Origin of the sequence: Niabella beijingensis (assembly GCF_020034665.1) — a bacterium.
Lineage (GTDB): Bacteria > Bacteroidota > Bacteroidia > Chitinophagales > Chitinophagaceae > Niabella > Niabella beijingensis.
This window is the reverse complement of the sequence record NZ_JAIQDI010000001.1, coordinates 2,760,495-2,817,665: the sequence shown is the minus strand read 5'-3', so window position 1 is coordinate 2,817,665 and position 57,171 is coordinate 2,760,495. Positions and strand designations below refer to the sequence as shown.

Genomic DNA, 57,171 nt, shown 5'->3' with positions numbered 1-57,171 from the left:
AAATAGTTAATGAATACAGATTCATCTCAAAAAACTATGCCACAGTTCCGGCTACTGATCCGATCCGGAACAAATTGCTGTTAAATTATTCGGAAACCTTTTGCTAAATTAAATGTTTTTATAGGCACCGGACGTCAAATCCGGCATAAACTATCAAAAAACGTGTCAAATGATGAATTTCCAGGAGTACCGTACTGTTTTCAATACCATCCTTACTGCCGAAAAGCCGGAACCACCCTACGATAATGCAGACTATCTGCAGTATACAAAAATGAACTGGTCGCGTATGAACCGCTGGCTCAAACAACAACCGGTTCTGGAAAAAACAAAGGAGCTCATGGCTTCCATCAGTAATAAACAGCAATGGATCGTGATTACCGAGCCCTGGTGCGGCGATGCGGCCCACATTGTACCCATCCTGTACCTGATGAGCACCCTGAACAGCAGGATCGACTTTAAACTACAACTTCGGGACACCGGTTCTGAAATAGCCCGGTATCTTACCAATGGCACCCGCTCCATCCCGATATTAATTGTGCGGGACGAAACCGGGCAGGACCTTTTTCACTGGGGGCCGAGACCCGCAGCCGCCAAAGAAGTGTATGAATCGCTGAAGGAAAGAAAGGCTGGTTTTGAAGAAATGAAGATCGCACTTCAACAGGTATACAACAACGATAAAAGCATCGGTATCCAGGAGGAAGTAAGCGCCTTGCTCGCCCGGCACCGTTAACCGTTTTATAAACCTGTTTCCTATTATTGTTACATTTGCAGCATGAATTTCCTGGCACATGCATATCTTTCATTCGATAATGAAGATGTTCTTGTGGGCAATATGATCAGCGATTTTGTGAAGGGCAACCGGCAACTGGATTACCCACCCGGGATCAGGGCCGGCATCCTGCTACACCGGATGATCGATACCTTTACCGATGAACATCCGGTCACGATAGCCGCCAAGCAGGTATTCAGAGCTACATACCGTCTTTACAGCGGGGCCTTTATGGATGTGGTATACGATTACTTTCTGGCAACCGATAAAACGGAATTCTCTCCGGAAAGTCTGCACCGTTTTGCCCGTAATACGTATGAAACACTGGAACGCTATACGGCATTGCTTCCCGAAAATTTCCGGCAGCTGTTTTATTACATGAAACAACAGGACTGGTTATATAACTACCGGGAACCCTGGGGTATTTATAAAAGTTTCGCCGGCCTGGTACGCCGCGCAGCTTATTTGAACGACAGCCGGCCGGCAGAAAAAATATTCGAGGCACACAGGGAACCCCTTGGCGATTCGTATCGTCTTTTCTGGGCCGACCTGAAACCCTTTGCGGCCGCCCGGTTTGCCACTCTTATAAATTAAAAAAGAACATCATGTTAAAATATATCGCAACAGTTTTTACAGCACTTTTCTTCAGTCTCGCAGCTAAAAGCCAGTCCTGGGTGCCGGTGGATAAATCGCCGATGGACCAGATCTACTACCCCATCGACTATCCTTCAAAAAAGATCCGGGGCGTTAATGAACCGCTGCGGATGCGTGTCATCTACAGCCGGCCCGCAAAAAGTAACCGGAAGGTCTTTAATTCCGATATCGTCCCTTATGGAAAAGTGTGGCGCGTGGGTGCCAATGAAGCCACCGAAGTCAACTTTTTTACACCGGCCACCATCAATGGTAAAAAAGTAGCCGCCGGCCGGTATACGCTTTACTGCATCCCTGATGAAAAAGAGTGGACCTTTATCGTTAACAAAGACACGGATGCCTGGGGCGCCTTTAATTATGATGCGGCAAAGGATGTATTGCGGACCTCCGTGGCCGTGGAAGAGCTTAAAGCCCCCGTGGAATTCCTGACCATTGATTTTGAAAAAAGCGGATCAACCGTTAACTTGGTGGTCGAATGGGATCAGAAAAAAGCATCCCTGCCTATAAATTTTTAATTGCATCGAATGAACTGTATGAAGGGAGGATGGGTCCTGCTTGCCGGTATCGTATTGCTTATTGCCTGTAATCAGAAACCAGAAAACAAAACCACGCCACAGGTGCCTGTTGTGGATGCACCGCGGGTGGCACAACCGGTCAACACCAACAACCCGTATGAGGCGGTGGATGTATCCCCCCTGGATATGAGTTATTTCCCCGTACATTATCCATTGCATAAAATGAGTGGCACTGCTACGGAAAAACCGGTAATGCGTGTTATCTATAGCCGGCCACATCTTCAGGGACGCGCTTTGTTTGGTTCCGTGCTTAAATATGATCAGCCCTGGCGGATGGGGGCGAATGAAGCCACCGAACTGGATGTGTTCCGGCCCGTTTTTCTCAATAACAAAAAAATTGAGCCGGGCCGTTATACGCTTTACAGCATCCCGCACGAAGAAAGCTGGACCATCGTCCTTAACAACAACCTGGATACCTGGGGACTTCAGCAGGATAGCACCCAGGATCTTTTGCGGGTGGAAGTCCCTTCCACCGGTAACAATCCCATGGTGGAGTACTTTACCATGGTTTTTAAAAAAACACCCCAGGGCGCTGATCTGCTGATTGCCTGGGAACGTATTCTGGTGCGACTTCCTTTTATTATAAAATAAAAATGGAGCGGTTTAAAACCACTCCATTCAACAGGATTACCGGAATTTATTATTTGTCGCCTCTTTTATATTTTGCTGTCTGTTGCACGGTACCGCTGTCGTCAACCGTTACTTTATACAAATTACGGCTGTCGCGTATAACAACATGATAAGTGGTCCCCTCGTTATTGGTGATCTCTGTTACACCATAAACCTCCTTACCCTCGTAATTCTTTTTGATCTTGTACAGAACTGCTGATGGCAGATTGCTTTCTTTATAATAGCGGATGGTGCGGATAAGGACACCGTTGTTGTCGATCATTGCACGGGTGGATACCGCATCGGAGCGGAAGCTGGCTTCACTGTAATGAGCAGTAGTGCTCCATTGTACATCCTGGGCTTCAGTAAACACCTGGTTAAATGTTTTCAATACTTTTTCATTAACTGTGGGATCTGCAGGAACGGCGGCCATTGCGTTTAAACCTAAAGAAAGAGCAGCGGTAAGAATAAAGAGTTTCATTTTTTAAAGTTTTATGCCTGGTAACAGGCGGTTTAAATTATTTATTTGATTTGTTAGATCAAAAATAGCAGCTGCAGCAGCGTTTGACAAGGGCCAAATGGCAGAACCACCGTAAAATGGGGGTGAACGGCAGATTTGTTCCGGTGAAAAACAGCGGTTATTTTTCACCGCCAAACTTATCTGTTCAAAGCAACGGATCTTCCGGAACGCCGTGCTCATTTCCTGCGTATATACAGATCCACGCGGGACCCTGAAATAGATCCCGGAACATCCCGATGAATCGCATAAGCTTCAAGATAAAAAGCCTTTATCCGGCTGGAAGGTCGGGCAGATCAGCATTCCATTACAGTTTATCAAATAAAAACAGGCGCAGCGCGCTGCTCAGCCTTGTAACCCGGAGTGTCTGACGCTATTCCCGGTGCGCTGCAGCCTTTTAATGGCAAACATCCGCCCGACGCATATGCGATTCATCGGGACAGGATAATCGCTTCAGGGTAACTCAGCAGGCTTATCAGAATCAAAAAGAAAATTCAGGTATCCTTCTCTGGGTTTGTGATCCGGGTTCCGCCAGTTATGCCGTTGTGTCTTCCAAAAATAAAAAGGTAACGATTCCTTATAAAAAAAAAGGGAGAGAACAAGAATGTTCCACTCCGTATTATACATGAGAAATGTTAGGGTTGAGAAGAGGGATCAGATATCGCCCCTCTTGTATTTAGCCGTCTGCATAAGGCTTCCGTTATTGTCGGCAGTAACATTATAAATGCTACGCTGATCACGGATCACTACATGATAGCTGGTTCCTTCACCATTGGTTACCTCGGTAATACCATAGATCTCCTTTCCATCATACTTCTTCTTCAGCTTGTAGAGAATATTTGCAGGCAGGTTATTTTCTTTGTAATAGCGGATCGTACGGATCAGTATCCCATTGTTATCGATCACCGCGCGGGTAGATACAGAACCGGAACGAAAGCTCGCTTCATTGTATTTCTCGGTAATATTCCATTGTACGTTCTGTGCATTCGTGAACACTTCATGGAAGGTCTTCAGCACTTTTTCATTGATCGTGGGGTTTGTGCTAACAGCAGCCGATGCATTCAAGCCCAGGGAAACAATGGCGGCAAGAATAAAGAGTTTCATTTTTAAAAGTTTTATGCCTGACAGGCGGTTTAAAATTTTTTATTGGTTTGTTGATTCAAAAGTAGTATCAGATAGTATGCTGTTACAAGCGGTTTGTGGCAGAACACCAAAGAAATGGGGTGAATGGCGGATTTCTCCGGGTAAAAACTCCAATCTTCTCTGATAACAACTCATAATTCTTATTTTGGTGACCCTTCCGGATCAATAAACGCGTTATATATATAAATCGCAACACCACCAGATATGTTACAGTCTGCATTTAAAAAAAATGTTAAGTCTTTCTTAATGTAGGCAGAGCGCCCGATTACGAACGTTCCGTAGTATTTTGAAAAAATCGTGAAACACTACTGCACTGTTTCACGGTGGTGTTTACCGTTTCACCCCCCTCAATGCCTACCTTTGTGCCTCTTAAAATGACGATTATGAAGTTAGATACAAAGATCATCCATGCGGGAGTGGAACCGGACCCCTCAACAGGGGCAATTATGACCCCCATTTTTCAAACATCCACCTTTGTTCAATCCGGCCCAAATCAGCACCAGGGTTATGATTATTCCAGAGCAGGAAACCCCACACGTACCGCCCTTGAACGGTCGCTGGCGGCACTGGAAAATGCGAACCATGGACTGGCCTTCAGCAGCGGTGTGGCGGCGACGGAAACGGTGATCAAGCTCTTAAAACCCGGAGATGAAGTGATTGCTGCAAATGACATGTATGGCGGCACTTACCGGTTGTTTTCCAGGATCTGGGAAGACTTTGGTATCAAATTCATTTACACGGATACCACCCGGGTGGAGCAGGTGGCCAGCGCGGTGACCGAACGGACAAAACTGATCTGGATCGAAACCCCCACCAACCCGCTGATGAATGTAACGGATATTGCTGCTGTGGCCGCCTTATCCAAAAAGGCTGGGGCGCTGCTTTGTGTGGACAATACCTTTGCGTCCCCTTACCTGCAGAATCCCATGGATCTCGGGGCCGATATTGTCATGCATTCTGCTACCAAGTACCTCGGCGGACACAGTGATGTGGTAATGGGAACGCTGATGTTTAATAGTGATGAGCTTCGCGAACGTTTGTTCTTTATCCAGAAAAGCAGCGGGGCCGTTCCCGGCCCGATGGATTGCTTCCTGGTGCTGCGCGGTATCAAGACGCTTCATGTACGCCTGCAGCGTCATTGCGAGAACGGCAGAAAGGTTGCCGCCTTCCTCGCAGCCAACAGCAAGGTTCATAAAGTATACTGGTGCGGTTTTGAAAATCATCCCGGCTTTGCCGTTGCCAAAAACCAGATGCGCGATTTTGGCGGAATGATGAGCTTTGAATTGAAGGACGATTCAATGGAGGCTGCAACAAAAGTGCTTACCTCCACAAAAGTGTTCGCACTGGCAGAAAGCCTTGGCGGGGTCGAATCACTGATCAATCATCCGGCAACCATGACACATGCTTCCATTCCCCGGGAAGAACGCATCAAAAACGGCCTGAACGATTCCCTTATCCGGCTGAGCGTTGGTATCGAAGACGCAGACGATCTGATCGAAGACCTGAAACAGGCTATCGGCTGACGCAACTGCGGTCCGAAACATTTGCCGGCCGCGGGGTCGTCTCAAACATATATATTTCGGATAATGCCTCCCTGTACTGGTCCATCGGTACGGGGAGGCATCTTACATTCCGGACTTCCAGGACAGTCCCTGATTTTTTATAAAACAGGTTCCACACTCAAGATTAATTTTCTGTTTACCGGTCAAAAACGCATCATCTCTCCTGCAAACCAACTATCTTGCAGCCAATTGGTCAATTAAAGATCATTTTATGAACAGGGAATTATCGGACGCAGAACAAACAGCACTCTTACAAAGCATCCTCCAGATCAACAACAGCTACCTCGATTGGGAAAAAGTACAGCACATGGCCCTTAAACCGGAGCACCTCCCCAACGAAACAATATGGGAAGCCGCTAAAACAGCCCGGGAACAGGGACTGACCCGTAGTGTTGAGGTCTTCAGTAAAAAATTTACCTGGTCTGTTTCAAATGATATGGAAGCCGTACTGCACGACCTTGACGTACACATGGCCGGAGGAAAAAGCATTATGACTTTAATGGACCAGAAGAACGATCACCGCTACCTGATGGCCGCAATGATCGATGAAGTCATGAGTTCAGCACAGCTCGCCGGTTTTATTGTTTCAAAAAAAATGGTCCGGGAACTATTATTAAAAAAGAAGACCACTGCCAATGAAACAGAACAGACCGTTGTCAATATCTATAAATGCCTGCTTAAGATACATACCTGGGAAAATGAGCCGTTCACCGAGGCCTTGTTCCTGGAACTCCATCAGCAGCTTACAAAAGATACCATTAAGCTGAAAGGGATCGGCCGCTACCGCACCAATAATAAATATGATGTCTCTGCAATCGACGCACCTGATTTATACAAAGCCGTCGACGCAAAAGACATCAAACCCTGGATGCAGTGGCTGGCGGCTCTTATCAATGAAGAAAAAAATCCCTTTTATATCCATCCTGTAATAAAGGCGGGTCTCATCGCTTACCTGATCACCTGCATACGACCGTTCAGGGACGGTAACGGACGTATGGCCCGGCTGGTGGCATACTGGTACCTGCTACGGAAGGGGTACTGGGCACTGCGGTATACTGCCGTTTCCAATATCATCGTAAAACTGAAACCTCAGTATCATAAGGCATTCCTCCAGGCACAGGCAAATGCGGATACCGGGTACTTCATCCATTTTATGACACAGGCCCTGCGTATGGCTTACCGTTCACTGAAAGACAGTTTACAACGCACCAATAAAGAGAAGGAAACAAATCCCTTTGTTCAGATAGAAGGACTGAACATACGGCAGGCGGCTGCGCTTCAGTGGATTCGGGATGAAGCAGAAAAGATCATTACCATACGGGAATTGCGTTCGGGTTTCGGCGTCTCAAAAGAAACAGCACGGACCGATCTCACGGCATTAACGGAAAATGGCTGGCTGAAATTTTACCGCCTCAATAAAAAGACCTATGCCTTTATAAAAGGCGATTCATTTGAACAACTGATGCATGAACAACTCGCTCAAGGATAACCTGGCAGATTTTCTGAACACCAAGGCGGCTTTATACGAACAGCCCGATTTTATTCCGGACGACCCGATCGCCATTCCGCACCGGTTCTCAAAAACACAGGATATTGAGATCGCAGGTTTTTTTGCTGCGATCCTTGCCTGGGGCAACCGGAAGAGTATTATCAACTCCTGCAACCGCCTGTTAACGCTGATGGGCAATGCGCCCCACGATTTTATTATTCATCATACAGAAGCAGACCGCAAACCTTTTTTGCACTTTGTACACCGGACCTTTAATGCTGTTGATCTTTTTCATTTTTTTGATTTCCTGCAGGATCATTATAAGAAACGGAAACAGGCCTCTCTTCAAACGGCATTCAGCAGCCACCTGCACCCGGATGACCCTACAGTAGAAAATGCACTCACCGGCTTTCGCCGCTCTTTCTTTGACGCCAGGCGGTTTCCCCATTATCCCGTCCGTACACAAAAACACATCGCAAGCCCCGAACGCAAATCTGCCTGCAAACGCCTGAATATGTACCTGCGCTGGATGGTGCGCAGCAATAAAAGAGGCGTCGATTTCGGTCTGTGGTCAACGATCCGGCCCGCACAACTGGTTTGTCCGCTGGATCTGCATGTGGCACGTGTGGCCCGGCATTTTAACCTGTTGCAACGCCCAAACAATGACTGGCTGGCCGCTCTGGAGCTTTCGGAACACCTGAAACAACTTGATCCTGAAGATCCGGTTAAATATGATTTTGCGTTGTTCGGACTGGGTGTGATCGAAAAATTCTGATTGATCCGCATCAACTTAGATGTAAAAAGAACGTTAAAGGAAAAGAAGCGGTGTGTAACACAAAAACGGTTTGCATCATTAAGGCAAATTAAAAACCTTATTCATTGATTGATTCATTAAAATTTAAACACATGAAAAAGTTATTCGCAATCGCATTGGTATCGTTAGTCGCTTTGGGAACCGTAAGCGCCCAGACACCGGACCTGAGAAGAAAGATCACTGTAAGCGGTACCGCAGAAACAGAGATTACACCGGACATCATCTACGTAAGTATTTCCCTGAAAGAATACTTTGAAAACGGCAACAGCAAAAAAAGGGTAGACATCTCCACACTGGAGAACCAGCTGTTTGCCGCCACACAAAAAGCCGGTATTGCCAAAGAAAATCTTACCATCAGCAATCTCAACAGCTGGGCCAATACCACCGGTAAGAAAAAGAATCCGGACTTCCTGGCCAGCCGGCAATACCTTTTAAAAGTGAGTGACCTGAACAAGCTGGATCAGATCCTGGGCAGCCTTGATTCCAAAGGCATCCAGAGCACCGGCATCCAGAGCTATGATTATTCAAAAATGGAGGAGCTGAAAAAGGAATTAAAGATCAAAGCCCTGAAGGCTGCAAAAGAAAAAGCCTCCTACATGGTGGCAGCACTGGGCGGCACACTGGGTGATGTACTGGAAATACAGGATGGCGGGGACAGTCCTTTACAACCCGTAATGTACCGCAACTATGCCATGAAGGCAGAGGCCGCTGATATGGCCGGAGGTGATGCAGACCTGGATTTCAAAAAAATAAAACTGAATTTCACTGTAAACACCGTCTTTGAAATAAAATAGGGTTTAAAAACGCTGATGCAAAAAGGCTGTCTCCGGTTGAGACAGCCTTTGTTTTTAGGAGAACCGCCGCTACATTCCTTACCACAGCGACCAGCCTCCGCCTACTTTCTTTTTTGCACCGGCCGGCCGCAGGTTATAGGTAAACGTTGCCAGGAAATACTGGCCCAAAATATTGCTGTACGTGGTGCGTACGGTATTCTGATAAGGGATGATGTCGGTATTACGTGTCTGGTTCAGCAGGTCATTGGCGTAAAGACGAAGGACCGCTCGTTCATCTTCAAAAAATGTAAAATTGACCCCGGCATTCCACATGAACATTTTCCGGTATTGGGGATCAGCAAATGCATTGTTGTTCAGGTACCGCAATTCCGTATCGAAGATCACATGCTTTATATAACGGACGATTACTTCCGTGCCCATTGTCTGATCAAAACTGCGGGCCGGTGTAAACCGTGGATTCGTATTTTTTACGCTCATATAAGAGAAAGAATATGCCGGGTTGATCTCCAGCTTGTCATTCCAGTTAAACCCGACATTACTCCATATATTACTGTTCAGCCGTTTTTGTATGCTGGCTTCCTCATTATAAAAGAATTTGTTCTCCCGGTATTCTGTCCAGGTACCAACGTTCCAGGAGAAGGTAAAGCTGTTCTTGTATTTTATATCCTGGTTCAGCCCGAAATTGGCCGCAATACGTTTACTTCCGTTGGCATTTACCGCCCGTATGGTCTGAAGCCCGCTGCTGTCGATGGTAATGCTCTGCACCACATCATTATCGGCGATATAGGCTTCGCCCCAGCTCCACACATTGAGATTGTTTTTGGGATTAAAGGTGTTTAAGTTGGCATACACCCGGTTCATCACTGCCGGCAACAGTCCTGTGTTCCCGATATTGATCACATAGGGGTTGGTATTGTTCCGTACGGGCAGCAGGTAGTTATAATCCGGCAGTACCACATCGCGGGTAAAGTTCACCGTTAACTTCCGGTAAGTAATTTCCAGCTGGGGAAGCACATTGCTTTGCTTTTGTATCAATGGATCCGGGATCCCGGAAACCGTGTTCTCGAACTGCTGGTACTGGTACCGCACTCCGGGGGTGATCGCAAGGTCCTTGTGTTTAAACTCCAGCCCCGTACTTGCCTGGTACCGGTTGCTGTTGCGCAGAAAGGTGCTGCTTAAACTGCCATTCCGTTGATCATATTGGTCACCGCTCTTATCAAAGGTACCCACATCATTTTTCAGGTTTTCATATTCATACCTCGCTCCTGCGCGCAGGAACCATTTCTTTCCCAGCGGCTCCCGGTAGTTGATACCGGCATAGGCAAACCAGGTCGGAATAAGTTCTGCCCGCAGCTGGTTGGTAACACTGTCCAGCTGCCGGGGATATAAATAATGTATGAGTGCATCGGTATAACTGTCGGTATGTTTCTTGTTCCACACAACCCCCTGTGCAAAAGAAATGCGCCGTCCGCTTTTGGTTTTGGATAGCCGGGTCAGGGAAAAATTTTCCCGCAGAATATCATTACGTGTATTCCCGTTAATTAAAACGTTACCGTTGTTCAATTCCCCAAAAAAATTATGGGTGCCGTTCTGCTCATTCTTATTGTTGTTCTGTTCCTGTCCGAGGATATAGCTGGCAGTTGCGGTTATGGTGGTCAGCGTATCCGGTTTCAGGTTCATCCCAATGCCGAACGTGTGGGTGTTGCCTCTCAGAACCGTATTATACAACGACCGGTTGGTAATGACCGTGTCGTTGTTAAAGATGCGGGTGGTGTTATCCGTCTCAACATCGGTATGTACTTTCCCGAAATAATACTGCGCGAAAAAAGATTTCTTCTTGTTCGGTGAATGGTTCAGGTTAAAGCCCAGCCCGTTGCTGGTTGTAACACCGCCCAGGCGCGACATACCGCCAAAGTTGATGCCGTTGATCATGATATTGGAGCCGAAATTGCTGTTGTTGCTGCTGTTGTTTCCGCTACCGGACACATCCCGGTTCCGTTGCAACCCACCCGTTTGCATCAGGTCCGACCAGCCAAAGCCCGGCCGGTTCAGGTTATTGCTGTACCCCAGGAGGCTTACCTGGAGCGTATCCCGGAAGATATTGGCGATCGCACCACCTTCAAACCGGCTCCCGTTTATGCCACCGCCACCACCGGCATAGGCCTTACCAAATACGCCTTTTTTTACGCCCTTCTTGAAGGTGAGATTGATCACCTTGCCTACATTGTTCAGGTTGTCATCACCGCGTTCCAGCAGTTCATCCTTATCGTCCGTTACCTGTATCTTATCAATTACATTGGAAGGCAGATTTCTTGAAGCCATTTTCGGATCGCTGCCGAAAAAATTCTTTCCATCCACCAGGATCCGGTTCACCCGCTTTCCGTTCACCATAATGTTCCCCTGTTTGTCTACCTGCACGCCCGGTAGTTTTTTAAGCAGATCTTCTACCAGTGCATTGGGCAGGGTCTTAAAAGCATTGGCATTAAATTCCACCGTATCTTTCCGGATCACCATGGGCGGGCGTTCTGCCACTACCAGTACTTCATCGAGATCGGTGGCTCCCGTTTGCAGGCCGATTGTTCCGAGATTAAGGTTCGGGGCTTCCCTGGAAAGCAGGAACTCTTTGCGGTATACACCATAACCTGTAAACGTAACAATCACCCGGTAGGGCAGCTCCGGTGAAAGCCCCGGTATACGGAACATGCCGTCTTCCCCGCTGAGACGATAAGTAACGACAGAAGTATCGGCTGCCTTAAAAACGGTGATGGTAGCCATATACAATGGCTTCTGCGTGGCCGAGTCCACCAATTTGCCGGTGATGGTTCCCTGAGCAGCAGCACGGGTTGCACAAAAGAACAGTAGCAATAACAATAAAGGGCTGTAACAATAAGACAGCTGCCTGGAAAAGGTTTGCATACCTCTTACACGCAGCAGGTAAAAAAATGTTACAGCTTTGCGTAAACTATTTTTTTACCGGATCATGCAGTTGCATCAACTGCGTTCAGCCAAACAGCCGTTCCATACTTTGCGGAATGGTCTGACTGTAATCCATCCGCACCGGTTTGTATTCGTTCTGCCATTTTTCAAACTGCTGCTCAAAGTCCTCCCCGATCTTTGAAAGGGTCATGATGCCCATTTCTTTTAAAGCAGCAGCATTGCAGCATTGTTCATATTGTCCGCGGATGGGAATGGCCATTAGTTTTTTACCAAGGTGCAGGGCTTCCGAAGGCGTTTCAAATCCGCCCCCGGTAATCAGCTCCCGGCAGCTGATCAGGCTTTTATTGAACAAGGCTTTGTCTACTGGTATAAAGCGTATATTTTCTTCATCACGTATGGCGGCGGCCTGCCTGCTGAAGACCTCGAACCGGAAATCACGGAAACGGGAAAAGATCTGTTTCAGCTCCGCTTCGCAGTAAGAGGGGAGATACACTGTGATATGACCTTTATCAACCGGCTGGGCATCGAGTATTTCTTTTTTTATTACCGGAGTAAGGATGAATTCGTCATAGGACCGGAAATGCAGGCCCAGGTAGCGTTTCCCTTTCGAGTAATGTTTCAGCATCCATTCCCCCGATTTGCTGAGCGTTTCCGGCCGGGGCACTTTATCACTCTGAAAACTGGCCTGGTGTCCGAAGTTCACAGAAAAAATATCCTTTGCCTTACAGGCTGCCGAAGTAATGTATTCATAATCGTTGATCACAAGATCATAATCTGCAACCGGCAGCGCGTTGATCTCTTTCTTAAGCGCTATCGGATTGATGTGCCGGGCGATCTGCCAGTAGTTAAGGCCTCCGTTGCAGGTATAGTAAAGACTGAGCCCCTTGCTCCGGTACTTCACCGGGGCATCCAGCCGGAGGTTGCTGTTGTTACCACTTAAAAAAATATCCACGGTGCCATATTGCTTCAGATAGGGAAGCAACTCCATGGCACGGCTGATGTGCCCGTTACCGGTGGCCTGAACGGCGTAAAAAATTTTCATTACTTGTGTCAGATAATGCGTGTAAATAAAAGGCGATCTCGCTGGTCACTACCGTAGCTTGCGGTTTATCTTTCAGCGCCCGCTCTGTTTTCATCTCTTTTACATCATAGGTATACAGTTGCCATTGATTGTCGTAATACTCAAGTGCTGTCATGTGCTCCATCCAGTCGCCGGAATTCAGGTAATCAACTTTTCCCTTTGCAGTTACCACTTCCTTTTTTTTCGGCTGATGGATGTGCCCGCAGATCACGGTATCAAATTTTTTTTCAATGGCCAGTTCAGCGATCTTTGTTTCAAACGCATCGATATTGATGATGCGCTTATTGAACTGCTCCATGATCTTCCGGGAAAGGGACAGCTTTTCTTTTCCGAAAAGCTGCGAAACGGCATTCATACATCTGTTGAACCCGAGCAAGGTGGCGTAGCCGTTGCTGCCCAGCTTGCCCCAGAACTTCGCCTGGCGGGTGGTTGTATGATCAAAAACATCTCCGTGAAAGATCCATACCTTCTTTCCGTTGATCTCTATCACTACCTTGTCTGTAAGCAGAAAGCTTCCCAGTTCAAGATCGGAATAGCGGCGCATACACTCATCATGATTGCCGGTGATGTAAATCACGCGTGTACCGGAAGAAAGTTTACTGAATACTTCCTTGATAGCGGAAATATGGTCTGGAGGAAAATAGCGTTTGCTGAACTGCCATCCATCAATGATATCACCATTCAGAATCAATACCCTCGGGTCGATGCTTTTCAGATAGGCGGTGAATTCCCTTGCCCGGCTCGCATAGGTGCCAAGATGGAGGTCTGATACAACAGCTATTTCAATACGGCGTTGGGACATTAAATGTGTTTCTCAAAATTCCGTAATCTGTGTAACAGAACTATTACCTAAATGTTATAATATTATTATGCAGTGGGCACTCGGGGTACACCTTGCAGGGGCTTCCCGTCCTTTTTCGTATTTTGCGCCCATGAAATACAAGCATCTCTTTTTCGATCTGGATCATACATTATGGGATTTTGATACGAATGCTAAACTGACGTTACAGCACCTGTATGAAGCCTTAAACCTGGCCGGGAGAGGAGTGGATGACTTTGAACGGTTTTACCGGCAATACCTGGAACACAATACGAAACTCTGGGTCCGTTACAGGAATGGGTTTATCAAACAAGCCGAATTGCGGGTGAAAAGGATGCAGTTATCATTGCTGGATTTTAAGATCGGCGATGAAATGCTGGCGCAGGATATGAGCCGGCATTTTTTAGAACTATTACCCACCCGTAACACACTGTTCCCGTATGCTACCGAGATCCTTGATTACCTCACTTCTAAAAACTACCGCCTTCACCTCATCACAAACGGATTTGAAGAGGTACAGCATCATAAGATCAATCATTCAAAGATCAATCATTATTTCGACAAGGTCATTACATCTGAGGGCTCAAACAGTTTAAAGCCCAATAAAGAGATCTTTGATTTTGCTCTGACCGCTACCGGCGCTGCACGGGAAGAAAGCATCATGCTGGGCGATGACCTGGAGGCCGATATCATCGGCGCTTCAAATGCAGGCCTGGACCAGGTTTACATCAACCACGTAAATAAAACACCCGGCTTTAAGCCCACCTACACGGTCTATTCCCTGAGGGAACTGGAGACGATCTTCTGATGCGCCGGTAAGCTGCTTATTGTTTCCCTGCTTGTAAAAGGCGCGATTAAAAGTCAATACCCTCAGGCCGGCATCAGCTCAAAGAGGGTGATCTCCGGGCGCACGTTAAAACGCACCTGCCAGGTATATCCCAATGCCCTGTTGATGTATAGGGTGCGGCCGTCCTCAAAGGCAAACTGTCCGGAGCTGTACCGCTTATTTTCTACCGGGAGCAGCGGCGGCGGCAGGAACGGAGGCTTACACTGGCCGCCGTGCGTATGCCCGCTGATCACCCAGCCGTTATAACCCTCCCACACCGGCAGATCCATTACGTCCGGATTGTGACATAATACAATACTGGCTTCCTGCGGGTTCCAGTGCCGCATTGCTTTTTCCGGGTGGAAATTGGTTCCCCATTTATCATCTATGCCGATAAAATTCAACCCCGAAATAACCTGCTGGTCGTTTCTCAGCACCCGGAGCTGATGATTGCTCAACAGCTCTTCCAGGTTATTTGCCAGTACGCTGTCCTTCCACCGGGCGCCATAATCATGATTACCGAAAACGGCCGTGGTTCCCAAACGCCCGCATGGCGCATGTCGCATCAGTTCATGAAGCTGATCCAGCTGACGCGGTTCGTCATAGGTAACAAAATCACCTGTGTAAGCCACAAAGTCCGGCTGATAAGCCGCCGCCTTCAAAAAGGAATCTTTCAGATAGCTGTCGCGGGAGCGGGTTCCGATATGGATATCACTGATCTGCATCAGCGTTTTGCCGGCCAGCGCCTGCGGCAGGTTCCGGATCTTCATAGGTACCCGCGTAAACTCCAGCAAAAATGGCTCTACCTGCCAGGTATACAGCCCTGTAAGGAGGCCGGCGCCACCCAGTACCCCGGTGTATCTCAAAAATTTCCTTCGGTTCATAGGCCGCAAATTTAGCATCCCCGCATTACCAGCGGAAAAACGGTCTATTAAACTTTTGTGTAAAAAGCGGGTCCAATACCTGTTTATAAAATTTTAACAGGGAAACAGAAGGATTTTCTTCTAAAACCCATCTAAGAAAAAATATACGCATCGGAATATGAAACCGTTTTTTTTTGCTGGTTTATTGTTGCTGGCTGCTGGAGCTGTTGCGCAGGAAATTCCTTCCCGGCCCAATGAAGGCGTTCAGCGAACCGAGACCCGGCGGGAACAATACGGTAATTATCAGAAGTTAAACCTGACAGCAGAACAAAAGATCCGGCTGGAGGCATTGCAAAAAGAGAACAGGGAAGCCCTTGCTGCCATCCGGAACAACCCCGGCCTGACGAAAACAGAAAAGAAGGAAAAACTAAAGGTATTTTATAAACAGCAGGCCGGCAAACGGGACGCCCTTTTAACCCGCGAGCAACAGCAGATCTGGAAAGAAGAAGGACTGGACAGGACATATCGCAAAGAGCACACCGTGTTTGCAGTCCAGCGAAAAACCACCGGCAGAGAAGGGAATCCTAACACGTTGCCTCAAACAGCCGGGAAAACAGGGAAAAGGGACACACGGTCTCCCGAACAGCAGCAGAAAATGGAGGCACTGGCCCTGGATTTTAAAAAACAGGCCCGTTCCATCCGCCAGGACAATGCGCTGTCTGCTGCCGAGAAAGAAACCCGTATCAATGCACTGAAAAAAAATATCCGGAAAAAAAGAAGAGCCGTTCTTACCACAGAATAGCACCAAGGCCGGGAAAGAGCCGGCATACCATTCCCAGACGATAAACAATCTGTTAAACTTAAAAAACAAAAAATGAAAAAAACAATCTTAATCGCAGCAATTGTAAGCCTGTTCAGCATCTCCGCTGTATCTGCCCAGGACGCGCCGAAAAAGGAAAAAGGGGAAAAATCCATGAATGGCCGTCGCGGTGCAGGATGGGATGATCCTGATCTGAACTTATCAAAAGACCAGAAGGACAAATTAAAAGCACTGTATGATGACAACATGAAGCAGGTAAAAGCTGTCCGGGACGATGCCTCCCTCAGCGATGATCAGAAGAAGGATAAAATAAAAGAACTCCGCGCTTCTCAAAAAGAAGCAAGGGATAAGATCCTTACCAAGGAACAATCAGAAAAACTGGACGCCAAGATGAAAGAACGCCGCGAAAAAGGCAGGAACCGGCAGGCGCAGCAATAAGAAGTTGTCGTTTTTATATTTACCAGGAAGCCATCTTAAGTTTTAAGATGGCTCTTTTTTTACGATATTTGCAGCTTACTGTTGTAAAATAGCAATTCATACAATGAAAAAAATAGATCCCCGTTTTGCAAAGTTTGCAAATAAAAAAAGCAATGCTGCCATAAAGGAAGCCTTTAAACAGGAAAAAAGGCAGTACAAAAAAGAACGCGCCGCCTTCTTTGAACAAAAGAAAGCCGAGGCCGCAGCTAAGGCCAGCCAGACAGCGGCACCGAAAATCGAGCGGAAGACCCCGGCCACCGAACAGATGCCCCTGAATAAATACCTGGCCCATAGCGGAATATGTTCCAGAAGGGATGCCGTTGAATTTATTAAGGACGGAAAGGTAAAAGTGAATGCCGCTGTAATAACAGAACCGGGTTACAAGGTACAGCCCGCAGATGTGATAACCGTTAACGGGAAAAAAATAACCCGTGCCAAAAACCTGATCTACATCCTGCTGAACAAACCCAAGGATTATATCACCACCACAGACGATCCGCAAAAACGGAAAACCGTGCTGGATCTCATCAAAACCGCCACAACAGAAAGGGTCTATCCGGTGGGCCGGCTGGACCGGAACACTTCCGGGGTATTGCTGATCACCAATGACGGCGAGCTGGCACAGCAGCTGACACACCCCAGCAATGAGGTAAGGAAGATCTATGCCGCCACACTCAACCGTCCGCTGGAGAAAAAAGATTTTGACAAGATCCTGAAAGGGGTTGTGCTGGAAGATGGTCCGGCACCTGTAGATGTGCTGGCCTATTCCGATATGAATGACAAGACCCAGGTGGGTATTGAGTTGCACAGCGGCCGCAACCGTATTGTACGCCGCATTTTTGAGGCGGTGGGGTATGATGTAAAACACCTGGACCGTGTTATGTTTGGCGGACTGACCAAAAAAAATGTAGAACGGGGAAAATTCCGTTTTCTTACCGAAAAAGAGGTCCGCAATCTTAAATTTTTCGGAAAAGGGAAAAAATAATACTCCCGTCAACGTGCCTCCTTCGTAAAAATGAATATACAGAATCTTATAATTTTTGAAGATGATGACCTGATAGCGCTGAACAAGCCCTCCGGTCTGCTTTCGATACCCGACAGGGAAGGAAAGGAACCGTCGCTTAAAGAATTGTTACAGGAGCGGTATTCCACCACCTTCACCATTCACCGGTTAGACCGCGAAACAAGCGGCCTGATCATTTTTGCAAAAAATGCAGCTGCACATAAGCATTTCAGTCAGCAATTTGAAGCCCGTAAAACCATAAAGATCTATAACGGACTTATATTGGGATCGGTTACAGAACCGGAAGGGAGCATTGATGCACCTATTGCCGAGAATATGGTACGACGCGGCACAATGATCATTCACCGGAGAGGCAAGCAGGCACTTACCGACTTCCGGGTACTGAGGGATTTTAAAATTTACAGCTGGATGGAATTCCGGATCCATACCGGAAGAACCCACCAGATAAGGATCCATACAAAAGAAATAGGCCATCCGCTGGTTGGTGATGTGATTTACGGAGACGGCAAACCCGTATATCTTTCTTCGTTCAAATCAAAGTTCAATCTGTCCAGGGATGTGCTGGAAGAACGTCCTCTGCTCAACCGGCTGGCCTTACACGCTGCCCGGCTGAAGATCATGAACAAAACGGGTGACTGGCAGGAACTGGAAGCCCCGTTGCATAAAGACCTCAGGGCAACCCTGCAACAACTGGAAAAAAGGAAGTAAACACAGCCCGCGGCAATATTCACCGGGAGTCTGTACCTTTGTGGAATGGTTCCGGGCTGCAACCGGCCAAAAGATCGGAATATGGCCCTTCCCGTATTAAATCCGGGATAAAAGGTAGCAATACCGGTGCCGGCAGTCAGCGCTGCAATAAAGCAGCTCCTTACAGATCCGGGGGTTCGGAAAAATGGAAGCAGCCCCTGTTTTATATTTTTTAATACAAACACTACAACACCGCAAGCGGATCTGCCTTATTTTTGTTAATGGCTGGTTGTAAAACGGCCGCCTTCTTTATAGACAGAGCAATCGAACATAATCAAAAAGAACCGATAACCGGCTGCGTTGATGGGTAGCAGGTTTGACACGCCATGATTAGTAAACGTTATCCGACGGCCTCGCTGATTATTTCCACCTACAACTGGCCGGAAGCGCTGGAGTGTTGCCTGAAAAGTATTCTGCGGCAAAGCCGGTTACCCAACGAGGTGATCATTGCAGATGACGGTTCCACTACAGAAACCCGCCTTTTAATTGAAAGGTTTCAGCCACTTTTTCCGGTGCCACTGCTCCATGTATGGCAGCCGGATGAAGGCTTTCAGCTTGCCCGTATCCGCAACAAAGCGATCGCCAGAGCCCAACATGATTATGTGATACAGATCGACAGCGACCTTATTCTTCACAAGCGGTTTGTGGAAGATCATCTGAAATTAAGCCGCCCCGGAAGTTTTGCAACCGGGAGCAGGGTGATCCTCAGCGCCTCTTATTCACAACGGCTGCTTACCCTAAAAAAAGGAAAAGCTTCCCTGTTCCGCTGGAGCTCACTTAATAAAAACAACGGACTGCGGATTCCTTTGCTCACTCGCCTTTACAAAAAACACCGGGCCGATGATATCTTTTACCTGCGCGGATGCAATATGGCATTCTGGAGAAAAGACCTGATTGCAGTGAACGGATATAATGAGGAGATCCAGGGATGGGGAAGGGAGGACAATGAAATTGCAGCACGTTTGATTAATCTCGGGATCGTAAAAATGGTGGTGAAGCACAGTGCGATCGTCTACCACATTTATCACAAAGAAAAAGAGAGGAACAGTGTCCTGCTAAACAATGAACTGCTCCAGCGGTCCATATCACAAAAACTGATCATTGCTCCTGTTGGCCTCCAGAATCACCTGCAAAGCACCTGACAGCCCCGTTCTTCTGCAACCACCGCTATCCATTCAATACACCCTGTACAAACCGGTATAAGTTAAATACCCCGGTCTTTAACTCCGCTTCTATTTTATCTTTCAGCTGTTGCCGGTTAATGTCCTGCATGCGCACTTTTTGTATCAGCAGGTACGCTTTTTCCGCCAGCAGCCAGCTGTTGCGTTCATCCGGCACGGCATCCTGTATTTTTTTCAACAACTCCTGGTACAAAACATCAATCCCTTTCGATTCATGCGCTACTGTTGGTATGACCGGCAATGGGTCGGCTTTTTTTGCAAATGCCGGCGCCAGCATTTGCCGCAGATTTTTTACAAAGAGGTCCGCGCCGGGACGATCGCTTTTGTTTACCACAAAAATGTCGGCGATCTCCATAAGCCCGGCCTTCATGGTTTGCACCTCGTCGCCGCCTTCCGGCACAAGGACGACAACCGTAACATCCGCCAGGCCGGCAATCTCAATTTCACTTTGTCCTACGCCCACCGTTTCCACGATAATAAGATCAAACGGCGCAGCTTTCAACAGGTCTGTGATTTCGATGATCTTGGGGTTCAGTCCCCCCAATGCCCCGCGGCTCGCCAACGACCGGATGAAAACAGCCTCCTCCAGGTACCACCTGCTCAGCCGGATACGATCACCCAGCAGGGCACCCAGGTGAAAAGGAGAAGATGGGTCCACGCATACCACTGCTACCCTTTTTCCTTCCCCCACCGCATGGCCGATCAGCGCATCTGTCAGGGTACTTTTCCCCGCACCGGGCGGGCCTGTAATACCGATAACCGGCAGCTGACGCCGGGGCAGTTGCTGCAAAAAGGTCTCATAGCCCGTTTGTTCGTTCTCAACCAGGCTGATGGCCCGTGCAATGGCTTTTACATTACCCGCCGCCACTTCGTTTAACAGCAAATTCCACATATAATGCTAAAATACGGAACAACGGAAGCAAAGCAAGCGTCAGCCAAATATTAAGCTGCAACTAACCGCAGGCAGCGGATGACTGGCGGCTGGGTGCTTAAGCCGATAATCATAAAATTCATAATCTTTACCTTTGGGTATGACAAATTTCATCCCGATATTTCCTTTGTCCATTGTTGTTTTTCCTGAAGAACGGCTCAACCTTCATATTTTTGAGCCTCGTTACAAACAGTTGATCCAGGAATCGGCAACATCAAAAAAGCCATTTGGGATTCCGGTGGTAATGGATGATAAACTGCAGGAATGGGGTTCACTGGTATATGTGGAAGAAATTGCCACGGTTTATGAAAACGGGGAAATGGATATAAAAACACGCGGGGGTGACCTGTTCCGGATCCTGGAAGTGATCAAAGAGATCCCGGAAAAACTTTATTCCGGCGCCATTGTCAATTACCCGGAGAACGACCGGAAGGGAAATCCCCGGGTAATGCAGTTGCTGGTACAGCAGATGCGGGCACTGCACAATTATTTACAGGTAAAAAAAGATTTTAAAAAACAGGAAAATCTTTTAACCGCATATGATATCGCCCATCATTCAGGACTGACCATTTATGAGGAGTATGAATTTTTACAGCTGACCCGCGAGCGGCAGCGCCAGGAATACCTGAAACGGCATTTTGAAAAAACCTTACCTGTTTTTGAACAAATGAATCAGTTGAAACAAAGGATACAAATGAACGGTCATTTTAAAAACCTGAGCGGATTTGATATAAAATAGCAGCGCTCACATGGTCCTGTCTGCTGCCGATTTATGTACACAGCGAAAAAGTTCCTTATTTTTTATTTACTTGCACATTATGTCTACCACACTTTGTTTTGATTTTGGCAATACCAGGAAAAAAGTTGCCGTCTTTAAAGGGAGCGAAATTGAAAAGATCCTGCACCTGCAGGACGATACAACAGCAACCATCCGGTCCCTGATCGAAACATACAAACCGGAAAAATCCATTTTATCGTCCGTTATCAACCATAATGCGGAGATCGAAACGGTGTTGAAAGACCATACCCGCTTTCACCTGCTCAACCATCTTTCCCGCCTTCCGGTTACCACTCCTGTAGGAAAACCGGAAAAAATCGGTGCCGACCGGCTGGCGCTTGCTGCGGGAGGTGTGCACTTCTATCCGGATAAAAACCTGCTGCTGATAGGGTTAGGAACCTGTATCACCCTCAATTTTGTGAATAAATACAAAGAACTGGTGGGCGGATCCATCTCCCCCGGTCTGGAAATGCGGCTTAAATCACTGCAATATTACACGGCAAAACTGCCGCTGATCGCCCCCAAGGCCGATCTTCCATTGATGGGATACGATACGGAAACCAATATTCTGTCGGGCGTGGTCCTGGGAATGGCCTATGAACTGGACGGATTTATCGCCGCTTATGAGGAAAAATTCGACAACTTTAACGTGGTATTAACCGGCGGAGATTTGCAACATTTGGCATCACACCTGAAAAGCAGGATATTTGCCGACCCTGAATTAATATTTAAAGGCCTATATGCTATTAGTGAAGTCAACAACGCTTAGAAAATTGGACGCGTTTGTAATAAAACGTATTGCTGCTGCAATTTGTTTTACCGGAACCTGTTTTATTGCAACTGCCCAGGATAACTCTCCCTACTCAAGATATGGCCTGGGAGACGAAATTTCCTCCTCCAGTGCCACCAGTAGGGGCATGGGTGGTGTTTCCGCAGCATATAACAGCTATTCCTCCGTCAACTATGCCAACCCGGCGTCTTACTCTTTTTTCCAGTCCATTACGGAAAAAGGGACCCGGAAACAGTTACTGGGGCGGGCCATCCTCGACATCGGCATTGAAGGAACGGGGCGTACCCTCATCGATAAATCGGCACAATCCCGGTTCACCTCCAGCAACTTGATTTTCAATCGTGTATCTGTTGGCGTACCTCTTCGCCGCAATTGGGGTATGGCTTTTGGCCTGCGGCCACTGAACAGGATCGTTTATAAGATCCAGAACAGCGGTCCGCTGCGGGATGAAAATACCGGGGAGTTCATCGATTCTGCAACCACGGTCTTTGAAGGATCCGGTGGCGCCTACCTGGCATCACTGGGAACAGGTGTAAAATTTGCAATGGGCAAAAACCACTATCTGAGCCTGGGGGTGAACGGCGGCTATTTGTTCGGCTCTAAAGATTATTCGCGGAAAAGAAGTCTTTTCAACGATTCCACACTTTATTCCCAGGGTGTATGGGATACAAAGACCTCCCTGGGGGGGATCTATGCAGACGCGGGAATCCAATACCAGGGAAAGCTGAAAGATAACCTGTACCTGGGTATCGGGGCCTATGGTAACTGGCAGCAGAAAATAAATACCAGCACCGCTTTGACATCCAGTGCGATCAATAATGCAAACGGGATCGCAGATACCGTCTCTTTCAGTGATTATCAATCGGGAAGCATCATCTATCCCACCAATGTTACAGCGGGCTTTATCCTGCAGAAAATGCAGACACCGAATGAAGCCGGATGGCTTTTCGGAGCCGATTTCACCACTACCAACTGGCAGAACTACCGGGAAAATAACCTGCCTGATACAGCAGTTGCCAGCAACTGGAAGCTGAAAGTAGGAGCAGAGTTCAGCCCTGTGGGAAAAAAGAATTACCTCAGCCATGTATATTACCGGCTGGGCTTTTTTACAGGGCCTGATTATATAAAACTCCGCGGACAGCAATTGCCGCTCTATGGCGTCACGGCAGGTATCGGGTTACCACTGGGCAACTATAACCAACAGGCAAGGGACCAGTTTACCATTATCAACCTCGGACTGGAGTACATTAAACGCGGAAACAGTAACAGCCCGCTGCAGGAAAACATGTACCGGATCTCCCTGGGATTCTCCTTAACCGATCTGTGGTTTGGTAAACGCCGTAACGGAGACCGGTGATCTTCCGCGGTAAAAATTTCATCCGGCGATTTGCATTACTTTTGCAGTAAACCGATTTCTTGAAGCTACGTTTACACAATATCCTGTTCTCCGCAGTATTACTGCTGCTCATCGCATGTGAAAACACAGAGGAAGAGATCAATGCCCTGAACAAAAAAGTTTCCATGACCGACCAGGCCCTAAAAGTGGAAAGCTATCTGTCGCAGGGAGGAAAGGTAAAAGCAAAATTAACAGCTCCGATAATGCTACGGGTACAGGCGGATACTGTTTATACCGAATTCCCCAAAACCCTGCATGTCGACTTTTACAATGACAGTGCCCGGATTGAAAGCAAACTGGACAGCAAATACGGGAAGTATATGGAGTCCATTGAGATGGTCTACCTCCGGGACAGTGTACGGGTGGTTACCTTAAAAGGGGATACCCTCTATTGCCAGGACCTTTGGTGGGACCAGAACAAAGAACGATTTTACACACACAAGCCGGCACGGTTTGTATCTTCAAATGGTGACCGCCTTCAGGGGGATGACGGTCTGATAGCGACCCAGGATCTGAAGGAGCGCACCTTTCTGAACGGGCACGGTCGCGGAACAAGCCTGTCAGACGGCCTTCCGGGACAAAAACCATCTGCTGGAGCAACAGATTCGGCCGGCAAAACCACAACCCCTGATTCAACCGGCAAAGTAACAGCCCCTGATTCAGCCGGCGCTCCAAAACGGTGACCACTATCGCTGCGCGTTTAATGTTTATTAAAGATTCTTCCCGCCTTTTACAATAGAGTGCCGCTGATTTTGTATTTTTCATTATGATTTTTAAAGACAAAACCGTTGTTATTTCCGGGGCCACCCGCGGCATCGGAAAAGCCATTGCTTTAAAACTGGCCGCGGCCGGCGCCAATATTGTGGTTGCTGCCAAATCCGTAGTGGAAAATGAAAAACTGGGCGGCACTATTTATTCCGCTGCTGAAGAAATTGAGGCGGCCGGTGGAAAAGCGCTGCCGGTAGCCTGTGATGTAAGGGAGGAGGAGCAGGTGAAAAAAGTAATGGCTGAAGCTGTTACCGCTTTTGGCGGCATCGACGTTGTGGTGAACAATGCTTCTGCCATCTCCTTAACAGATACAGCCTCCACTCCTCAGAAAAGATATGACCTGATGCAGGAAATCAATGTAAGAGGAAGCTTTTTAATGGTACAGGCAGCATTGCCCCATCTGAAAAAGTCGGCCAATGCGCATATTTTAACCCTGTCGCCACCAATCAACCTCAACCCCAAATGGCTGGGCCCCCATATTGCCTATACCATTTCCAAATACAATATGAGCCTGCTTACACTGGGCTGGGCAGCGGAATTCAAAACAATTCCCATTGCCGCAAATGCATTGTGGCCCAAAACCACCATTGACACCGCCGCCGTGCGCAACCTGCTGGGAGGACAGGCCCTGGCTAATATGAGCCGTACCCCCCAGATCGTTGCCGATGCCGCATTTTATATACTGCAAAAGCAAGCAGGCAGCTGCACCGGCAATTGTTTCCTGGATGAAGAAGTATTAGAAGCGGAAGGGATCGCCAGCTTTGATAACTATGCTATTAACCCCGGGGGTCCGCTATATACCGACCTTTTTTTAGATAATTAGCCTTTTTATTCCATTTTTTTGCACCGGAATTCATCCTATGTGTAAAAGAAACGCAAAAGCATATGCAAAATGATAGTCTTGCACAATGTTTGATTCTGTTTTAAGGAGTTAATGCATTTCCTTCAATCATTCACCATTAAAAACAGGACTATGGACAAAAGAGAAAAATTAACCGCAATGGACAAGATCCTGCGGGAACTGGACGATCTGAAAAACAGCGAAACTTCTGTACTGAAAAAGATCTCCCAGATCGAAGCGGAGAACATCAATCTGGGGGTGGGATTACTGGATCAAAGCCTCCCCGAAGTGCATGAGAATATTGATGCGGCAATGGAGCAGATTGATATGGTCATCAGCAAGTTTACGGAATACCGGAATCAATTTTCAAAAGACAATAAACTGGAAGAACCGGAAGAAGAAGCTTAATACTTCAGTGGTTTGTAAATCATTCGGAAGAAGATGCCGATTTGCTGGCATTTTGAAAGGCCTCTTCATGCAGGTAATCTTTCCGCTTCAGTTCAAAGTTCCGTCCCAGGTACAACCGGCGTACCTGTTCGTTGGCGGCCAGTTCTTCGGCAGTTCCCCGTTCAAATATTTTTCCGTCAATCAGCAGGTAGGCCCGGTCGCAAATGGAAAGGGTTTCGTTCACATTATGATCCGTTATCAGGATACCGATATTCTTATATTTCAGACGGGCAACAATACTTTGAATGTCCTCCACAGCGATCGGGTCGATCCCCGCAAACGGTTCATCCAGCAGGATGAATTTCGGGTCTACAGCCAGCGCCCGGGCTATTTCGGTCCGTCTCCGTTCACCACCGCTCAACACATCGCCATTGCTTTTGCGTACGTGCCCCAGGCGGAACTCAGCCAGAAGTGATTCCAGCTTTTCTTTTTGTTCCGCCTTGGGAAGCCGGGTCATTTCCAGCACAGCGGCAATATTATCTTCCACGCTCAGTTTCCGGAAAACAGATGCTTCCTGCGGCAGATAGCCGATGCCCATCTGCGCTCTTTTGTACATGGGCAGCTTGGTAATGTTCTGGTCGTTTAAAAATACATCCCCCTCATCAGGCTTTATCAGCCCTACCACCTGGTAAAACGAGGTGGTTTTACCGGCACCGTTCGGTCCCAGCAAACCCACGATCTCTCCCTGGTTTACTTCAAAGGAAACATGATTCACCACGGTACGCTCCCCGTAGCGCTTCACCAGGTCCCTGGTATGTATTTTCATCAACATATCTGGCAAAAATAAGAAAGCTTCCACATTATTTGCTGTGGGCTTCGTTAAATAATGACACCCAAATCTGAAGTCCCGGGCCGGATGGCTGACAGTTAATGGCTAACGGCCGACAGCTAATCGCAACAGCCGTTCATTACTGGCATCTTTCCATTAGTTTTGCAGCCTATGAAGGTGATCGACCATATTAAGAATGCAAAAGATACATTGATCTCTTTTGAAATACTTCCCCCGCTGAAAGGAAAGGGCATTGAAGCGCTTTACGACCATTTGGATCCTTTAATGGAGTACAAACCTGCTTTCATCAATGTCACCTACCACAGAAGCGAGCATATTTTCAAAAAAAATGCAGACGGGAGTTTTAAAAAGGTGATCGTACGCAAGCGGCCGGGAACAGAAAGCATCTGTGCCGCTATTATGAATAAATACAATGTAGACACCGTTCCGCACCTGATCTGTGGCGGATTCAGTGTTAGTGAAACCGAGGATGCGCTGATCAACCTGAATTACCTGGGCATTGATAATGTACTGGTTTTGCGTGGCGATGCGGCCAAAAATGAAACGGCTTTTATCCCGCAACCCGATGGCCACCCTTATGCCATCGATCTCTTAAAACAGGTGGTGGACCTGAACAACGGCGTCTACCTGGAAGAGGATCTTAAAAATTCGCAGAAAACAGATTTTTGCATCGGGGTTGCGGCCTATCCCGAAAAGCATTTTGAGGCACCCAATATGGAAACCGACATGGCATATCTTAAAGCCAAGGTGGATGCCGGGGCCGATTATATCGTGACCCAGATGTTTTTTGACAATGCAAAATATTACGCTTTTGAAGATGCCTGCCGTAAGGCAGGGATCACCATTCCGATCATTCCCGGTCTGAAACCCGTGTACACCCTTAAGCAGCTGAATGTGCTTCCCAAAACCTTCCATATCGATCTGCCGACAGATCTTTCAAAGGAGATGATGAAATGCAGAAGCAATGAAGATGTAGAAAAAGTGGGTACAGAATGGCTGCTGATGCAATCAAAAGACCTGAAAAAAAACGGGGTGCCCGTACTTCATTACTACACCCTGGGCCGGCCCCAGATCATCAGCAATGTGGTAAAAGAGCTCTAAAAAGTGCCTTTCACCGGTCCGGGAGGTCTTAAACATGCGATTATACAAATGCCCGAATGATATTTGTTACACAACTCATTTACATCAATGAAGGAAGCGAAGCAGCATTCCATGCCTTTGAGCAGCTGGCAATTCCGCTGATAAAAAAATACCGCGGCCGGCTTTTATTCCGGCTGCGCCCGGAGAAAACAGCTTTTATTGCAATCGATGTGGAACCGCCCTATGAAATACACCTGGTTTCTTTTGAAACAGAGGAAAACTTCCGGCAGTTTATGGAGGATGAAGAACGGAAACAATTTTTATATTTAAAGGAACAATCCATCCGGTCGGCTGTTCTCATTCAGGGAAAACAATTATAAAATGGCTCGAAAAAAGAAGAAAAATATTATTCTTGAAAATATCCGGATTGAGGATTATGCCGCCGAAGGCCGCTCCATTGCACGGGTGGATGGAAAGGTCATCTTTGTAGAACAGGTCGTTCCCGGTGATGTGGTGGACATCCGGCTGGGAAAAAATAAAAAGGATTGGGCGGAGGGACATCCGCTGGCCTTCAGAGCATATTCTTCCGAGCGGGTAGAGCCTTTCTGTTCTCATTTTGGTGTTTGCGGCGGCTGCCAGTGGCAGATGCTGCCTTATGAAAAACAGCTGCAATACAAACATCAGCAGGTAAAGGACAACCTGCAGCGTATCGGGAAAATTCCGCTTCCGGATATACAGCCCATCCTTGGGGCATCGGCTACCCGGCACTACCGCAATAAGATCGAATACACTTTTGGAACCGAACTGTTCCTGCCCAAAGAGCAGTTCAATGCACTGAAAGAACAGGGGATCAATCCCCATGAATACGGAAAACAGGGCGTTGCCGGTTTTCATGCAAAAGGCTTCTGGGACAAGATTGTGGACATCCATACCTGTCATCTGCAGGCAGAACCGACCAATGCCATCCGCCTGGCGATAAAGGCATTTGCAAAAGAGCACGATTACAGCTTTTACGATCTGCGTCAGCATACAGGCTTTTTACGTACCATGCAGGTACGCCTTTGCGAAACCGGGGAGCTCATGGTAAACCTGATGATGGGCGAAGATGATCCGGAAAAGCGGGAAAAGATCTTACATCATCTTCAGGCGCAATTTCCGCAGATCACCACGCTTTTATATACCATCAATACCAAACGGAACGACAGTCTGCATGACCTGGAGCCGGTGGCCTGGTACGGTCCGGGCTACGTGACCGAACAGCTGGAACAATACCGGTTCAAGATCGGACCCAAGTCCTTCTTTCAGACCAATACCCGGCAGGCTGTGGAACTTTACCGGGTAACCCGGGATTTTGCGGAACTTTCAGGAAACGAGACCCTTTACGACTTATATTGCGGCACAGGTAGCATTGGTATCTTCTGCAGTGAAAAGGCGGAAAAAGTGATCGGGGTGGAAATGATCGATGCAGCCATCGAGGACGCGAAAGAAAACGCCGCATTGAATGGCCTGGATAAAACCCATTTTTATGCGGGTGATGTTATTGATATTTGTACCGATTCTTTTTTTGAACAACATGGCCGTCCGGATGTTATAGTAACCGATCCGCCCCGGGCAGGAATGCATGAGAAGCTGGTACAGAAGATCAATGAGATGGCGGCGCCCACCGTGGTTTATGTAAGCTGCAATCCCGCAACCCAGGCAAGGGATCTGGCATTGTTGAACGAAAAATATGAGGTTACAAAAATTCAGCCGGTGGATATGTTTCCGCATACGCTCCATATAGAAAATGTGGCACAGCTGAAACTCCGGTCCTGAATCAACTAAATACAACATTACGCATGAGTTCTTATTTCACAAGACCCGCCGAAAAATTTCCGCCCGCTATCAAATACCTTATTGCCATTAATGTAGTGGTATGGGTGGCGCAGCTGTTATTTGATGCCAAATATCCGCCAATACTTACCCCGGACGGATCACCGGTGGCTTTTCTCACCGGTAAACTGGCCCTGTGGCCGATTGGTGACGGGTTTCAGCCCTATCAGCTGATCACCCATATGTTTGCACATGCAGCCTCCGGTCCTAACAAGTTCTTTCATATCCTGTTCAATATGTTTACGCTGTGGATGTTCGGCCGCATCCTCGAAAATGTATGGGGCACCAAGCGGTTCCTGATCTTTTATTTTATCTGCGGCCTCGGCGCTGCGGCGCTTCATCTGGCGGTACAATACTATACCCATTCCGGCAGCTTTGCGGTTGGTGCTTCTGGTGCTGTAATGGGTGTGCTGGTGGCCTTTGCCATGACCTTTCCCAATACGGAGCTTTATATTATGTTCATTCCCGTTCCCGTGAAGGCAAAATGGGCGATCACCGGTCTTATTTTAATTGACCTGTTTTTCGGATTATACGGGGCTTCCGGAGATAATATTGCCCACTATGCCCACCTGGGGGGTGCCGTTACCGGCTTTATCCTTCTGAAAATCCGGAATAAGACAAACCGGCGTAATTTTTACTAAATTTATCCTAAATAAGGAATCAACTTTTAACCCTTTAATTTTGTTGGTTATTCGATATGGGTATCTCTGACAGAAACTATGACAGCCGGTTATCCTTTGGAACGAGGATCAACCCCCTGGTCATTTTAATTGCGATCAGCATGATCCTGTTCGTAGTATTGGCTTTTTTTAAAGCACTTACCTATCTGCGTTTTGACGAAGGGGCCGATGTGGTTGGTTATTTTAATGACAACATCCTCGGAACAATCGCACTGTCTCCCAAGCTGGGCACCGCCCTGGCCAAGATATGGACCTTCCTGACCTATTCCTTTGTACAGGTAAGTGTATGGGAGCTGATCGCCAATATGCTGTGGCTGTGGTGTTTCGGCTTTATATTCATCGATATTACCGGTAATAAAAAACTCGTTCCTCTTTTTATTTATTCCACACTTTTATCGGGGCTGGTATATGTGCTGGTATGTAAATCCATGCATCCGGAAACACATGCATTTCCCTATTGCAGCGGCTCCGGGGCCTGCATCCTTGCTATTGCTGTGGCAGCCACCACCATCTCGCCCAACTATAAGCTGCTGCCCATGCTTAACGGAGGGGTCTCCCTATGGATCATTACACTGATTTATGCGGTCATTGATTTTGCAACAATATCCCCGGGTGTACCCGCGATGTATTTTTCCCAGCTGACGGGAGCACTGACCGGTTTTCTGTTTATTTATCTCCTGAGAAAGGGCTATGACGGAAGTGAATGGATGAACCGGTTATACGACTGGTTTATTAACCTGTTCAACCCCGAAAAGCAGGAGAATCGCAAAAAAATAAAGGACAGTTATTTTTATAAAACGAGTGGTGCTCCTTTTACAAAATCCGCAAGACTCACCCAGCAGCGTCTCGACGCCATCCTGGACAAAATGAACCAATCCGGTGGTTATGATACACTTACACAGGAAGAAAAGGATTTTTTAACCCGTGCCAGCCAGGAGGATTTCAGAAGCAAATAGCCAAAATTCATTACAGGCAGCATTCGTTTTGCGGATAACTTACCTATCTTACGGTTTGAAAGCGTCCGTCCCATGAGCGTATTTGCAAAAATCAGCAATAAAGTTTTACTGGGCATCAATATCCTGATGGTCTTTTTGTTCCTACTGGCCTGCCTTGCGGCTTATTTAAGCCCTATGGATTGGCCCGTCCTTTATATACTCAGCCTTGGCTTCCCGTTTTTACTGCTTTTTGTGATCTTTTTCCTCGGATGGTGGATCTTTGTCCGGAAAAAATGGGCATTGATTTCAGGGATTGCCCTGGTAGTGGGCGGCGGCCCCATCACGAACTTCTTTGCATTTAATATAAAAAAATCCTTCCGCCAGGAGAAAAAGGAAGATCATATCCGGATCGCTACCTGGAACGTAGCCCGTTTTGTTGAAATGGTGATCAACAACAATAAAGGCAGCCAGACCCGGTACAAAATGCTCCAGCAGATCCAGAGTGTCAATGCGGACATCCTGTGTTTTCAGGAATTCAGTTCTTCCATCAATCCGGACTGGTACAATAATATTGTTGCTGTCAGCAAGGGACTCGGATATCCCTATTTCTATTATTCGCACGACTGGGACGGTGACCGGCTTTTTAATGGCAGTGTTATTTTCAGCCGTTTCCCGATCGCAGATACCGGTATTGTCCGCTATCCCAGGCCCACCCTGCCCGAGGCGCTGGTGTTTGTAGATATCAAAAAGGGTGAAAAACTATTCCGGATCTATACCACACACCTGCAATCCAACCAGTTCCGTAAAGAGGATATTTCAAAAATAGAAGCCCTGAAAAAAGCGAAGGGCAATATTTTCAGCAATGCCTTCTATATCTTTAAAAAACTACGCACAGCGATCCAGCACCGCAGCATACAGGCCGATATGATCCCGGAAATACTCAAAAACAGTCCGCTCCCCACGGTTTTTTGCGGTGACCTGAATGATGTTCCCAATTCCTATACTTACCACACGGTAAAAGGCGACATGCAGGATGCCTTTCTGAAAAAAGGGTTCGGGATCGGCAGAACGTATAATTCCCTTTCTCCTACGCTCAGGATCGACTATATCTTTACAGATGATCACTTTAAAGTAGACCAGATCAAACGCGTCACCACAAATTATTCCGACCATTACATGATGGTCTGCGATCTGCAGCTTACCAGTTCCGACTGAGCGGGTTACCAGTCTTCGTTGGCGTTAACAGCCAGCAGCGGTGCCAGTATCTCTTCATTAAAAAGCGTTTCCAGCATTTCTTTCAGCGGCCGGTTTTTAAGCTTGCCTTTCTTATCGTACACAAAATAACTCCGGTTCAGGAAGATCACTGTTCCCGGGCTTTTAACAGCCAGTACCGTGGCTGCTGAATCGATACGGGGATTAAAACTGCGGATGTTCCGGATAACCGGGGCATTCACTTTTATTCTCCCGTCCCTGAACTCAAAGCTCGCCTGAAAGGTAATGTCATAGTCCTTCCCGTAATAATTAAGCCCTCCGCGCTCTGTGGCCTGAAACACGATCTCCTTATCCGGATCGGTTGATATACGGTCGCGGAAAGATCCAAAGCTCGTACTGATCCTGCGTTCCACGGCTTCAAACAATTGTTGCCGCGAGGCCCCCGGCACTTCAATAACATAATAGCCCTTCCCGTCGGCAGCAGCAAATCCACCCGGTTTCAGCAAAAACTGTGCTTCGCTCTTTGTAAGCAGGAAAAAGAAAGCGGTCAGTAAAAATTGGTATTTCATAAAAATGGTTTTGATCTTTTTATATGACGTTAATACGTTCATTTTAACTGCATGATAATACCGATTTGGCACCGGTTTAATAGATCCGGTTCCCGTTGTATATTCCTTTTCTTTTATTCCTTCCCGGCTAAATACCAGCGACCTCCTTTATATTTGTAATCTTACAAAAAGATGGTATGAGTACACTTAAAATACATAATTCCTATTCGCGCCAGAAAGAGCTGTTTGAACCGATCACGCCGGGCTATGTAGGGATGTATGTTTGCGGACCTACGGTAAGCGGGGAGAGTCACCTGGGGCATGCCCGCCCTTATATTACATTTGATGTGGTGTTCCGTTACCTGGAGCATCTGGGTTATAAGGTGCGTTATGTGCGGAACATTACGGATGCCGGTCATTTTGAAGAAGAAGGCCGCGAAGCTGAGGATAAGATCTCCAGCAAAGCAGTGCTGGAAAAGCTGGAACCTATGGAACTGGTTCAGAAATATACCAACCTGTTTCATTGGGCAATGCAGCTTTTTAATACCATCCCTCCCTCTATTGAACCTACGGCAACAGGGCATATTGTGGAGCAGATCGAAATGATCAAAAAGATCATTGCTGATGGCTACGCCTATGAAAAGAACGGTTCTGTATATTTTGATGTAAAGAAATATGCTGCCACCCATGATTACGGAAAATTGAGCGGCCGGAAAATAGAAGATCTCCTGGAAGCTACCAGGGAGCTGGAAGGACAGGACGAGAAAAAAGACGCTGCCGATTTTGCACTGTGGAAGGCCGCCCCACCCAAGCACATTATGCGCTGGGCCAGCCCCTGGGGGGAAGGGTTTCCCGGCTGGCACATCGAATGTTCTGCCATGGCCACCAAATATCTCGGTGCCCGGTTCGACATACATGGTGGTGGCATGGACCTCCAGTTTCCGCACCACGAAAGCGAAATTGCACAAAGCACCATCTGCAATCACAACGCACCGGTGAAATACTGGATGCACAACAATATGATCACCATCAATGGCCGGAAGATGGGGAAAAGCTATAACAATGTTATTAAATTAACGGAGTTATTCAGCGGCGATCATCCCCTGCTTACACAGGCCTATCATCCTATGATAGTGCGGTTCTTCATTCTTCAAAGCCATTACCGCAGCACGCTCGATTTCAGCAATGAGGCCCTGCAGGCTTCCGAGAAAGGACTGAAGCGTCTTTGGGAAGCATATGAGAACCTGAAACGTCTGAAAGAAAGGAGCGGTGAGTTGCAGGAAACCGCGGCAGATCCGGAACTGGACGAGCGCCTCCGGAAACTTGTGACGGCCTTTGATGAGTTCATGGATGATGATTTTAACACCGCAAAAGTGCTGGCCAATATGTTTGAGGCAGCGCCCGTTATCAACAGTTTAAAGGATAAGACCATTCCCCTGAACAGCATTTCAGCAGCCACCTTTGAGTTATTGCAGCAACAATTCCATACCTACCTGGAAACCATTCTTGGTTTAACGGCGATTTCCGAGGCCGATAATGAAAAGCTGAAGGACGTGATGCAACTGCTGATCGACATACGGAAAGAAGCGCGCAGCCGGAAAGATTTTGTCACTTCTGATAAGATCCGGAACCAGCTGGCGGGCATCGGCATCCTGTTGAAAGACGAAAAAGACGGTAATATCAGCTGGAGCGTTGAGTAATTTATTGTTTTTTGTTTATCGTTTATGGTTTGAACCAGAAACAATAAACCTCAAACCAGAAACATGTATAAACTTTGGGCAAGCATAAAAAAAGATGGCCGCATCCTGTTGCGGGATAAAGTAGGACTGGCACTCATGTTCCTCATGCCCATCGTGCTTGCTATCATTATTGCTTCCGTGCAGAACAGCACTTTTGAACTGGTGAATGATAAAAAAGTTCCCCTCCTGATATTGAACAGGGATACCGGAGAGGCCTCCCGGGAGCTGATCGCTTCGCTGGAAAAAGGAGGTATGTTTACATTGAAAAAACTTCCCGCCGCCGCCAATCCGGCTGATATGAAACGCCGGATGGAAGATAAAGAGGCCTTGCTGGGCATTATTATCCCTGCACAATACACCACTGATGTGCTTTCCAAGGCAGAGCGGGTTTCCGGTGAGGCATTGAAAACGATTGCCGTGGCTGACAGTACAGCCGGCCCATCAAAAATTCCTGTCAGTCCGCTTACACTCTACTATCATCCGGTATTACAAAAGTCGTTCCGGCAGGGGATCGACGGCGCTCTCAACAGTGTATTGCAGATCGTTCAAAGCAAGTACATTGTGCGTTCCCTGTACAGCAGTATCAACAATGAACCCAGCATTCCACAGTCATTGGAGCAACAGATCCTTTCCAACGAGACGCCGGTAAACCAGGAAGCTGTCTCCAAAGACAACAGCCTGCCGGTTCCCAATGCCACCCAGCATAACATACCGGCCTGGACCTTATTTGCAATGTTCTTTATTGTGATCTCCCTTGGCAGCAGCCTGGTACGGGAAAAAACAAGCGGCAGTTTCCTCCGGCTGAAGACCATGCCCACCTCATTGTCGGTTTCCATTATCTCCAAACAGATCACCTATATCCTGATCACGATGCTGCAGGCCGCCGTCATTTTCAGCATCGGTCGCTGGCTGTTTCCGGTGATCGGGCTTCCGGCGTTGAATATACCGGCCGATAAAGGCGGGCTGCTGCTGGTTACCTTCCTTTGCGGATGGTGCGCTACCAGCTTTGCCACCTGCATTGGTACATTTGCCGGCACCCAGGAGCAGAGCAATGGCATCGGGGCCATCAGCATTGTATTGTTTGCAGCTGTTGGAGGATTACTGGTTCCCGCATTCGCCATGCCCGCATCTTTCCAGGGGGTGATGCGGATCTCTCCGCTTTACTGGTGCCTGGAGGCCTTTTATGGGCTGTTCCTGGAAGGCGGCCGCCTGGGAGATATTACCAGGAATCTTATTCCCGTTCTTATCATTATTGCTGTTTTGCAACTGGCCACCTGGGCGGGTATGAAACGGAAGGGGCTCACCTGAGGTTTTGTTTCATAAAATACTTAATTTTATCGGCATATATTCGATAAAATATTAATTGCTATGAGAATCCGCACTTGCCTGCTCGTTTCAGGAATCATCGTTGCCCTTTTTTCCTGTAAGAAAGATAAAGACGTCGATCCGGAAAAGGAAGCGATCCGGAATGCTGCCGACCTTGCCGGCCTGCTAAAAACAGACGCCTCTATATCCATATTTACCGATGTATTAAAACAAACCCCTCTTTCGAAGGAAGACCTGGATGCCGGTATCACCCTGTTTACGGTCTCTAATACGGCCTTTGAGAACGGTGGTTCTTCAAAAACGATAGCAAGAGCTGTTACCGCATCCGCATCCCACCCAAACAGTTATTCAGATACGGTTTCTTCTCCCGCTCTGAATACCAGCAATATCCGGGACCACATCATAAAAGGGTTGATCAATTTTTCGCAACTCCAGAACGGACAGTGCCTGAAAACCGAAAGCGGAAAGACCATCCAGGTAATAAAATCCGGTGACAGCATTTGGGTAAACGGGCTGTTGGTTGAAAAAAATACGCTACTTCATTCCGACAAAGCGGTAGCCTATAAACTTTCCAGGTCATTGACAAATACGCATCCCAAAGGATCCATTGCTGTTACGGTATACGATGCCACTAAATGGTCTGTCGGAGCCCCCAAGGGTGTACCCATTGCCGGTTACCCCGTTTATTTGTTCCATACCCGTGAAGATTTTGCCGCCACCCTTACCGGTAACATTCCCAAATATGCTTACAAAATCCTTACTGGCAACGATGGTATCGCCTTGTTTAATGAAGTGATTCCCGGCAAATACTATTTATCTGCCGGGAATCTCAACAATACCGACACCCTTTTTGCCCAGTTCATTATGACCGCCCGCCCGGATGGTGTACTGATGGGATTATCATCTGACTCATTGATCCTGCCCGGCGCATGGCCCCCCACACAACCCAATGCTACGCCGGGCAGTTTTTACTGGACCGATCTCAATGGAGATGGCGTCCTTAGCCAGCAGGACTACATGCCCCTTCCTTATCGTTCGGTTCAAACAACCGATGATGAAGCAGCATCGGCCATTATTTTAGCAGGAAGGGAAACACAGGATTGGAACGCAGCATTACAACCTCTGGTAAACAGCATTTATAAGACAGCTGCGGATTTTGACAGGGTCCGGGTAATGGCCGATGGTTATATGAGCCAGGATGCTACCGCTACCGGACAATGGATGGCGTTTAACAGGTTTTCATTTAATGCCGGCACCGGGCTTATTGCGGATATCTGGGGGCTCCCTTTTAAAACCATCCGGAATGCAAACGTGGTGATCGCTATCTGTAATCAGATAAACAACGCGGACACGGACCCCTACCGGGCGCAGGCCCGGCTGTTGCGCGCCTATGCCTATATAAACCTGGTTACCTGCTTTGGCGATGTGCCGCTGATGACTGAGGCAAATATGAATACCGAATATTATCCTGCCAGAGCCACCAAGGCCACGGTGCTGGACTTTATCCAGCAGGACCTTGAATTTGCGGCTACTCATTTGCCCGCGAATACTACCAGCAAAAATTTTGTAACAAAATGGACTGCAACGGCATTGCTGGCCAAAACGGCGTTACTGAAAAATGCATTTACAAACGCGCTCAGATACTCCACAGCCGTTATTGGCAGCGGTAACTATGCGCTGGAAACTGATGCCGGTTCCGTTTTTCAGGATGCCGGCAGTAAAGAGCTCATCTGGACAAACATGGAACCCCTGGCTGGTGAATTCAAAACCTACTTTTACAACCGTACCATTTTCCCAACCATCCGGTATGCGGAAGTATTATTAATGAATGCAGAAGCCAATATCCATACCGGAAATCTGAATGCTGCACAAAACACACTGAACCAGCTTCAGCGGCGCAGCGGCAGGATGCCCGTTACGTTAAATGAAAACAACAAACTCGATCAGTTAAACCTTGTTATAAAAGCAGAGGCATCCCGGGAAGGCTATCATTTTGCCACACTTGTTCGTACCGGCTTTGCGGGAACTGAACTGGCTTCTTTTGGATTCCAGGCGCATCATGCACGCCTTCCTATTCCGGAAAGAGAGCTGATTGTAAACCCTAATATCGCCCAAAATCCAGGGTATTAACAACATTAAACACTTATTTTTTAAAATAAAACGATAAATATTTTTTGTTTTATTTTAAATTCATGCTATTTTTGGGGCCTCAATTCAAATCGATATGCCTCCAAAATTTAAAATTACCGGCAGCAGCCTGATGGCGCTTGGTTTTCTTTGCGTCGCTTTTATTGTAAACCTCGTGGTGCTGATCACCAACTCGCTTTCCTCCAATATTGCGTCTATACAGGATTACCGCAACCGGGTATTACCCTTGAATATCCTGGAGTTCATCAAATCGGGGATCCTGCTTGTAATGGGGTACCTGCTGTTGCGTATTATCAGGAATGTGGCGGGCCGTGTAAAATGGAATATGGGCTATTATAAAAAGATCAAGCTTATCGGCTGGCTTAATGTACTGGTATTGCTGATTGATGCCGCAGTAAGCAACTGGAACGAAACGATCATTTCCAAACAGGACACGATAACACAACACCTCACCGATCACAATTTTTACCAGGGTGCACTACTCTCGGCCCTGTTCGATCAACCGCTGTCGTGGTTTCTGATCCTTTGCATTTTCCTGATCGCTGACATCCTGCAATATACCGGAGCGGTAAAAATGGAAAATGATTTCATCATCTGAACAAGGAAGATGTGAAAAAGAACAGCCTTCCCCAACGCAGCTTTATCCGGAGACCGGTACTGCCGGCATCTGATGTCGCACCTAAATAAACAACCTTTATTTAACCATGCCGATTATTATCACCCTGGATGTGATGCTCGCCAAACGCAAAATGTCGCTGACAGAGCTGTCCGAAAAAGTAGGCGTCACCATTGTAAACCTTTCTATTTTAAAAACCGGGAAGGCGAAGGGGGTCCGTTTTGACACACTGGAAGCCATTTGCCGGGCACTGAATTGTACGCCGGGCGATATCATCGATATAACACCAGATCAATAACAATCCGGAATACCATAAACTAAAGACAGCAAAAAAGGACCGTCATACCAGCAGGATCATTCCGTTACGGCATCGGAACAATCAAAGAAAAATGCCGGCAATCCGGAAGCAGCTGCAAATTGGATTCTTGAAAAATAAATAGCTATTTTCGCCAAAACGTCAGCACATCAAACAACAAACCGCAAACATACTGGTTACCGGTGGTACCGGCTTTTTAGGCGCCTATATCCTTAAAGAACTGGTGCAGCAGGGCGTCTCTGTTAAAGCGCTGAAAAGGCCTGCCTCTAAAATACCCACATTTGTTGATCAGGAACTTCTTAACAGGGTGGACTGGATCGAGGGCGATATCCTCGATATCACCTCACTGGAGGAGGCCATGCAGGGTATTGATACCGTCATCCACAGTGCCGCTATTGTTTCTTTTTCCAAAAAAGAACGCCGGCATATGTACCAGGTGAATGTGGAAGGTACCGCCAATGTAGTGAACATGGCGTTGCAGGCTGGCGTAAGACGATTGATACACATCAGCTCTGTTGCAGCCATAGGCCGCAAAAAGGACAGCAGCACGGTAGATGAGACCGCGAAATGGGAAGACAGCAAGAACAACACACATTATGCCATCAGCAAGTTCAGGGCCGAGCTGGAAGTATGGCGCGGTTTTGCGGAAGGGCTGGAAGGGGTTGTGCTCAACCCCGCCACCATCCTGGGTTACGGCAACTGGAATGACGGAAGCTGTGCCATTTTTAAAAATGTTTATAAAGAATTCGGCTGGTATACCTCCGGCATTAACGGCTTTGCAGATGTGGAGGATGTGGCAAAAGCAACCGCAATGCTGCTGAACAGTTCCATCTCCGAAAAACGGTTTATTGTTTGTAATGCCAACTGGCGCTTCCGGCAATTGCTGGATACGATGGCCGACGCATTTGGGAAAAAAAGACCACACCGGCACGCATCCCCTTTTCTGTCCGGTCTGGCCTGGCGCATGGAATGGCTGAAATCCCTGATCACGCGCAGCAAACCCCTGGTTACAAGGGAAAGCGCCAAGGTAGCCAACAGCGAAACACTTTTCGACGGATCCCGGCTTCCGGAAGCACTCCCCGGCTTCCAGTACCGGCCACTGGAAGAAACCATTCAGAACGCCTGCAGCCGGTATAAGCTTCTGACCTGACAATAACCCTAATGTTTTATAAGAGGTGCTTACTTCTGGAACCGGAAACGCAGTCCGCCCTGCATCCATCGTCCCGGCATGGGCGCACCCAGCAGATCACTGTATTGCCGGTCAAGAAGATTGTCTGCCTGTATAAATGCGGTAAACAGGTCATTCAGGAAACTGTAGGAAGCCCTTCCGTTCAGCAGGAAATAGTCTTTTGTTATAACCGCATCAATACTGGTTTTCGCCTGTGGGTTCCGGGTTTTATAGATCCCGGTAAAACTTATGGAGACCGGCCCTGCAGTATAGGTCAGCATTCCATTGGCCAGGAACCGGGCATGCGATAAAATATAAAAAGAAGGATTGGGCTCACTACTCCTGCTGTACAGCCATACAAAACCGCCGTTCAGCCGCAGCGACTGCCGGTCTGTAAACTGCCGGGTATAAGCTGCATCCGCTTCCCACCCGGAGGTGGTTATTGCAGCAACATTCTTTGCCAGTGCATAGCTGCTGTCCCTTATCAGATTTTCTTTACGGGGCATGCCGGCATAAGGTGTATTCACCCAATCGATCAGCCCGGTATGGAAGCGCTGGAAAAAGCTGGTAGAGATCTTCAGGTTCGACCCGCAGAACCAGTCCAGCCCAGCCTCATAGGTCCAGGACCGTTCTGCCTGCAGGGCAGGGTTTCCGATGCTTCCGCCTGTTACACCCGTTTTATTGTAATTGTTGTATAGTTCGGTAAAGTCCGCATTGCGTATGGTTTTTCCGCCGCTGGCGCGCAGCTGAAGGTCGTTCAGTTTATAAGAGGCCGTAAGCTGGGGTACCCATTCAGCGGGCAGCGAACCATACAGCTCCATCCTTAAAGATGGATTGAGGGTAAAATGCGGGCCTACCTGCTGGATCAGCGCGACAAAAGGGGCCGCAGTGTTTAAACTATGGTTGCCGCGGTCGTTGGAGCGGATCTCCCGGTTCTGGAAATTGAACCCGGTCACCAGCTGTGTCTGCTCCGAAAAACGTTGTTGCCAGGTAGCCAGCGCCTGAAACAATTGCGATTTATTACTATTGGCTACAGCGGAAGGATTAAAGGCATACTGATCTTCCATGTCTTTATATCCAGCGTCTGCACTTAGTTGTGTGTTCCCTTTCTGATACTGCAGCCGTGCCTGGTTCCACCAGGAAGCAATTTTTTCCGATGCCGTGTCGGAAGCCGAAGTAGTATAAAAATTCTGCGCGGCAAAATCCCGGTTATCATAGGCCGTCCGCAATGCCAGGTTCCAGTAAGGATTCAGTTTTACCATTAATCCGGCTGATGCCGCCGTATTATGAAAATAGCCCCGGATCCCGCGCTGGGCAACACCGGTGGCATTGTTGGTCAGGAGCCCTGCTCCCACATTAATTTTATCATTCTGATAAAATCCCCCCGCATCTGCATTGAACAGACCATATTCTCCCGCTGCAACCTGTGCACTCACCTGCTGTTTCCGGGTCTGCATGTTTTTATTAAAGGCCTTGGTAATGATATTGATGACACCCCCCACCGCATCGGAGCCGTACACAGCCGATGAAGCCCCTTTCAGTACTTCGATCCGGTCGATCTCCGCAGGACTGATGGGAATATACCCCGTAAAATGCCCGGTATTCGGGTCATTCAGCCGCAATCCGTCCAGGATCACCAGCACCTGCTGAAAGGTGCCGCCGCGTATGGATATGTCGGTCTGCGATCCCTGTGGTCCGCGCATCTGCGCTTCTACTCCCGGTATATATTTCAGCAGCTCGTCAACGGAATGTACCGGCAGACCGGCCATCGTTTCCCCGCTGATGATGGTGATATTCCTTCCTGTTTCGGAGCTTCTCTTCTCCACCAGGGAAGAGGTAACGGTTACCGGGTCAAGCAATGTATCCTGTGCCCGGCTGTTCTGGTTTATAAACACGGTAAGCGTCAATAAAATCAATGCTGTTCTTTTCATGCGATCTTCCTTAAGAAATAAATTAATTTAATGGTGTTCCGTCGGCTGACAACGCTCGCGGGTTTGGTTGCAATGGTTTTAGGCCCAGCCGCTCCAGTAGTTGCAGGTCCTCATTTACAGAAGGGTTGGGGGTTACCAGCAATACTTCTCTTTCACCCGTAAAAATAGAATTGGCCCCGGCCATAAAGCAAAACGCCTGCGCTTCCTCGGTCATTTCCACGCGGCCGGCGCTTAACCGCACCATTGCGGCCGGCATCAGGATCCGGGCTGTAGCGATCATGCGTACCAGCTCCCAGGTGTCCACTTTAGGCTGACCTTCCAGTGGCGTTCCCGCCACCCGCGCCAGGGCATTGACCGGTACCGATTCCGGATGCTCCGGTAATGTGGCCAGTGTGGTCAGCAGACCGATACGGTCTTCAGCTGTTTCGCCCATACCGATGATGCCGCCGCAACATACCGAGAGCCCGGCCTTCCGCACCGCGTGCAGGGTATCCAGCCGGTCCTGGTAGGTGCGGGTACTGATGATCTCGCTGTAAAAATTTTCTGAAACATCCAGGTTATGATTGTAGGCATACAACCCCGCTTGCTGTAAACGGACGGCCTGCGCTTCTGTTACCATTCCCAGTGTGCAGCACACTTCCAGTCCCAGTTCACTTACGGCCTTCACCATGTTCAGCACCCGGTCAAAATCCTTGTTATCCCGTACTTTCCTCCAGGCCGCTGCCATACAAAAGCGGGTGGCGCCGGCGGCCCTGGCTTTTTTTGCCTGCTGCACCACTGTTTCTTCCGGCAATAAGGCCTGAACCGTAATGCCGGTCTGGTAACGCGCTGCCTGCCCGCAATAAGCGCAGTCTTCCGGGCAGCCGCCGGTTTTAACGGACAACAGGGTGCACACCTGCACAGCGTCGGCCGCGTGCCATTCCCGGTGTACAGTAGCAGCCTGGTATACCAGCTCCATCAGCGGCCGGTGATAGATTGCTGCAACCTCTTCGGCGGTCCAGTCATTCCGTATTGTTTTTACAGCTTCCATATCAAGGGATAAGATCCTGTTATTAAAAAACCGGAGCAAAACTATTATCTTGCCGGATGACCGGGATAGTCCGGTTTTTAGATAATGAGTAGTCCGGTTGAATTACCATATAAAACCATTATCCCTCTCGACAGGGACAGCAGTACTCCGGTTTATCTTCAGGTAGTGCACCAGGTGATCAATGCCATCCAGCGGGGATTCTTACCCGGCGGGCAGCAGTTGCCCGGAACCCGGGCCATGAGCCTTTATCTCGGCATTCACCGGAAAACCGTGGTAGCTGCCTATGAAGAACTGGATGCCCAGGGCTGGATCACGACGCTTCCGAATAAAGGTACTTTTGTAAAACCGGCCTCCGGCCGGAGTGCCGGAAGGAAAAAGCTGGATATGGTCACTCTCACCGGCTACCCCTCCAGTACCGGTTTTCATTTTGAACGGAACAATATTCTGGATGTAGTGCAGGAAGAACAGGGGCACTCCCATTTGTTTACAGACGGACAACCGGACTATCGCCTTTCGCCCACCGACCAGCTGGCGCGCTATTATACGGCCACCTTACGCAGGAAAGTGAACCGGAAGCACCTGGGCTATAACACACTCCCGGGCAGCCCTTTTTTTAAAGCCCAGCTTTCTAATTTTTTAAACAGCACCCGCGGACTGCATATTTCTCCGAAAAACATCCTGGTGACACGCGGAATGGAAATGAGTATGTATGTGGCCGCCCGGACCTTAATAAACGCGGGGGATACCGTGCTGGTAGGCACACCGGGATATTACAGTGCAAACATGGCCTTTCAGCAGTCGGGCGCGCAGCTGAAGATCGTTCCGGTAGATGAGGAAGGGATCATCGTGGATGCAGTGGAGCGCATCTGCAAAAAACAACCTGTACGCTTGTTGTACCTGACCCCCCATCACCATTATCCTACTACAGTAGTGCTGAGCGCACAGCGCAGGATAGCGCTGCTGAAGCTGTCAGCGGCCTACGGTTTTATTATCCTGGAAGACGATTACGAATATGATTTTCATTATCAGAGCAGTCCGATCCTTCCCCTGGCCAGTGCGGATACTGAAGGCATGGTGGTTTACCTGGGTTCATTCGGCAAAACACTGGCTCCCGGCTTTCGCGCAGGATTTCTGATCGCCCCGGATAACCTGATTGCAGAAATGCAAAAAGTACAGGCCATCATCGACCGGCAGGGAGACATGATCATGGAGCAGGTACTGGGTGAACTCATCGCCGAAGGCGAGATCCACCGGCATTTAAAAAAGACCCAGAAGATCTATCAGGCCAGAAGAGATCATTTCTGCGGATTGTTACAGGAACAACTGGGAACCGCACTGCAGTTTTTCCCGCCGCCGGGCGGGCTCGCTGTATGGACCCGATGGGATAAGGCGGTCAGCCTGCTACGTGTAAGCAAGGCCTGCGCAGCCATGGATCTGCAATTGCCGCGGCATCTTCTTTACCAGACCAACCAGCTCAGCGCCATGCGCCTGGGTTTTGGGAATTTTACAGCTCCGGAAGCCTTATTAGTGCTGAATAAGCTGAAACAGGCTGTAGAGCAGGTACTGGAACGCTGATGTCTTTGTTAACGGGGAACAGGCCGGGTCTTGCCCTCCATCCGGTCGGTGTACTCCACACTTCCCAGCCGCACCCGGAAAGAGGTCTTTGTTGCTTTTTCCAGTTTCCATTCCTGGCGGCACATAAATCCCAGCCGCTGATAATATAAGGCCGGATAAGCTACAGGCTTTACCGTTTGTGCGGCAGCTACCGGTTGCATACTCCCAAATATCCCGGCAGTATCTTTTTTTGCAGGATAAGATCGCGTAACCTGTTGTGCCTTTACCTGCAGGCAACAAAAGCTCAAAACAGGAAAAAGAAACCGTAGCATCTGTTGCAATAATTGTACTTCAAAAATACACTACTTATACCGGATCCTGTTGTTCCGGGGACCCTTTTTAGCAGGCCCCCCGGGAAACAGTGGTTATATCTTATAATAATCCTCCCATCCCTTACGGGGAGGTATGCCTGTTAAAAAGGCATCAGCAAATGCATTATTGGTAATCCTTTTTGTAGCCCGGTCAAATTTAATTGGCTGGTTTAGTCGCTGCGCCATTACCCCCAGGCAAAATACCTGGCTTAGCGGGCCGGCTATTTCAAAAGGCGACCGGGTTTTCTCTTTGCCCTGACAGGCCAGCAGGAAGTTGGCAAAATGATTGGACGGGCTCTTGGGCACTTCCGGCAGTTTGGACTCCATCTCCTTTGCTTTTTCTGAAGGAATAATGCTCAGCGTGCTGGCGTGGGACCCGCCTTTGAATGTAAGCGTTTTGCTGTAGATCTCCTTACCCGGGTTCAGCTTTGCTGCCTGGATCTGTTTGCCTCCTACTGTAGGAATGCTGGAGTCCAGTTCTGAAATACCAAATCCTTCCGGAAGTTTGGGTTGATTATTAATACCATCATACCAGGTGATCACCACCGGCGGCATTTTTTTCCGTTTGGGGAACTTAAACTCGATGGTGCTGGACATAGGATAAAAATAGTCGTTATGCCCTTCCAGTTTCAGCGGATTTACTTCTTCCGGCAGCCCCAGGTCCAGAAACTGGTGCGCTGTGTCTAAAATATGTGCGCCCCAGTCGCCCAGTGCTCCCATACCAAAGTCGTACCAGCAGCGCCATTGGCCATAATGAAAGTCTTTATTAAAATCGTGGTAAAGCTGGGACGATAACCAGGTATCCCAGTCAAGGGTTTCCGGAATCGGCTCAGCTACCGGGAATTTTTTTATGTTGGTATCCCATCCGTGCCAGCGCCGGGGACTGTTCATATGTGCCGTGATGGCTGTAACGTCCTTAATGATCCCGGCTTCCACCCATGCCTTGAATTGAAAATAATTGGCTTCCGAATGTCCCTGGTTACCCATTTGGGTGACCACATTCGGGTATTTCTTTGCGGCCTTTATCATCAGCTCCACTTCATGAAAGGTGCGGGCCATTGGTTTTTCTACATACACATGCTTCCCCAATGCCATGGAATGCACCGTAATGGGGAAGTGCGCAAAATCAGGCACAGCAATGGTCACTGCATCTATGGATTGCGCCATTTTATCATACATCTTCCTGAAATCCTGGAACTGTGTGGCATTGGGAAATTTGGCAATCGTTGCCTGTGTGTGTTTGGCTCCCATATCCACATCACATAAGGCCACCACATTCGCCAGGTTGGTCTTTGCAAAATCCCCGATAATTTCTGCACCCCGGTTACCAATACCGATATGTGCCAGGTTCACTTTGCCGTTCGCGCCGATGATGCGGTTGTAGCTGGAGGCGTTCACTTTTGTAAACAACCCGCTGAGCGCCACACCTGTTGTTGCCAGTGCGGTCTGCTGTATAAACGTTCTTCTTGTTGTACTCATTCCTGTAAATTATATTGTCAAACAATCCATAAGCTGCCCTGTTGTAAAACAGCAAGCGTTTTCTTATTCCATTTAAGATGGAAGCGAATTTATGTATTTTAAGCGTTGAGACGTAAACAGACCGCGAAATCGTTATAGTTAATTCCGCATACCAGCATCACTGATAGCTTACCTTCTGCTGGAGCGTGATACCTCTTACGAAGCGCAGGAGTGTTGTAGGCAAGCGTTATAGCGCCCCTGCCTTACCTTATGATCCAAGCCTACAGCTCTTTGCGCTGTATTGATGGCTCTGATCAACAAACTGAAGTTGTTGTTGGAAGCTGAAGCCAGGCGCTGCCTCTTGTTTTACATGAAATAGGCTGTTAATTAAATCAGCTCGGCCAGCGGATCCCAGAACCGGGTTTTAAAATCCACAACCTTATCATTTTTTATTTTCACCCCTTCTTTCTCCAGCAGTTCCTGCATCTGCGTGGGGGTTTTAAAAGCATGTTTGCCGGAAAGCAGGCCCGTACTGTTCACCACACGATGCGCGGGAATTTTGGGTTTTACCCTTCCGGCATTGCTCATGGCCCAGCCCACCATCCTTGCCGATTTTCCCGAACCGATCGCTTTGGCAATCGCTCCGTAGGAAGTTACCCTTCCCTTGGGGATCTGGCGTGCGATCTCGTAGATCAGGTCAAAAATACTTTCTTCCGTTTTACCCGAAGGCCGGAGGGCCTTAAGTCCCGGGCGGCTGCCGCTGTTTTTTTTCACGCTCATTCAGCAACTGTGTTTTTTTGGGTTCAGGAACATTTTCATAATCATACGGGCAATGCAAACAGCCGTTGCTGCAGCAATAACCCCGTTGTAAATGATACTTGGCGGTAAATACCAGTTTACCATCCTCATTCATATAATAATCTTCCCCCTCAGTCAAGCTCATACCGGATCGCTTCTTTTAACTCCAGGTCTCTTTCTTCCCCGGCAAGCACTGCCGGCAGCCGGAAGGCAAGGTAATGGATCCGGTTGCTTTCCGCTATATCCAGACTTTCATAATAGGTCTTTATCCTCAGTTCTTCGGGAAGCGCTGTTTCTTTATAAAGATCATCACTGTCCTTTAAAACCGTGCATTGATACATTTCCAGTACTTCTTTTGTGAAACGGTGCAGGCTGGGACTGTCGGTTTTGAGGTGAATGATACCATCGGGCTTTAGCAGCTGTTTGTAGATCCTTAAAAAGCGCGGATGGGTCAGTCTTTTTTTTGCCTTTGAAAAACGCAGCTGCGGGTCCGGAAAGGTGATCCAGATCTCACTCACTTCTCCGGGAGCAAAATACTGGTGCAACTGTTCGATCTGCACTCTCAGAAAGGCCACATTATCCAGCTCTTCCCGGAGCGCTTTTCTTGCCCCGGCCCATAACCGGTTTCCTTTTATATCCACCCCGATAAAATTCCTGGCGGGGTACAGACGCCCCAGACCAAGCGCATATTCTCCTTTTCCACAGGCAAGTTCCAGGGTAAGAGGGTATTCATTTTTAAAATGGTTCTTCCAGTTTCCCTTTATATCGCCGGGAAACTGCAACACATTATTAAATGTGTTCAGCTCTGCAAAACGGACCAGCTTTTTTTGTGCCATTATCGGTTGCTAAAGCGGTAAGAAAGTCCGATACCCAGCATCGATCGTATCTGTGGCCGCGCTGATTGTCCATCAGGTCCGAAAAGACGGGCATCATCATCATAGATCAGGTCCAGCGCATAATTGATCGCAAAAAGCTTACCCAGCTTCATCGTCAACAGGTTGGTCCAGTATACATCGATATTCTGCGGATTTTCGAGATAGTTGGAATAAAAGTCCGCGCGGCTCTTGAACGAAATCGATTTACTGAACTCTTTAAAGAAGTTAAGGGTGGCAAAAGCACCAAATTCCGTTTTTACATGTTTGCCGGTATCCACACCATAGGCACCCCGGGAAGAGAGTGAATCATTCATCACCACTGTCCAGCGGGCCGTTACCGGGGAAACAAATATAGAAAAATCCTTTGTGGGCTTATAGGTCACACCAGGGCTCAGCAATACGTAGGCCGGTGAGAGAAATTGTGAAGTAAGCGTTCTTGATGAATCGGTATAGTCATACCCTTTCAGCATCTGTGAGCGGAAATTGAACAGCACACCCGCATCCCATTTTTTACCGATATCATAGGCATATTTTGAAACGAGATCAATACGGTCATCATTTTTCCGGGTACCCAGCGAGGTGGTATTCATATACCCCAGATTCAGGTCCAGTGTGTTGTCCCAATGATGCTTTCCTTTTTCATAAAAGGCATAGGCACTCAGTAATGAATTCAGCGCCAGTGAAAATTTGTCACCGCCCGCAGACCAGTTGCTGAGGGATCCCTGCGCTATGTTCAGGTTAAAAACGCCGCCGGTTTTCCAGGTTTTTTTTGTGGTGTCGCCGGGGTCTTTTGTAATTTTCCGGTCGGCATCTGCTTGTAATTTTTTAACGGTTTCGTCCTGGGCATGCAAACAAAAGCTAATGTTTAACAGGAGGGCTATACATAAAAACTTCCTCATAGTGATTGATTTTGGCATCAAAAATACGTGTTCCATTTTTAAAACCGGGGAAACACGGCGACTCTTCGTGCATAATACCGAAAAAGTTTATGAACGGTTCTTCAAATCTTTATATCTTGCAAGCATGTCGGATCACATGAATATTGAAGCATTCTTATCGCCGGTGAACCTCCGGGAAATAGCCGGTGACGAAAGTTACAAGCCCAATCAGATCGGCAGCAGCATTGAGCTTCATGAAGAATTTTTTCCGGATCTGGAACATACCGAGGTCGTGCTTATCGGCTGCGGGGAGCAGCGGGGCAACGGAATCCTCGGCGCGCCCAGCGCAGCACCTGATCTGATCCGCAGGCATTTTTATTCCTTGTTCTTCTGGCATGAGGGCATCCGGATAGCGGATATCGGTGATATCCGGCAGGGCGCTTCTTATTCCGACACGATGGCTGCGTTAAAAACCGTGATCGCGGCCTTGATAGAAGAAGGTAAGATGGTGATCATCCTTGGAGGCTCGCATGATCTTACACTGGCACAGTATGGCGCCTACGCCACACACAAAACCATTATCGAGGCCTCCGTGGTGGATGCTGTAATCGATCTGGATATGGAATCGCCGTTTGTCAACGACCATTTTCTGATGGAGATGCTTACCGGGGAGCCCAATTATATCCGTCATTATAATCATATTGGCTTTCAGAGCTACCTGGTACATCCGGGAATGCTGCAGACGCTGGATAAACTGAAATTTGATTTCTACCGGGTAGGGCACGTAAAAGAAGATATCGAACAGATCGAACCGGCTATACGAAGCAGCCAGCTGTTCTCCTTTGATATTAATGCGATCGCCAACGCCTATGCGCCTGCCAACCAGCTTACCCCTAATGGTTTAAATGGTGAAGAAGCCTGTATCCTCATGCAGTACGCCGGAATGAGCGCCGCTGTTAATACCATCGGCATCTATGGATACGATGTAAAAAAAGACCGGGATGAATTGACCGCCCGGCAGATCGGTCATATGCTGTGGTATGCGCTGGATGGCATCCACCGCAGAAAAAAAGAAGCGGCGCTTACCGATAAAGAGGCATTTAACGAGTACCAGATGATCTTCTCTGAAATTGCCACTACTTTTTATCAAAGCAAAAAAACAGGGCGCTGGTGGATGGAGCTTCCCGGTAACCAGCTGGTGCCCTGCAGTTATAAAGACTATCTCCTGGCCTCAAAGGACGAGATCCCCGACCGGTGGTTCCGGGCACAGCAGCGGGACATTTCATTACCAGGCAGGCAATAGTCCTTTTCCATCAATACGTCCTTTCAAAATCAAATACAATGAGCCATCCAATTATTACGGGAATCGCATCTTTTGGCATGAGTGGTAAATTATTTCATGCCCCGTTTATCAACGCCAACCCGCACTACGAGCTGAGGGCAATTGTGGAACGGCATAAAAACGATTCCCGTGAACGGTATCCGGATTCAAAATTATACCGCTCTTTTGAAGAGCTTATCGCTGATCCGGAGATCGAACTGGTGATCGTTAACACGCCTGTTCAAACACATTTTGAGTACGCGGTAAAAGCACTTGAGGCCGGAAAAAATATCGTGGTGGAAAAACCGTTCATGGTTACGGCAGCCGAAGCGGAAACGGTAGACGGCCTCGCCAGGGAAAAAAATCTTTTTCTGAGCGTTTATCAGAACCGCAGGTACGATGGTGATTTCCGCGCCATTAAGGATGTAGTGACGGAAAACATGCTGGGCGAACTGAAAGAAGTGGAGCTCCGGTACGACCGCTACCGCACCGGCCACAGTGGCAAGGATCACAAAGAGGGGGATAAACCGGGGGCAGGCAACCTGCACGACCTGGGCGCCCACCTCATCGATCAGGCCATCCAGCTGTTTGGAGCTCCCGAGGCGGTTTTTGCCGATGTGTTCACCATGCGTAAAAACATGGAGGCAAACGATTATTTTGAAGTACTGCTGTATTACCCCCGTCCGTTCCGTGTGCGTATAAAAGGAACCGTTTTTGCAAAAGAATCGCCTTATCCCTTTATTTTACAGGGGGAGAACGGAACCTTCCTGCAACAGCGCTCCGACCTCCAGGAAACAAAGCTGCTGGAGGGCGTTGTTCCTTCCATAGAAACCTGGATCACAACACCGGAAGGTTTTGACGGGGTGCTCCACACCACCATCAACGGGGAAGATGTAAGGAAACAGACCCGGTCCGAGATGGGTAATTATATGGATTACTACGAAGAGGTATATGAAGCCCTGCGCCACGACCGTCCCAACCCGGTACCGGCTTCCGACGCGATCCTTACCATGAAGGTGATTGACGCTGCCCTGCAAAGCAGCAGCGAGCGGAGGGTAGTGCCCCTGAGCTGATATCAGGTTAACTTATCCTCATGCACCGGAACCACTTTCCGGCTGCGTTTGCTTTCCCGGAATTTCTGTTCGATAATCGTTCGCATCGGCTTGCGCTCCACCTTGCTTTCCAGCCAGGAAATAATATCCAGGTAAGCAAAGGAGCGGGTTTCATAACGGTTTTTCTCCAGGTGTTTTACTTTATCCAGGAACCGCTCAAATTCGGGTATCAGTTCCCTGCTGGTAAAACGGAAAGACCCCCGGAAGAACCGGAAGATCTCCTGCTCAATTACCGTAAGGTTTTTCATTTTGGACATATACCGGAAAACCGAACGGGTCAGGGAATCCATCAGTTCGAGGTTTCCCATTTCATAATGCGCCAGCAGGTGCACCAGCCGTGCGTAACACTGCAGGTCGGTCCGCAGCTCCGAAGAGTCGTTGATGATCTTCTGAAGATAGTCGATGCTTGTGCTGTAGTCTCCGGAAAGGAAATACAACATCGCGATCTTATAAGTGATCACCATCACCCGGTGGCGGTCCAGGAACAGGTTGTACTCGGCCAGCTTGTCTTCAATATAGGGTACTTCCCGGAGTCCCGCAGCCGTTTGGCCGGTAATGGTGAAGTAATTGATCTTGGCGCTGGCGATATATACAAATGATTGTACCCGGAAATTTTCATTGCTCTGTACCCGTTTTGTATGACTGAACTCCTCGAACCGCTGCAGATCGATGCTGAATTTCTCATAATTCCGCAGATCAAAATGCGCGTTCAGCAGGTTGTGATACCCTTTAATAAAATGGCCGGTTTCCGTACGCTGCATATTGGGCTTTTCATAGAACAGATCCACCCATTTCTGAACATACCGGTAGTATAAAAGAAAATCCTGCCGTATAAAGGCAAACCAGGTATAACTCTGATAATAATACAGCCGTTCGTAAAACCCCTCCTGCTGTGCAGAGCCGGAAGGCAGGTTCTGCCGGAAAAACTTCTTCACCTTATCCTCCTCCACCTCGTTACGGGCATGGCCGTTGGCAATATAAAACCCGTACACCTGGAGGGAAAGGTTCGAAAGCCGGGTGACCATGTTCAGCTTGGTGTTCACTTCATTCGATTCCTCTGCCAGCTCGTCCATCCGGCTGACAAAACTGTCAGTAACGTTTAGTGCCTCAATGCGTTTTTCCAGCGACAGGATCTGGGGAAGAAAAAAGAATTTCTGGTTAAGCTTGGCCATTTCCTTGGCTTTATCGATCACCCTCAGGCTCTGGTAGAACAGGCCCTTTTTATAAAGGATATGTGCAGAGTCGAACAGCTCATTTAATTGAAGATCAAGACTTTCGCTGCTTTTTAACAGTCGCAGGCCTGCCAGTATTTCTTTGTAAAGATGCGACTTCAGATTGGACAGTTGGGGCTTGGTCACATCCTTTAGTTTTTTCAGCACCAGCTTTTCATCATACTGCTGTAATTTGTCCAATGCGTCAAATAGCTTGATCACTTTAAGGTCCTCGTTACCGGAACTCCTGGTAATATAAAGCTTAAAATGTCGTTTCTCAGACTTCTCCAACGATTTTATCAATTGAAACAGGATGTCTCCCGGCTTATTCGGCATAATGACAAAGTTAAATGCAAACCTTCCAAAAAATAGCAGCAATGCCCAAAATCACCTTGGGCATACGCACGAAATTACGCTGTAATCCAATACAGGCGGGCATTTTAGTTTTTCTATAACAGGTTAGCCATACAATATCCCTTCAATAGTTGGTTTGGACTGCCCGCTAAAAAAGGGCTATCTTTGTGTAACAATTGAAGGGATAGAAAAAGTGAGACAAAAGCTGTAGGCAGCACACCGAAGAAGTTTTTAAGTTTTTTCATATGGCAAGCAATCGTTAGAGGTCAGTCCGTTTCTACGGAAGGACCTTTTTTGTTTCCAGAACATTTTAAAGGCCATCAATCTTTTCAATCATCGTTATATAGCGGGCTATTGAAGCAGTGTCATCTTCATAGGAAAAAAAGAAAGCAACCGTCAGAGGCAATCAAACTTAGAGGTCATCTCCGAATAACCCGGGGGGTTATTCAGCTGTAATAACGAACTTGATACCGGTTAATAAAAAGTTAATTGATTACAGGCAACTAAAATAACAGTATTTTCTGAATTCAGGCTTTTTTTCCAAAACATTTTTTTAAACTTTTCGAATTTATCCATTGTTTAAGCATTTATTTATACAATTTTCAATGATTTTTTCGTTGTCATTTGTGCCTTGGATATCCGGGCTGTTTTTTGCCGGAAGTGGCTGCTGGTAAGCCTTTCAGCAGGTTTTACTTCAATTGAATATGATAGAATACACCTTACATTGTGTTTTTGAATGTGTAAAACGCACCTAACTTTGTGTAACAATTGAAGGGATAGAAAAAGTGAGACAAAAGCTGCAGGCAGCACACCAAAGAAGTTTTTTAAGTTTTTTCATATGGCAAGCAATCGTTAGAGGTCAGTCCGTTTCTACGGAAGGACCTTTTTTGTTTCCGGCAGGTGATAAAAACAAAAAAGCGAATTTTTGTAAAAATCCGCTTCTGTTCATTTTAGGCTGAGACAATCGTTAGAGGTCATAATGAGTTTGTTTCATGGTTAAATTTGTAAGCACTAAAATAAGGGTTTATATTAACAAAATGTTAAGCTAACAACTGTTTTTTCAAAAATTTGAAATTTTTCCCTGATTTTTTAATTTCCTTCAAATGCTGATTGTTAAGCATTGGCTGTTTTTTGATTAAAACCTATTGATATTTAAATAATTCGCTTTTTTCCATGCCTGCAAAAATGACATTGTTTTAAAATGGCATGAATTATGACTATTTTTGTATCAGAAGTTATTCATTAACTTTTTCATATGGCAAGCAATCGTTAGAGGTCGGTCTGTTTCTACAGAAAGACCTTTTTTATTTCCGGGATCTTTCCAATGCTTTTTTTTGCTTTTTTTTGCTCAATTAAAAAAGGGTGCTGTAGAGACAGCCCCCTTAGGAATTGATGGATACGGTTTACAAACACGCCATTATTTTGAATTCATCTGCTGTATAAGCTGCAGCAGCTGGGTTTCAGAAACCTCCTGCAGGTTGAAGGTGATCCCCATAAAGTTCTTTCCCGCCGCAGGGGTAATGGTCACATCCCGCATTTCTGCATAGAACTTCCCGTTTACCGCGCTCATGGCCAGGAAGGTTCCGTTCACGCCTTCCGGAATACTGTTCTGATAGCTTAGCAATCCCTCTTTTCCGGCAATGGGATTAAAGATGGGGTTGTATAGTTTTACAATCGTATTTACGCCGGCCACTTTAAAGAACAGCTGTGTGGGATCCTGACCCGAATAATTATTGCCGGTCTGGATATTGAACTTATCCCCGAAATAGCCCAGCACGGTGGTTTTTGTACCGCCTACGTTGTACAGGGCATCACAGTTTCTCCAGTCGCCCAGGTTATCGAGCGGGAAATAAGTGGTGGACACACCGGCAACACCAAAGGAGCCGGGGATCTGCGTCCATTCCATTCCTTTTTTGATCGTGTAGGATTGGGTGATGGTGGTTAATATGTTTTCATGGTTGTAGCCGCTGGTCTCGGTATATACTGTTGTATCTCCGTCCCACATGGGTATGTCCCGGTTAGCGCCGTCTGCATTGGCGGCTCCTACCGGTGCTACAACAGCCGGGGGTTTTTGCTGGGGATTCAGCGCCAGTTGTTGCCCGTTCTGCGCTGCGGTCACCATTGCTTCTCCAAAGGTTTCCAGTAGCTTTCCATCGCTGGTTATGGTAGGTTTATCGCCAAGGATCATTTCACTTGCCCTGATAAAGACCCGGGCCGAGACGGTCACATTACCGCTCACCACTGTTCCGTCGGGCTTTACAAAGGCATTGGGTCCAAAAGTGATCTTGGTGCCGTTCTGTAACGTAAGGGTACCGCCGCCGGCAGCATCCACGGTAAATTTCTCGTTCTCCGGTTCATTATCCTTAAAGAAACGGATCATTTTTTCCACATCTTTGTGATGATCGTAGGGCAGGTCTACCGGGGTATTGTCTTTTTTACAGGCAAATAATAAGGTTGCAATTGACCCGAGCAGCAAAGGGAGGATATTCTTTTTCATAAACACTGTTTTTTAATTGTTATAAAAGGGTTTCTGTTTTGATATCATTTATCCCGGAGAAATGTTACCCTCTTTTCCAGTGTTTTTATTTTTTTTAAACAGACTACTTCCGCCGGTCTTCCGGCAGAAGTGCAATTTTGAAACGGACAGGAATCCTGACCGGCTAAAGCAGTTTTTTATACCGCAAAACAAGTGCGGTGATCGCCATAGCCGCAGCAATGAATAAAAGCGACAACAGCAGCGCGGAAGTCTTTTTTTGCCGGAGCAGCACGAGCTGGTTATTTCCCTGGTAGCAGTAGGCGGCCCAGTACAGCGGATTTTGGGCGGCTATTGTGGGATGTTCCCCGAGATAAGCGACGCGCGCCTGCTGCAAAGCTACAACCGGCGCTGCGCCTGCCGACAGGGCCTGGTAAAAGTCCCGGATCAGTGCGCCCGAAGCAGCATCATCCACTTCCCAGCGTGAGGAGAGTACACCATCAACACCTTTGCTCAGGAGGATCCGTCCCAGGCTTTGCATGCCTTCGCCCTGGCGGAGTTCTCCTGAACCGGTTTCGCAGGCGGCCAGCACCACCAGTGGTGACCGGGTGGTAATGTATTGCAGCTGCCCGAGGTACAGTTTGTTTTTTAATACAAGATAGGGCTGTCCTCCGTTATGAGCCACAGCATGGGCCGCCAGGTGTATCACGCTTCCGGAATTCAATGCGGCCATAAAGGAGGAATCCGTGGTTTTTTCAGCTGCATACCACCGGGTGGCAAAACGCCGGTTTAAAAACGAGGCTTCTGCGGCCGATTGCGGAAGGGCAGGAAATCCCAGGTGCGGCTTTTCAAAGCTGAACACCGCAACCGGCCGGGAAGACGGTTGTTCCATACCGGAGAATGCCTGCTGCAAAAAGGTAAAGCTGTATCCTATAGCAGCGGTGGCACCCCAGTATACCGGCTTACCGGCTTCAATGCTGAGTGCTTCAAACGGCAGGTTGTGTAACTCCCCGTCGGGCGCGATCAGGACGGTACCGGGAGCGGCTTCGCACCAGGGGTTCCAGGTGTGAAGCAGTGCTGAGGACCGGCTGAAATACCCTTTGGGATCCTGATTAAAGGCTGCAGGACCGGTATAGAAATATGTATGTATAAACCGTACCAGTTCCTGTCTTCCCGCTGTAGTGGCCGTATCCAGCCGGTGCTGAAAAACGCCGTTCCGGATATGGATGATGTACGAATAGCTGTCGCCGAGGTAGTAGCTGATCAGTGTTTTTTGCCGGCCTTCTTTTTGTACCCATTTTTCAAAAGCAGCATACGACGGCAGTGTCAGCAGCGCGTTGCGTTCTTTAAGGTTCAGGTTGAATTCCAGTTGCCGGATGTTGTTCTGCAACTGCTGCTTATAGGCCCCTTCGGAGGTTTCAGCAAGCAATACATACAAGGAACGCAGCTGATCAACCCATTTGTTATTACGGGCCAGCAATGATTCCTGTTGCCATAAAGCGGTCCGGCGCTGTTCATTGAGCAGGCGGCGTCCTTTTGACAGTTCCGTAAGCCACAATGCTTTCAGGAGGTATTGCTGATCCTCGTATTGGTCAAACAACTGGTGATACAGTGCTATGGCAGTTTCAGAATATTTCCGGTTGGCATAGGCCGCAGTAGTGCTGTTTAGTGAAGCCGGCAGCAGCTGTTCCGTATAGTAATCATTCAGCACCGCTTTTTCATACC

54 protein-coding genes and 1 pseudogene (1 of these 55 cut by a window edge) are annotated in these 57,171 nt (G+C 47.8%); 35 read left to right on the top strand and 20 right to left on the bottom strand.

All coding sequences use genetic code 11. The features are described from left to right. The first annotated feature begins 169 nt into the window (after window positions 1–169). Genes K7B07_RS11750 through K7B07_RS11735 form a run of 4 tightly spaced genes read left to right on the top strand, consistent with a single transcriptional unit; the run spans window position 170 to window position 2,586 of the window. Entirely contained in the window at window positions 170–730 is a 561-nt protein-coding gene (locus tag K7B07_RS11750; protein WP_223709818.1) for a thioredoxin family protein, read from the top strand. Between the two features lie 42 nt (window positions 731–772). Then, on the top strand, window positions 773–1,363 hold the full coding sequence (locus K7B07_RS11745) for an acyl carrier protein phosphodiesterase (protein ID WP_223709816.1): 591 nt from the start codon (window positions 773–775) through the stop codon (window positions 1,361–1,363). Window positions 1,364–1,374: 11 nt separating this feature from the next. Further along, window positions 1,375–1,935: a DUF2911 domain-containing protein gene (locus K7B07_RS11740; protein WP_223709814.1), complete on the top strand. Its 561-nt coding sequence runs from the start codon at window positions 1,375–1,377 to the stop codon at window positions 1,933–1,935. Between the two features lie 9 nt (window positions 1,936–1,944). Next, window positions 1,945–2,586 carry a DUF2911 domain-containing protein gene (locus tag K7B07_RS11735; protein WP_223709812.1) on the top strand — a complete coding sequence of 214 codons (642 nt, stop codon included), beginning with the start codon at window positions 1,945–1,947 and terminating at the stop codon, window positions 2,584–2,586. Between the two features lie 49 nt (window positions 2,587–2,635). Here the strand turns inward: K7B07_RS11735 and K7B07_RS11730 are convergent, their stop codons facing one another. Continuing rightward, window positions 2,636–3,085, bottom strand: a complete 450-nt coding sequence (locus K7B07_RS11730) for a hypothetical protein (protein ID WP_223709810.1) — start codon at window positions 3,083–3,085, stop codon at window positions 2,636–2,638. 690 nt (window positions 3,086–3,775) lie between these two features. Continuing rightward, window positions 3,776–4,225, bottom strand: coding sequence for a hypothetical protein (locus K7B07_RS11725; protein WP_223709808.1), 450 nt, complete (start codon window positions 4,223–4,225; stop codon window positions 3,776–3,778). Window positions 4,226–4,647: 422 nt separating this feature from the next. On the opposite strand from K7B07_RS11725, the gene K7B07_RS11720 reads away from it, so the two are divergent. The 4 genes from K7B07_RS11720 (at window position 4,648) to K7B07_RS11705 (ending at window position 8,923) form a co-directional block, all read left to right on the top strand. Further along, window positions 4,648–5,787 carry a cystathionine gamma-synthase gene (locus K7B07_RS11720; protein WP_262903503.1) on the top strand — a complete coding sequence of 380 codons (1,140 nt, stop codon included), beginning with the start codon at window positions 4,648–4,650 and terminating at the stop codon, window positions 5,785–5,787. Window positions 5,788–6,037: 250 nt separating this feature from the next. Beyond that, a complete protein-coding gene (locus tag K7B07_RS11715; RefSeq protein ID WP_223709804.1) occupies window positions 6,038–7,315 on the top strand; it encodes a Fic family protein in 1,278 nt (425 codons plus the stop codon). Next, window positions 7,293–8,090, top strand: a complete 798-nt coding sequence (locus tag K7B07_RS11710; protein WP_223709802.1) for a TIGR02757 family protein — start codon at window positions 7,293–7,295, stop codon at window positions 8,088–8,090. Before K7B07_RS11715 ends, K7B07_RS11710 begins: the two co-directional genes overlap by 23 nt. Before the next feature lie 131 nt (window positions 8,091–8,221). Beyond that, window positions 8,222–8,923, top strand: coding sequence for an SIMPL domain-containing protein (locus tag K7B07_RS11705; RefSeq protein ID WP_223709800.1), 702 nt, complete (start codon window positions 8,222–8,224; stop codon window positions 8,921–8,923). A 78-nt stretch (window positions 8,924–9,001) separates the two neighbouring features. Here the strand turns inward: K7B07_RS11705 and K7B07_RS11700 are convergent, their stop codons facing one another. The 3 genes from K7B07_RS11700 to K7B07_RS11690 all read right to left on the bottom strand — a co-directional run bounded on the left by K7B07_RS11700 (window position 9,002) and on the right by K7B07_RS11690 (window position 13,743). Next, window positions 9,002–11,839 (bottom strand): outer membrane beta-barrel protein, encoded by a 2,838-nt coding sequence (locus K7B07_RS11700; protein WP_223709798.1) that lies wholly within the window; start codon window positions 11,837–11,839, stop codon window positions 9,002–9,004. A gap of 85 nt (window positions 11,840–11,924) precedes the next feature. After that, window positions 11,925–12,902: a glycosyltransferase family protein gene (locus tag K7B07_RS11695; RefSeq protein WP_223709796.1), complete on the bottom strand. Its 978-nt coding sequence runs from the start codon at window positions 12,900–12,902 to the stop codon at window positions 11,925–11,927. Then, entirely contained in the window at window positions 12,868–13,743 is an 876-nt protein-coding gene (locus K7B07_RS11690; protein ID WP_223709794.1) for a UDP-2,3-diacylglucosamine diphosphatase, read from the bottom strand. The genes K7B07_RS11695 and K7B07_RS11690 overlap by 35 nt, the downstream gene beginning before the upstream one ends. Before the next feature lie 67 nt (window positions 13,744–13,810). Between K7B07_RS11690 and K7B07_RS11685 the strand changes: the two genes are divergently transcribed. After that, the gene (locus K7B07_RS11685; RefSeq protein ID WP_223709792.1) at window positions 13,811–14,569 is read left to right on the top strand and encodes a YjjG family noncanonical pyrimidine nucleotidase; all 759 of its coding nucleotides are present in this window, start codon (window positions 13,811–13,813) and stop codon (window positions 14,567–14,569) included. Window positions 14,570–14,631: 62 nt separating this feature from the next. Here the strand turns inward: K7B07_RS11685 and K7B07_RS11680 are convergent, their stop codons facing one another. Beyond that, on the bottom strand, window positions 14,632–15,471 hold the full coding sequence (locus K7B07_RS11680; RefSeq protein WP_223709790.1) for a metallophosphoesterase: 840 nt from the start codon (window positions 15,469–15,471) through the stop codon (window positions 14,632–14,634). Window positions 15,472–15,628: 157 nt separating this feature from the next. Between K7B07_RS11680 and K7B07_RS11675 the strand changes: the two genes are divergently transcribed. From K7B07_RS11675 to K7B07_RS11655, 5 genes and pseudogenes are all read left to right on the top strand, one after another. After that, window positions 15,629–16,252: a hypothetical protein gene (locus K7B07_RS11675; protein WP_223709788.1), complete on the top strand. Its 624-nt coding sequence runs from the start codon at window positions 15,629–15,631 to the stop codon at window positions 16,250–16,252. A 72-nt stretch (window positions 16,253–16,324) separates the two neighbouring features. Then, window positions 16,325–16,708, top strand: a complete 384-nt coding sequence (locus K7B07_RS11670; protein ID WP_223709786.1) for a hypothetical protein — start codon at window positions 16,325–16,327, stop codon at window positions 16,706–16,708. Window positions 16,709–16,811: 103 nt separating this feature from the next. After that, complete coding sequence (locus tag K7B07_RS11665) at window positions 16,812–17,732, top strand: pseudouridine synthase (protein WP_223709785.1); 921 nt, start codon at window positions 16,812–16,814, stop codon at window positions 17,730–17,732. Between the two features lie 21 nt (window positions 17,733–17,753). Beyond that, window positions 17,754–18,479: pseudogene (locus K7B07_RS11660) on the top strand (RluA family pseudouridine synthase); the annotation flags it as partial. Window positions 18,480–18,844: 365 nt separating this feature from the next. Next, window positions 18,845–19,660 (top strand): glycosyltransferase family 2 protein, encoded by an 816-nt coding sequence (locus K7B07_RS11655; RefSeq protein WP_223709781.1) that lies wholly within the window; start codon window positions 18,845–18,847, stop codon window positions 19,658–19,660. A gap of 25 nt (window positions 19,661–19,685) precedes the next feature. Here the strand turns inward: K7B07_RS11655 and meaB are convergent, their stop codons facing one another. Continuing rightward, a complete protein-coding gene (meaB, locus tag K7B07_RS11650; protein WP_223709779.1) occupies window positions 19,686–20,591 on the bottom strand; it encodes a methylmalonyl Co-A mutase-associated GTPase MeaB in 906 nt (301 codons plus the stop codon). 139 nt (window positions 20,592–20,730) lie between these two features. Between meaB and K7B07_RS11645 the strand changes: the two genes are divergently transcribed. The 6 genes from K7B07_RS11645 (at window position 20,731) to K7B07_RS11620 (ending at window position 25,611) form a co-directional block, all read left to right on the top strand. Then, window positions 20,731–21,369: an LON peptidase substrate-binding domain-containing protein gene (locus K7B07_RS11645; protein WP_223709777.1), complete on the top strand. Its 639-nt coding sequence runs from the start codon at window positions 20,731–20,733 to the stop codon at window positions 21,367–21,369. Between the two features lie 79 nt (window positions 21,370–21,448). Beyond that, window positions 21,449–22,177 carry a type III pantothenate kinase gene (locus K7B07_RS11640; RefSeq protein ID WP_223709776.1) on the top strand — a complete coding sequence of 243 codons (729 nt, stop codon included), beginning with the start codon at window positions 21,449–21,451 and terminating at the stop codon, window positions 22,175–22,177. Continuing rightward, on the top strand, window positions 22,149–23,555 hold the full coding sequence (locus K7B07_RS11635; RefSeq protein ID WP_223709774.1) for a hypothetical protein: 1,407 nt from the start codon (window positions 22,149–22,151) through the stop codon (window positions 23,553–23,555). The genes K7B07_RS11640 and K7B07_RS11635 overlap by 29 nt, the downstream gene beginning before the upstream one ends. Window positions 23,556–23,614: 59 nt before the next feature. After that, entirely contained in the window at window positions 23,615–24,277 is a 663-nt protein-coding gene (gene lptC / locus K7B07_RS11630) for an LPS export ABC transporter periplasmic protein LptC (protein ID WP_223709773.1), read from the top strand. An 83-nt stretch (window positions 24,278–24,360) separates the two neighbouring features. Then, window positions 24,361–25,185 (top strand): SDR family oxidoreductase, encoded by an 825-nt coding sequence (locus K7B07_RS11625; protein ID WP_223709771.1) that lies wholly within the window; start codon window positions 24,361–24,363, stop codon window positions 25,183–25,185. Window positions 25,186–25,335: 150 nt separating this feature from the next. Beyond that, window positions 25,336–25,611, top strand: coding sequence for a hypothetical protein (locus K7B07_RS11620; RefSeq protein WP_223709768.1), 276 nt, complete (start codon window positions 25,336–25,338; stop codon window positions 25,609–25,611). A 19-nt stretch (window positions 25,612–25,630) separates the two neighbouring features. On the opposite strand, the gene lptB is transcribed toward K7B07_RS11620, so the two are convergent. Further along, window positions 25,631–26,422 carry an LPS export ABC transporter ATP-binding protein gene (gene lptB, locus K7B07_RS11615; RefSeq protein WP_223709767.1) on the bottom strand — a complete coding sequence of 264 codons (792 nt, stop codon included), beginning with the start codon at window positions 26,420–26,422 and terminating at the stop codon, window positions 25,631–25,633. A 168-nt stretch (window positions 26,423–26,590) separates the two neighbouring features. On the opposite strand from lptB, the gene metF reads away from it, so the two are divergent. From metF to K7B07_RS11585, 6 genes are all read left to right on the top strand, one after another. Then, entirely contained in the window at window positions 26,591–27,541 is a 951-nt protein-coding gene (metF, locus tag K7B07_RS11610; RefSeq protein WP_223709765.1) for a methylenetetrahydrofolate reductase [NAD(P)H], read from the top strand. Window positions 27,542–27,597: 56 nt separating this feature from the next. Beyond that, window positions 27,598–27,900, top strand: coding sequence for a putative antibiotic biosynthesis monooxygenase (locus K7B07_RS11605; protein ID WP_223709764.1), 303 nt, complete (start codon window positions 27,598–27,600; stop codon window positions 27,898–27,900). A gap of 1 nt (window position 27,901) precedes the next feature. Beyond that, entirely contained in the window at window positions 27,902–29,335 is a 1,434-nt protein-coding gene (gene rlmD / locus K7B07_RS11600; RefSeq protein ID WP_223709763.1) for a 23S rRNA (uracil(1939)-C(5))-methyltransferase RlmD, read from the top strand. Between the two features lie 23 nt (window positions 29,336–29,358). Beyond that, window positions 29,359–30,033: a rhomboid family intramembrane serine protease gene (locus tag K7B07_RS11595; RefSeq protein ID WP_223709762.1), complete on the top strand. Its 675-nt coding sequence runs from the start codon at window positions 29,359–29,361 to the stop codon at window positions 30,031–30,033. Between the two features lie 56 nt (window positions 30,034–30,089). After that, window positions 30,090–31,028 (top strand): rhomboid family intramembrane serine protease, encoded by a 939-nt coding sequence (locus K7B07_RS11590; protein WP_223709761.1) that lies wholly within the window; start codon window positions 30,090–30,092, stop codon window positions 31,026–31,028. A gap of 72 nt (window positions 31,029–31,100) precedes the next feature. Then, window positions 31,101–32,222, top strand: a complete 1,122-nt coding sequence (locus K7B07_RS11585; protein WP_223709760.1) for an endonuclease/exonuclease/phosphatase family protein — start codon at window positions 31,101–31,103, stop codon at window positions 32,220–32,222. A 5-nt stretch (window positions 32,223–32,227) separates the two neighbouring features. On the opposite strand, the gene K7B07_RS11580 is transcribed toward K7B07_RS11585, so the two are convergent. Next, window positions 32,228–32,788 carry a hypothetical protein gene (locus K7B07_RS11580; RefSeq protein WP_223709759.1) on the bottom strand — a complete coding sequence of 187 codons (561 nt, stop codon included), beginning with the start codon at window positions 32,786–32,788 and terminating at the stop codon, window positions 32,228–32,230. Window positions 32,789–32,964: 176 nt separating this feature from the next. Here K7B07_RS11580 and cysS point away from each other — a divergent pair, with 176 nt between their 5' ends. From cysS to K7B07_RS11550, 6 genes are all read left to right on the top strand, one after another. Continuing rightward, window positions 32,965–34,467 carry a cysteine--tRNA ligase gene (cysS, locus tag K7B07_RS11575; protein ID WP_223709758.1) on the top strand — a complete coding sequence of 501 codons (1,503 nt, stop codon included), beginning with the start codon at window positions 32,965–32,967 and terminating at the stop codon, window positions 34,465–34,467. Between the two features lie 63 nt (window positions 34,468–34,530). Further along, window positions 34,531–35,814, top strand: a complete 1,284-nt coding sequence (locus K7B07_RS11570; protein ID WP_223709757.1) for an ABC transporter permease — start codon at window positions 34,531–34,533, stop codon at window positions 35,812–35,814. Window positions 35,815–35,874: 60 nt separating this feature from the next. Further along, window positions 35,875–37,962 (top strand): RagB/SusD family nutrient uptake outer membrane protein, encoded by a 2,088-nt coding sequence (locus K7B07_RS11565; protein ID WP_223709756.1) that lies wholly within the window; start codon window positions 35,875–35,877, stop codon window positions 37,960–37,962. Between the two features lie 94 nt (window positions 37,963–38,056). Then, complete coding sequence (locus K7B07_RS11560) at window positions 38,057–38,578, top strand: hypothetical protein (protein WP_223709754.1); 522 nt, start codon at window positions 38,057–38,059, stop codon at window positions 38,576–38,578. Between the two features lie 106 nt (window positions 38,579–38,684). Next, window positions 38,685–38,894, top strand: a complete 210-nt coding sequence (locus K7B07_RS11555) for a helix-turn-helix domain-containing protein (RefSeq protein ID WP_223709753.1) — start codon at window positions 38,685–38,687, stop codon at window positions 38,892–38,894. A 166-nt stretch (window positions 38,895–39,060) separates the two neighbouring features. Continuing rightward, window positions 39,061–40,062: an SDR family NAD(P)-dependent oxidoreductase gene (locus K7B07_RS11550; protein WP_223711359.1), complete on the top strand. Its 1,002-nt coding sequence runs from the start codon at window positions 39,061–39,063 to the stop codon at window positions 40,060–40,062. A 29-nt stretch (window positions 40,063–40,091) separates the two neighbouring features. On the opposite strand, the gene K7B07_RS11545 is transcribed toward K7B07_RS11550, so the two are convergent. Together K7B07_RS11545 and bioB are read right to left on the bottom strand one after the other, a co-directional pair. Continuing rightward, complete coding sequence (locus tag K7B07_RS11545; RefSeq protein ID WP_223709752.1) at window positions 40,092–42,011, bottom strand: TonB-dependent receptor plug domain-containing protein; 1,920 nt, start codon at window positions 42,009–42,011, stop codon at window positions 40,092–40,094. A 22-nt stretch (window positions 42,012–42,033) separates the two neighbouring features. Further along, complete coding sequence (gene bioB / locus K7B07_RS11540; protein WP_223709751.1) at window positions 42,034–43,041, bottom strand: biotin synthase BioB; 1,008 nt, start codon at window positions 43,039–43,041, stop codon at window positions 42,034–42,036. A gap of 84 nt (window positions 43,042–43,125) precedes the next feature. Here bioB and K7B07_RS11535 point away from each other — a divergent pair, with 84 nt between their 5' ends. Continuing rightward, window positions 43,126–44,616 carry an aminotransferase-like domain-containing protein gene (locus tag K7B07_RS11535; protein WP_223709750.1) on the top strand — a complete coding sequence of 497 codons (1,491 nt, stop codon included), beginning with the start codon at window positions 43,126–43,128 and terminating at the stop codon, window positions 44,614–44,616. 8 nt (window positions 44,617–44,624) lie between these two features. On the opposite strand, the gene K7B07_RS11530 is transcribed toward K7B07_RS11535, so the two are convergent. The 6 genes from K7B07_RS11530 to K7B07_RS11505 all read right to left on the bottom strand — a co-directional run bounded on the left by K7B07_RS11530 (window position 44,625) and on the right by K7B07_RS11505 (window position 48,996). Next, window positions 44,625–44,927: a hypothetical protein gene (locus tag K7B07_RS11530; protein WP_223709749.1), complete on the bottom strand. Its 303-nt coding sequence runs from the start codon at window positions 44,925–44,927 to the stop codon at window positions 44,625–44,627. Window positions 44,928–45,020: 93 nt separating this feature from the next. Continuing rightward, window positions 45,021–46,445 (bottom strand): Gfo/Idh/MocA family oxidoreductase, encoded by a 1,425-nt coding sequence (locus K7B07_RS11525; protein WP_223709748.1) that lies wholly within the window; start codon window positions 46,443–46,445, stop codon window positions 45,021–45,023. A 366-nt stretch (window positions 46,446–46,811) separates the two neighbouring features. Beyond that, on the bottom strand, window positions 46,812–47,204 hold the full coding sequence (locus K7B07_RS11520) for an MGMT family protein (RefSeq protein WP_223709747.1): 393 nt from the start codon (window positions 47,202–47,204) through the stop codon (window positions 46,812–46,814). After that, window positions 47,164–47,337, bottom strand: a complete 174-nt coding sequence (locus K7B07_RS11515) for a DUF5522 domain-containing protein (RefSeq protein ID WP_262903557.1) — start codon at window positions 47,335–47,337, stop codon at window positions 47,164–47,166. The genes K7B07_RS11520 and K7B07_RS11515 overlap by 41 nt, the downstream gene beginning before the upstream one ends. 16 nt (window positions 47,338–47,353) lie before the next feature. Next, window positions 47,354–48,058, bottom strand: coding sequence for a tRNA (guanosine(46)-N7)-methyltransferase TrmB (trmB, locus tag K7B07_RS11510; protein ID WP_223709745.1), 705 nt, complete (start codon window positions 48,056–48,058; stop codon window positions 47,354–47,356). Further along, complete coding sequence (locus K7B07_RS11505) at window positions 48,058–48,996, bottom strand: DUF3078 domain-containing protein (RefSeq protein WP_223709744.1); 939 nt, start codon at window positions 48,994–48,996, stop codon at window positions 48,058–48,060. The genes trmB and K7B07_RS11505 overlap by 1 nt, the downstream gene beginning before the upstream one ends. Window positions 48,997–49,120: 124 nt before the next feature. On the opposite strand from K7B07_RS11505, the gene K7B07_RS11500 reads away from it, so the two are divergent. After that, window positions 49,121–50,278: an arginase family protein gene (locus K7B07_RS11500; protein WP_223709742.1), complete on the top strand. Its 1,158-nt coding sequence runs from the start codon at window positions 49,121–49,123 to the stop codon at window positions 50,276–50,278. A gap of 38 nt (window positions 50,279–50,316) precedes the next feature. Continuing rightward, the gene (locus K7B07_RS11495) at window positions 50,317–51,369 is read left to right on the top strand and encodes a Gfo/Idh/MocA family oxidoreductase (RefSeq protein ID WP_223709741.1); all 1,053 of its coding nucleotides are present in this window, start codon (window positions 50,317–50,319) and stop codon (window positions 51,367–51,369) included. 2 nt (window positions 51,370–51,371) lie between these two features. Here the strand turns inward: K7B07_RS11495 and K7B07_RS11490 are convergent, their stop codons facing one another. The 3 genes from K7B07_RS11490 to K7B07_RS11480 form a co-directional block, all read right to left on the bottom strand. Beyond that, on the bottom strand, window positions 51,372–52,955 hold the full coding sequence (locus tag K7B07_RS11490; RefSeq protein WP_223709739.1) for a hypothetical protein: 1,584 nt from the start codon (window positions 52,953–52,955) through the stop codon (window positions 51,372–51,374). Between the two features lie 1,435 nt (window positions 52,956–54,390). Continuing rightward, window positions 54,391–55,470: a hypothetical protein gene (locus tag K7B07_RS11485; RefSeq protein WP_223709738.1), complete on the bottom strand. Its 1,080-nt coding sequence runs from the start codon at window positions 55,468–55,470 to the stop codon at window positions 54,391–54,393. 163 nt (window positions 55,471–55,633) lie between these two features. Continuing rightward, window positions 55,634–57,171, bottom strand: partial view of a CHAT domain-containing protein gene (locus K7B07_RS11480; RefSeq protein WP_223709737.1) — the 3' portion only. Its footprint extends 1,087 nt past the window's final position; only the last 1,538 of its 2,625 coding nucleotides appear in the window; its start codon lies off the right edge, out of view; it ends in the stop codon at window positions 55,634–55,636.

What these genes read in the sequence shown, in the direction of transcription:
- metF (WP_223709765.1), top strand. Translation starts at nt 26,591, where the DNA reads ATGAAGGTGATCGACCATATTAAGAATGCAAAAGATACATTGATCTCT.
- K7B07_RS11750 (WP_223709818.1), top strand. Translation starts at nt 170, where the DNA reads ATGATGAATTTCCAGGAGTACCGTACTGTTTTCAATACCATCCTTACT.
- K7B07_RS11690 (WP_223709794.1), bottom strand. Translation starts at nt 13,743, where the DNA reads ATGTCCCAACGCCGTATTGAAATAGCTGTTGTATCAGACCTCCATCTT.
- K7B07_RS11595 (WP_223709762.1), top strand. Translation starts at nt 29,359, where the DNA reads ATGAGTTCTTATTTCACAAGACCCGCCGAAAAATTTCCGCCCGCTATC.
- K7B07_RS11525 (WP_223709748.1), bottom strand. Translation starts at nt 46,445, where the DNA reads ATGAGTACAACAAGAAGAACGTTTATACAGCAGACCGCACTGGCAACA.
- K7B07_RS11520 (WP_223709747.1), bottom strand. Translation starts at nt 47,204, where the DNA reads ATGAGCGTGAAAAAAAACAGCGGCAGCCGCCCGGGACTTAAGGCCCTC.
- K7B07_RS11590 (WP_223709761.1), top strand. Translation starts at nt 30,090, where the DNA reads ATGGGTATCTCTGACAGAAACTATGACAGCCGGTTATCCTTTGGAACG.
- K7B07_RS11700 (WP_223709798.1), bottom strand. Translation starts at nt 11,839, where the DNA reads ATGCAAACCTTTTCCAGGCAGCTGTCTTATTGTTACAGCCCTTTATTG.
- cysS (WP_223709758.1), top strand. Translation starts at nt 32,965, where the DNA reads ATGAGTACACTTAAAATACATAATTCCTATTCGCGCCAGAAAGAGCTG.
- K7B07_RS11645 (WP_223709777.1), top strand. Translation starts at nt 20,731, where the DNA reads ATGACAAATTTCATCCCGATATTTCCTTTGTCCATTGTTGTTTTTCCT.
- K7B07_RS11720 (WP_262903503.1), top strand. Translation starts at nt 4,648, where the DNA reads ATGAAGTTAGATACAAAGATCATCCATGCGGGAGTGGAACCGGACCCC.
- K7B07_RS11545 (WP_223709752.1), bottom strand. Translation starts at nt 42,011, where the DNA reads ATGAAAAGAACAGCATTGATTTTATTGACGCTTACCGTGTTTATAAAC.
- trmB (WP_223709745.1), bottom strand. Translation starts at nt 48,058, where the DNA reads ATGGCACAAAAAAAGCTGGTCCGTTTTGCAGAGCTGAACACATTTAAT.
- K7B07_RS11640 (WP_223709776.1), top strand. Translation starts at nt 21,449, where the DNA reads ATGTCTACCACACTTTGTTTTGATTTTGGCAATACCAGGAAAAAAGTT.
- K7B07_RS11625 (WP_223709771.1), top strand. Translation starts at nt 24,361, where the DNA reads ATGATTTTTAAAGACAAAACCGTTGTTATTTCCGGGGCCACCCGCGGC.
- K7B07_RS11490 (WP_223709739.1), bottom strand. Translation starts at nt 52,955, where the DNA reads ATGCCGAATAAGCCGGGAGACATCCTGTTTCAATTGATAAAATCGTTG.
- K7B07_RS11675 (WP_223709788.1), top strand. Translation starts at nt 15,629, where the DNA reads ATGAAACCGTTTTTTTTTGCTGGTTTATTGTTGCTGGCTGCTGGAGCT.
- K7B07_RS11715 (WP_223709804.1), top strand. Translation starts at nt 6,038, where the DNA reads ATGAACAGGGAATTATCGGACGCAGAACAAACAGCACTCTTACAAAGC.
- lptB (WP_223709767.1), bottom strand. Translation starts at nt 26,422, where the DNA reads ATGTTGATGAAAATACATACCAGGGACCTGGTGAAGCGCTACGGGGAG.
- K7B07_RS11605 (WP_223709764.1), top strand. Translation starts at nt 27,598, where the DNA reads ATGATATTTGTTACACAACTCATTTACATCAATGAAGGAAGCGAAGCA.
- K7B07_RS11680 (WP_223709790.1), bottom strand. Translation starts at nt 15,471, where the DNA reads ATGAACCGAAGGAAATTTTTGAGATACACCGGGGTACTGGGTGGCGCC.
- K7B07_RS11670 (WP_223709786.1), top strand. Translation starts at nt 16,325, where the DNA reads ATGAAAAAAACAATCTTAATCGCAGCAATTGTAAGCCTGTTCAGCATC.
- K7B07_RS11710 (WP_223709802.1), top strand. Translation starts at nt 7,293, where the DNA reads ATGAACAACTCGCTCAAGGATAACCTGGCAGATTTTCTGAACACCAAG.
- K7B07_RS11505 (WP_223709744.1), bottom strand. Translation starts at nt 48,996, where the DNA reads ATGAGGAAGTTTTTATGTATAGCCCTCCTGTTAAACATTAGCTTTTGT.
- K7B07_RS11745 (WP_223709816.1), top strand. Translation starts at nt 773, where the DNA reads ATGAATTTCCTGGCACATGCATATCTTTCATTCGATAATGAAGATGTT.
- K7B07_RS11485 (WP_223709738.1), bottom strand. Translation starts at nt 55,470, where the DNA reads ATGAAAAAGAATATCCTCCCTTTGCTGCTCGGGTCAATTGCAACCTTA.
- K7B07_RS11635 (WP_223709774.1), top strand. Translation starts at nt 22,149, where the DNA reads ATGCTATTAGTGAAGTCAACAACGCTTAGAAAATTGGACGCGTTTGTA.
- K7B07_RS11565 (WP_223709756.1), top strand. Translation starts at nt 35,875, where the DNA reads ATGAGAATCCGCACTTGCCTGCTCGTTTCAGGAATCATCGTTGCCCTT.
- K7B07_RS11515 (WP_262903557.1), bottom strand. Translation starts at nt 47,337, where the DNA reads ATGAATGAGGATGGTAAACTGGTATTTACCGCCAAGTATCATTTACAA.
- K7B07_RS11530 (WP_223709749.1), bottom strand. Translation starts at nt 44,927, where the DNA reads ATGCTACGGTTTCTTTTTCCTGTTTTGAGCTTTTGTTGCCTGCAGGTA.
- K7B07_RS11500 (WP_223709742.1), top strand. Translation starts at nt 49,121, where the DNA reads ATGTCGGATCACATGAATATTGAAGCATTCTTATCGCCGGTGAACCTC.
- meaB (WP_223709779.1), bottom strand. Translation starts at nt 20,591, where the DNA reads ATGTGGAATTTGCTGTTAAACGAAGTGGCGGCGGGTAATGTAAAAGCC.
- K7B07_RS11570 (WP_223709757.1), top strand. Translation starts at nt 34,531, where the DNA reads ATGTATAAACTTTGGGCAAGCATAAAAAAAGATGGCCGCATCCTGTTG.
- K7B07_RS11705 (WP_223709800.1), top strand. Translation starts at nt 8,222, where the DNA reads ATGAAAAAGTTATTCGCAATCGCATTGGTATCGTTAGTCGCTTTGGGA.
- K7B07_RS11730 (WP_223709810.1), bottom strand. Translation starts at nt 3,085, where the DNA reads ATGAAACTCTTTATTCTTACCGCTGCTCTTTCTTTAGGTTTAAACGCA.
- bioB (WP_223709751.1), bottom strand. Translation starts at nt 43,041, where the DNA reads ATGGAAGCTGTAAAAACAATACGGAATGACTGGACCGCCGAAGAGGTT.
- K7B07_RS11580 (WP_223709759.1), bottom strand. Translation starts at nt 32,788, where the DNA reads ATGAAATACCAATTTTTACTGACCGCTTTCTTTTTCCTGCTTACAAAG.
- K7B07_RS11560 (WP_223709754.1), top strand. Translation starts at nt 38,057, where the DNA reads ATGCCTCCAAAATTTAAAATTACCGGCAGCAGCCTGATGGCGCTTGGT.
- K7B07_RS11685 (WP_223709792.1), top strand. Translation starts at nt 13,811, where the DNA reads ATGCAGTGGGCACTCGGGGTACACCTTGCAGGGGCTTCCCGTCCTTTT.
- K7B07_RS11725 (WP_223709808.1), bottom strand. Translation starts at nt 4,225, where the DNA reads ATGAAACTCTTTATTCTTGCCGCCATTGTTTCCCTGGGCTTGAATGCA.
- rlmD (WP_223709763.1), top strand. Translation starts at nt 27,902, where the DNA reads ATGGCTCGAAAAAAGAAGAAAAATATTATTCTTGAAAATATCCGGATT.
- K7B07_RS11735 (WP_223709812.1), top strand. Translation starts at nt 1,945, where the DNA reads ATGAACTGTATGAAGGGAGGATGGGTCCTGCTTGCCGGTATCGTATTG.
- K7B07_RS11655 (WP_223709781.1), top strand. Translation starts at nt 18,845, where the DNA reads ATGATTAGTAAACGTTATCCGACGGCCTCGCTGATTATTTCCACCTAC.
- K7B07_RS11585 (WP_223709760.1), top strand. Translation starts at nt 31,101, where the DNA reads ATGAGCGTATTTGCAAAAATCAGCAATAAAGTTTTACTGGGCATCAAT.
- K7B07_RS11535 (WP_223709750.1), top strand. Translation starts at nt 43,126, where the DNA reads ATGAGTAGTCCGGTTGAATTACCATATAAAACCATTATCCCTCTCGAC.
- K7B07_RS11620 (WP_223709768.1), top strand. Translation starts at nt 25,336, where the DNA reads ATGGACAAAAGAGAAAAATTAACCGCAATGGACAAGATCCTGCGGGAA.
- K7B07_RS11740 (WP_223709814.1), top strand. Translation starts at nt 1,375, where the DNA reads ATGTTAAAATATATCGCAACAGTTTTTACAGCACTTTTCTTCAGTCTC.
- K7B07_RS11695 (WP_223709796.1), bottom strand. Translation starts at nt 12,902, where the DNA reads ATGAAAATTTTTTACGCCGTTCAGGCCACCGGTAACGGGCACATCAGC.
- K7B07_RS11495 (WP_223709741.1), top strand. Translation starts at nt 50,317, where the DNA reads ATGAGCCATCCAATTATTACGGGAATCGCATCTTTTGGCATGAGTGGT.
- K7B07_RS11665 (WP_223709785.1), top strand. Translation starts at nt 16,812, where the DNA reads ATGAAAAAAATAGATCCCCGTTTTGCAAAGTTTGCAAATAAAAAAAGC.
- K7B07_RS11555 (WP_223709753.1), top strand. Translation starts at nt 38,685, where the DNA reads ATGCCGATTATTATCACCCTGGATGTGATGCTCGCCAAACGCAAAATG.